The 55,334-nt window shown below is 67.4% G+C and carries 57 protein-coding genes and 1 tRNA gene (2 of these 58 only partly in view); 30 read left to right on the top strand and 28 right to left on the bottom strand.

Annotation, left to right across the window (positions count from 1 at the left end; genetic code table 11):
* Both C8263_RS06155 and C8263_RS06160 read right to left on the bottom strand, forming a co-directional pair.
* Positions 1-51, bottom strand: the beginning of a protein-coding gene (locus C8263_RS06155) for a type II toxin-antitoxin system PemK/MazF family toxin (RefSeq protein WP_107137232.1). 297 nt of this gene lie to the left of the window's left edge; only the first 51 of its 348 coding nucleotides appear in the window; it begins with the start codon at positions 49-51; its stop codon lies beyond the left edge, outside the window.
* Entirely contained in the window at positions 42-278 is a 237-nt protein-coding gene (locus C8263_RS06160; protein WP_107137233.1) for a ribbon-helix-helix domain-containing protein, read from the bottom strand. Before C8263_RS06160 ends, C8263_RS06155 begins: the two co-directional genes overlap by 10 nt.
* A 58-nt stretch (positions 279-336) precedes the next feature.
* Here C8263_RS06160 and C8263_RS06165 point away from each other — a divergent pair, with 58 nt between their 5' ends.
* From C8263_RS06165 to C8263_RS06195, 7 genes are all read left to right on the top strand, one after another.
* A complete protein-coding gene (locus tag C8263_RS06165) occupies positions 337-654 on the top strand; it encodes an immunity protein CdiI family protein (protein ID WP_107137234.1) in 318 nt (105 codons plus the stop codon).
* Between the two features lie 20 nt (positions 655-674).
* On the top strand, positions 675-890 hold the full coding sequence (locus C8263_RS06170) for a hypothetical protein (protein WP_107137235.1): 216 nt from the start codon (positions 675-677) through the stop codon (positions 888-890).
* A 10-nt stretch (positions 891-900) separates the two neighbouring features.
* On the top strand, positions 901-1,311 hold the full coding sequence (locus C8263_RS06175; protein WP_146160608.1) for a hypothetical protein: 411 nt from the start codon (positions 901-903) through the stop codon (positions 1,309-1,311).
* Positions 1,312-1,375: 64 nt separating this feature from the next.
* The gene (locus tag C8263_RS06180) at positions 1,376-1,774 is read left to right on the top strand and encodes an excalibur calcium-binding domain-containing protein (RefSeq protein WP_107137237.1); all 399 of its coding nucleotides are present in this window, start codon (positions 1,376-1,378) and stop codon (positions 1,772-1,774) included.
* A gap of 377 nt (positions 1,775-2,151) precedes the next feature.
* Positions 2,152-2,227 (top strand) — tRNA-Ala (locus tag C8263_RS06185).
* A gap of 202 nt (positions 2,228-2,429) precedes the next feature.
* On the top strand, positions 2,430-2,909 hold the full coding sequence (locus tag C8263_RS06190) for a hypothetical protein (protein WP_107137238.1): 480 nt from the start codon (positions 2,430-2,432) through the stop codon (positions 2,907-2,909).
* Between the two features lie 224 nt (positions 2,910-3,133).
* Positions 3,134-3,796 carry a winged helix-turn-helix domain-containing protein gene (locus C8263_RS06195; RefSeq protein WP_107137239.1) on the top strand — a complete coding sequence of 221 codons (663 nt, stop codon included), beginning with the start codon at positions 3,134-3,136 and terminating at the stop codon, positions 3,794-3,796.
* Positions 3,797-4,021: 225 nt separating this feature from the next.
* Here C8263_RS06195 and C8263_RS06200 read toward each other — a convergent pair whose 3' ends face one another.
* Complete coding sequence (locus C8263_RS06200) at positions 4,022-5,854, bottom strand: acyl-CoA dehydrogenase C-terminal domain-containing protein (protein ID WP_107137240.1); 1,833 nt, start codon at positions 5,852-5,854, stop codon at positions 4,022-4,024.
* A 188-nt stretch (positions 5,855-6,042) separates the two neighbouring features.
* Between C8263_RS06200 and C8263_RS06205 the strand changes: the two genes are divergently transcribed.
* Together C8263_RS06205 and C8263_RS06210 are read left to right on the top strand one after the other, a co-directional pair.
* Positions 6,043-6,738: a Crp/Fnr family transcriptional regulator gene (locus C8263_RS06205; RefSeq protein WP_107137241.1), complete on the top strand. Its 696-nt coding sequence runs from the start codon at positions 6,043-6,045 to the stop codon at positions 6,736-6,738.
* Between the two features lie 178 nt (positions 6,739-6,916).
* Complete coding sequence (locus tag C8263_RS06210; RefSeq protein ID WP_107137242.1) at positions 6,917-7,504, top strand: GNAT family N-acetyltransferase; 588 nt, start codon at positions 6,917-6,919, stop codon at positions 7,502-7,504.
* On the opposite strand, the gene C8263_RS06215 is transcribed toward C8263_RS06210, so the two are convergent.
* The 4 genes from C8263_RS06215 to C8263_RS06230 form a co-directional block, all read right to left on the bottom strand.
* On the bottom strand, positions 7,467-7,820 hold the full coding sequence (locus tag C8263_RS06215) for a DUF2089 domain-containing protein (protein ID WP_225476314.1): 354 nt from the start codon (positions 7,818-7,820) through the stop codon (positions 7,467-7,469). The two genes, C8263_RS06210 and C8263_RS06215, sit on opposite strands and share 38 nt — an antisense overlap.
* 108 nt (positions 7,821-7,928) lie before the next feature.
* Positions 7,929-8,597 (bottom strand): SHOCT-like domain-containing protein, encoded by a 669-nt coding sequence (locus C8263_RS06220; protein ID WP_107137243.1) that lies wholly within the window; start codon positions 8,595-8,597, stop codon positions 7,929-7,931.
* Complete coding sequence (locus C8263_RS06225) at positions 8,594-8,830, bottom strand: hypothetical protein (protein WP_107137244.1); 237 nt, start codon at positions 8,828-8,830, stop codon at positions 8,594-8,596. The genes C8263_RS06220 and C8263_RS06225 overlap by 4 nt, the downstream gene beginning before the upstream one ends.
* Entirely contained in the window at positions 8,830-9,708 is an 879-nt protein-coding gene (locus C8263_RS06230) for a hypothetical protein (protein ID WP_107137245.1), read from the bottom strand. The genes C8263_RS06225 and C8263_RS06230 overlap by 1 nt, the downstream gene beginning before the upstream one ends.
* A gap of 340 nt (positions 9,709-10,048) precedes the next feature.
* Between C8263_RS06230 and C8263_RS06235 the strand changes: the two genes are divergently transcribed.
* The 6 genes from C8263_RS06235 (at position 10,049) to C8263_RS06260 (ending at position 15,226) form a co-directional block, all read left to right on the top strand.
* Positions 10,049-11,434, top strand: coding sequence for a ribonuclease catalytic domain-containing protein (locus tag C8263_RS06235; RefSeq protein ID WP_107137246.1), 1,386 nt, complete (start codon positions 10,049-10,051; stop codon positions 11,432-11,434).
* Positions 11,435-11,779: 345 nt separating this feature from the next.
* Entirely contained in the window at positions 11,780-12,049 is a 270-nt protein-coding gene (locus C8263_RS06240; RefSeq protein WP_107137247.1) for a hypothetical protein, read from the top strand.
* Positions 12,046-12,603, top strand: a complete 558-nt coding sequence (locus tag C8263_RS06245; protein WP_233218674.1) for an orotate phosphoribosyltransferase — start codon at positions 12,046-12,048, stop codon at positions 12,601-12,603. The genes C8263_RS06240 and C8263_RS06245 overlap by 4 nt, the downstream gene beginning before the upstream one ends.
* Before the next feature lie 39 nt (positions 12,604-12,642).
* A complete protein-coding gene (locus C8263_RS06250) occupies positions 12,643-12,975 on the top strand; it encodes a hypothetical protein (protein ID WP_107137248.1) in 333 nt (110 codons plus the stop codon).
* A 47-nt stretch (positions 12,976-13,022) separates the two neighbouring features.
* Positions 13,023-14,081, top strand: coding sequence for an agmatine deiminase family protein (locus C8263_RS06255; protein WP_199188327.1), 1,059 nt, complete (start codon positions 13,023-13,025; stop codon positions 14,079-14,081).
* Entirely contained in the window at positions 14,078-15,226 is a 1,149-nt protein-coding gene (locus C8263_RS06260) for a GNAT family N-acetyltransferase (RefSeq protein ID WP_233218675.1), read from the top strand. Before C8263_RS06255 ends, C8263_RS06260 begins: the two co-directional genes overlap by 4 nt.
* Positions 15,227-15,378: 152 nt before the next feature.
* On the opposite strand, the gene C8263_RS06265 is transcribed toward C8263_RS06260, so the two are convergent.
* The 3 genes from C8263_RS06265 to C8263_RS06275 form a co-directional block, all read right to left on the bottom strand.
* Positions 15,379-16,254 carry a VOC family protein gene (locus tag C8263_RS06265; protein WP_107137250.1) on the bottom strand — a complete coding sequence of 292 codons (876 nt, stop codon included), beginning with the start codon at positions 16,252-16,254 and terminating at the stop codon, positions 15,379-15,381.
* A gap of 137 nt (positions 16,255-16,391) precedes the next feature.
* On the bottom strand, positions 16,392-17,030 hold the full coding sequence (locus C8263_RS06270; protein ID WP_107137251.1) for a DsbA family oxidoreductase: 639 nt from the start codon (positions 17,028-17,030) through the stop codon (positions 16,392-16,394).
* Positions 17,031-17,102: 72 nt separating this feature from the next.
* Positions 17,103-17,621 (bottom strand): hypothetical protein, encoded by a 519-nt coding sequence (locus C8263_RS06275; RefSeq protein ID WP_146160609.1) that lies wholly within the window; start codon positions 17,619-17,621, stop codon positions 17,103-17,105.
* A 157-nt stretch (positions 17,622-17,778) separates the two neighbouring features.
* On the opposite strand from C8263_RS06275, the gene aguB reads away from it, so the two are divergent.
* Together aguB and C8263_RS06285 are read left to right on the top strand one after the other, a co-directional pair.
* Entirely contained in the window at positions 17,779-18,669 is an 891-nt protein-coding gene (aguB, locus tag C8263_RS06280; protein WP_107137253.1) for an N-carbamoylputrescine amidase, read from the top strand.
* Between the two features lie 42 nt (positions 18,670-18,711).
* Positions 18,712-19,938 carry a cytochrome P450 gene (locus C8263_RS06285; RefSeq protein ID WP_107137254.1) on the top strand — a complete coding sequence of 409 codons (1,227 nt, stop codon included), beginning with the start codon at positions 18,712-18,714 and terminating at the stop codon, positions 19,936-19,938.
* 70 nt (positions 19,939-20,008) lie between these two features.
* On the opposite strand, the gene C8263_RS06290 is transcribed toward C8263_RS06285, so the two are convergent.
* The 7 genes from C8263_RS06290 to C8263_RS06320 all read right to left on the bottom strand — a co-directional run bounded on the left by C8263_RS06290 (position 20,009) and on the right by C8263_RS06320 (position 27,952).
* Positions 20,009-20,827 carry a DUF4384 domain-containing protein gene (locus C8263_RS06290; protein WP_146160610.1) on the bottom strand — a complete coding sequence of 273 codons (819 nt, stop codon included), beginning with the start codon at positions 20,825-20,827 and terminating at the stop codon, positions 20,009-20,011.
* A gap of 571 nt (positions 20,828-21,398) precedes the next feature.
* Positions 21,399-23,918 carry a replication restart helicase PriA gene (gene priA / locus C8263_RS06295; RefSeq protein ID WP_107137317.1) on the bottom strand — a complete coding sequence of 840 codons (2,520 nt, stop codon included), beginning with the start codon at positions 23,916-23,918 and terminating at the stop codon, positions 21,399-21,401.
* 87 nt (positions 23,919-24,005) lie between these two features.
* Positions 24,006-24,551 carry a 3'-5' exonuclease gene (locus tag C8263_RS06300; RefSeq protein WP_107137255.1) on the bottom strand — a complete coding sequence of 182 codons (546 nt, stop codon included), beginning with the start codon at positions 24,549-24,551 and terminating at the stop codon, positions 24,006-24,008.
* Positions 24,542-25,351 (bottom strand): nucleotidyltransferase domain-containing protein, encoded by an 810-nt coding sequence (locus C8263_RS06305; protein WP_107137256.1) that lies wholly within the window; start codon positions 25,349-25,351, stop codon positions 24,542-24,544. The genes C8263_RS06300 and C8263_RS06305 overlap by 10 nt, the downstream gene beginning before the upstream one ends.
* Positions 25,339-26,607, bottom strand: a complete 1,269-nt coding sequence (locus C8263_RS06310) for an AAA family ATPase (protein ID WP_107137257.1) — start codon at positions 26,605-26,607, stop codon at positions 25,339-25,341. Before C8263_RS06310 ends, C8263_RS06305 begins: the two co-directional genes overlap by 13 nt.
* Complete coding sequence (locus tag C8263_RS06315) at positions 26,604-27,443, bottom strand: TIGR02452 family protein (RefSeq protein WP_107137258.1); 840 nt, start codon at positions 27,441-27,443, stop codon at positions 26,604-26,606. Before C8263_RS06315 ends, C8263_RS06310 begins: the two co-directional genes overlap by 4 nt.
* Entirely contained in the window at positions 27,440-27,952 is a 513-nt protein-coding gene (locus C8263_RS06320; RefSeq protein ID WP_107137259.1) for an RNA ligase family protein, read from the bottom strand. Before C8263_RS06320 ends, C8263_RS06315 begins: the two co-directional genes overlap by 4 nt.
* A gap of 305 nt (positions 27,953-28,257) precedes the next feature.
* On the opposite strand from C8263_RS06320, the gene C8263_RS06325 reads away from it, so the two are divergent.
* A complete protein-coding gene (locus tag C8263_RS06325; RefSeq protein WP_107137318.1) occupies positions 28,258-30,882 on the top strand; it encodes an HsdM family class I SAM-dependent methyltransferase in 2,625 nt (874 codons plus the stop codon).
* The gene (locus C8263_RS18865) at positions 30,872-31,450 is read left to right on the top strand and encodes a hypothetical protein (protein WP_146160611.1); all 579 of its coding nucleotides are present in this window, start codon (positions 30,872-30,874) and stop codon (positions 31,448-31,450) included. The genes C8263_RS06325 and C8263_RS18865 overlap by 11 nt, the downstream gene beginning before the upstream one ends.
* 367 nt (positions 31,451-31,817) lie before the next feature.
* On the opposite strand, the gene C8263_RS06335 is transcribed toward C8263_RS18865, so the two are convergent.
* Positions 31,818-32,693, bottom strand: a complete 876-nt coding sequence (locus C8263_RS06335) for a nucleotidyltransferase domain-containing protein (RefSeq protein ID WP_107137319.1) — start codon at positions 32,691-32,693, stop codon at positions 31,818-31,820.
* 299 nt (positions 32,694-32,992) lie between these two features.
* Here C8263_RS06335 and C8263_RS06340 point away from each other — a divergent pair, with 299 nt between their 5' ends.
* Entirely contained in the window at positions 32,993-33,841 is an 849-nt protein-coding gene (locus C8263_RS06340; protein ID WP_107137260.1) for a metalloenzyme domain protein, read from the top strand.
* A gap of 158 nt (positions 33,842-33,999) precedes the next feature.
* Here the strand turns inward: C8263_RS06340 and C8263_RS06345 are convergent, their stop codons facing one another.
* Both C8263_RS06345 and C8263_RS06350 read right to left on the bottom strand, forming a co-directional pair.
* On the bottom strand, positions 34,000-34,623 hold the full coding sequence (locus tag C8263_RS06345) for a phosphoribosylanthranilate isomerase (protein ID WP_107137261.1): 624 nt from the start codon (positions 34,621-34,623) through the stop codon (positions 34,000-34,002).
* The gene (locus C8263_RS06350) at positions 34,620-34,868 is read right to left on the bottom strand and encodes a hypothetical protein (RefSeq protein ID WP_107137320.1); all 249 of its coding nucleotides are present in this window, start codon (positions 34,866-34,868) and stop codon (positions 34,620-34,622) included. The genes C8263_RS06345 and C8263_RS06350 overlap by 4 nt, the downstream gene beginning before the upstream one ends.
* A 505-nt stretch (positions 34,869-35,373) precedes the next feature.
* Between C8263_RS06350 and C8263_RS06355 the strand changes: the two genes are divergently transcribed.
* Complete coding sequence (locus C8263_RS06355) at positions 35,374-36,636, top strand: phosphotransferase (protein WP_107137262.1); 1,263 nt, start codon at positions 35,374-35,376, stop codon at positions 36,634-36,636.
* A gap of 251 nt (positions 36,637-36,887) precedes the next feature.
* Here the strand turns inward: C8263_RS06355 and C8263_RS06360 are convergent, their stop codons facing one another.
* The 5 genes from C8263_RS06360 to C8263_RS06380 form a co-directional block, all read right to left on the bottom strand.
* Positions 36,888-38,768: a S1 family peptidase gene (locus C8263_RS06360; RefSeq protein ID WP_107137263.1), complete on the bottom strand. Its 1,881-nt coding sequence runs from the start codon at positions 38,766-38,768 to the stop codon at positions 36,888-36,890.
* 428 nt (positions 38,769-39,196) lie between these two features.
* Positions 39,197-40,279, bottom strand: coding sequence for a nicotinate-nucleotide--dimethylbenzimidazole phosphoribosyltransferase (cobT, locus tag C8263_RS06365; RefSeq protein WP_107137264.1), 1,083 nt, complete (start codon positions 40,277-40,279; stop codon positions 39,197-39,199).
* An 80-nt stretch (positions 40,280-40,359) separates the two neighbouring features.
* Complete coding sequence (locus tag C8263_RS06370) at positions 40,360-40,935, bottom strand: histidine phosphatase family protein (protein WP_233218676.1); 576 nt, start codon at positions 40,933-40,935, stop codon at positions 40,360-40,362.
* A gap of 4 nt (positions 40,936-40,939) precedes the next feature.
* Positions 40,940-41,674: an adenosylcobinamide-GDP ribazoletransferase gene (locus tag C8263_RS06375; RefSeq protein ID WP_233218677.1), complete on the bottom strand. Its 735-nt coding sequence runs from the start codon at positions 41,672-41,674 to the stop codon at positions 40,940-40,942.
* Positions 41,671-42,345: a metal-dependent transcriptional regulator gene (locus C8263_RS06380; protein ID WP_107137265.1), complete on the bottom strand. Its 675-nt coding sequence runs from the start codon at positions 42,343-42,345 to the stop codon at positions 41,671-41,673. The genes C8263_RS06375 and C8263_RS06380 overlap by 4 nt, the downstream gene beginning before the upstream one ends.
* A gap of 120 nt (positions 42,346-42,465) precedes the next feature.
* On the opposite strand from C8263_RS06380, the gene C8263_RS06385 reads away from it, so the two are divergent.
* The 8 genes from C8263_RS06385 (at position 42,466) to C8263_RS06420 (ending at position 50,739) form a co-directional block, all read left to right on the top strand.
* Positions 42,466-44,823: a G8 domain-containing protein gene (locus C8263_RS06385; RefSeq protein WP_107137266.1), complete on the top strand. Its 2,358-nt coding sequence runs from the start codon at positions 42,466-42,468 to the stop codon at positions 44,821-44,823.
* The gene (locus C8263_RS06390) at positions 44,814-45,965 is read left to right on the top strand and encodes a polysaccharide deacetylase family protein (protein ID WP_146160612.1); all 1,152 of its coding nucleotides are present in this window, start codon (positions 44,814-44,816) and stop codon (positions 45,963-45,965) included. Before C8263_RS06385 ends, C8263_RS06390 begins: the two co-directional genes overlap by 10 nt.
* A gap of 83 nt (positions 45,966-46,048) precedes the next feature.
* Positions 46,049-46,603, top strand: coding sequence for an RNA polymerase sigma factor (locus C8263_RS06395; RefSeq protein WP_332888931.1), 555 nt, complete (start codon positions 46,049-46,051; stop codon positions 46,601-46,603).
* Positions 46,600-46,887 carry a hypothetical protein gene (locus C8263_RS06400; protein ID WP_107137267.1) on the top strand — a complete coding sequence of 96 codons (288 nt, stop codon included), beginning with the start codon at positions 46,600-46,602 and terminating at the stop codon, positions 46,885-46,887. Before C8263_RS06395 ends, C8263_RS06400 begins: the two co-directional genes overlap by 4 nt.
* Positions 46,884-47,672: a sigma-E factor regulatory protein RseB domain-containing protein gene (locus C8263_RS06405; RefSeq protein ID WP_233218679.1), complete on the top strand. Its 789-nt coding sequence runs from the start codon at positions 46,884-46,886 to the stop codon at positions 47,670-47,672. The genes C8263_RS06400 and C8263_RS06405 overlap by 4 nt, the downstream gene beginning before the upstream one ends.
* A 26-nt stretch (positions 47,673-47,698) precedes the next feature.
* A complete protein-coding gene (locus C8263_RS06410; RefSeq protein WP_107137268.1) occupies positions 47,699-48,964 on the top strand; it encodes a DUF1800 domain-containing protein in 1,266 nt (421 codons plus the stop codon).
* A 126-nt stretch (positions 48,965-49,090) separates the two neighbouring features.
* Entirely contained in the window at positions 49,091-50,263 is a 1,173-nt protein-coding gene (locus tag C8263_RS06415) for a DUF1501 domain-containing protein (protein ID WP_107137269.1), read from the top strand.
* The gene (locus tag C8263_RS06420) at positions 50,260-50,739 is read left to right on the top strand and encodes a hypothetical protein (RefSeq protein ID WP_107137270.1); all 480 of its coding nucleotides are present in this window, start codon (positions 50,260-50,262) and stop codon (positions 50,737-50,739) included. Before C8263_RS06415 ends, C8263_RS06420 begins: the two co-directional genes overlap by 4 nt.
* Before the next feature lie 312 nt (positions 50,740-51,051).
* Here C8263_RS06420 and C8263_RS06425 read toward each other — a convergent pair whose 3' ends face one another.
* Positions 51,052-51,972 carry a GNAT family N-acetyltransferase gene (locus C8263_RS06425; RefSeq protein WP_107137271.1) on the bottom strand — a complete coding sequence of 307 codons (921 nt, stop codon included), beginning with the start codon at positions 51,970-51,972 and terminating at the stop codon, positions 51,052-51,054.
* 376 nt (positions 51,973-52,348) lie between these two features.
* On the opposite strand from C8263_RS06425, the gene tkt reads away from it, so the two are divergent.
* A complete protein-coding gene (gene tkt / locus C8263_RS06430; protein WP_199188328.1) occupies positions 52,349-54,319 on the top strand; it encodes a transketolase in 1,971 nt (656 codons plus the stop codon).
* 67 nt (positions 54,320-54,386) lie between these two features.
* Here the strand turns inward: tkt and C8263_RS18870 are convergent, their stop codons facing one another.
* Both C8263_RS18870 and C8263_RS06435 read right to left on the bottom strand, forming a co-directional pair.
* Positions 54,387-54,833 (bottom strand): hypothetical protein, encoded by a 447-nt coding sequence (locus C8263_RS18870; RefSeq protein WP_146160613.1) that lies wholly within the window; start codon positions 54,831-54,833, stop codon positions 54,387-54,389.
* Positions 54,834-54,847: 14 nt separating this feature from the next.
* On the bottom strand, positions 54,848-55,334 hold the final stretch of the coding sequence (locus C8263_RS06435; RefSeq protein ID WP_158263753.1) for an eCIS core domain-containing protein. 839 nt of this gene lie beyond the right edge of the window; the window shows 487 of its 1,326 coding nt (coding positions 840-1,326); its start codon lies beyond the right edge, outside the window; it ends in the stop codon at positions 54,848-54,850.

Genomic DNA, 55,334 nt, shown 5'->3' on the forward strand with positions numbered 1-55,334 from the left:
AGCAAAATTGACAAGGTAGATGTCGCCCCGACGAATCAGCCCTATTGCCACTGGGCCGCCTCATTGTCCAGCCCGTCGCCTGTTTCAAGGTCCACAAATTCACCAGACCGGGCATATTCAGCGTATTCCTCGGCCAGCAGCTGCTCCTTTAAGGCGCGCAGCCCCATCGCAATGATTTCGCTCTTGCTGGTGCCTGTGCGCTGCTGGTACTCGTCGACAAAGGCGGCCAGGTGAGGCGGCAGACTGGCTGTGATACGCTGCGCAGTTTCGTATGTCATATTTGCATACTAAAGCGCATACGATTAAGCGAGTGGGCAGCGCGATACTTTTACGCATATGCCCTCCCGCCTGCGCTTTCTCTTCGACACCGGCTCTGGCATCTGCCTGTGGGCGGGCGATGCAGCCACAGAGGAGCGTCACGGACTTGCTGTGGAAGCCCAGGCCCTCCCCCTTCCGCCCGAGTTGGTGGCCGAGGTAGAGCGCCTAACCACTTTCTGGGATACGGGCATTGACTGGAACAACCCCGGCGGGCCGTCCCCATGGACAGCGGAGGACGAGCGGGACTTTCAGGAGCAGGCGGATGCGCTGCTGGAGCGGTTGCGGGCAGCGCTGGGGCCAGGGTTTGAGGTGGTGGACGAGCGGCGGCGCCTCTAGCGCAGCTCTATCATGGGTTCATGACGTTGCTGAGGACACTCACCCTGACATCCCGTGAGGACGCGGCCCGCGCTGACCAGGAAGCCAACTGGGCGAAAACGCCCCAGCAACGCCTGGCTGAAATTGAATTTCTGCGCCGCCAGACCTACCCAGAAAGAGTCGCCCCCAGGCTGGAGCGAGTCCTGAAGATGGTGGAGCGCGAACCCATCATGGCCAGAGGCGCTACGGAGACGTGAAGCCATGAGCATGACGGCAGAGATTCAAGCGGAATACAGCCTGAATGCTGGGCAGACTTGGTGGCCAGTCGCCACGTTTGAAATCGGCACGGCACGGCGGTTTGCCCTCGCCCTGCAAGGTGCGGGCCTAAAGGAACGGGGACTTCCTGAGGACGTTTTTGAATCTTTTCAAGACCGCTACGCCGCTCGCCTTGCCGCGTACCCACAGGAAATTTTCGGGGCCACGTGGTTCAGCAGCGCAGAGCTTTCGAAACTCATGGACGCTCGCCTCTGGCTGAGTGCCGAAGACCTTGAGCGAGTACCCCTGCACGCCTATGACGGCTACACCGAAACGGACACGGTGGCGGCTTGGTCAGCTTTTGCGCAGGTTCACGAGACCAATGGCCATCCTGTTCGCTTTGTTGTCTGGTTCGAGTGGTAAGCCCCTTGCTCCTCTTCAACCTCCCTTCACCCGCCGTCAGCTGCCGGTTGTCAGGCTGCCGGACATGAAGACCCTCCTTCAGGCTTCAGCCCTGGCGCTGGCCTTGCTGGGTGCCGCACAGGCTGCCTCTGCGGTCACCACCACAACCGCCAACCTTCGCCGCGCGCCGTCCCTGTCGGGCGCTGTGGTGGCCGTGGTGCCCCAGGGCCGTCTGCTGACTGTGGCCTGCCAGGGGGACTGGTGCCGCACCACGTACCAGGGGCGGGGCGGGTACATGGCACGCAGCCTGCTGCGGCCCGTGACCAGCAGCGCGCCGCTTTCGGGCGAGGGCACGCGTTTCTTTGCCACCTGTCAGGCCATGCGCCAGGCCGGCGCAGCGCCGCTGCGCATTGGCACCCCCGGCTACCGGGTGGGCCTGGACCGCAACCGCAACGGGCTGGCCTGCGACGCCGGCGAGCGCTGAGCTCTCATACGGATTCCGTCTGTAACGCCCACAATCCGGCACAGAACCGGATTGCCAAGTCGCTCGCTGCCAAGCCCCCGATCAACCGAGCGGACTGGAACAGCGGCGCCACAGAGCGAGTCTCGAAAAAAGGACGTTGCACCGGGCGTGGAGACTTTGCGGTGCTCTCCTGAACAGTCGTAACGTGAGGGGCAACGTCCTTAACTCCACGCCCGGAACCCGCGTTTCTCCTGCTCACTCTGCGAAGCAGCTCTCCGAGTCCGCTCGAATTGAATCGTTTGCAGAAACGATTCTATCGGAGTCCGTATCAGATCAGGCGCCGCCCCCTTTACACAGCCAAAGGCCCGGTGCTACATTCCGCAAGCCCTGAGGCGTCAGGGGCTGTGGCGCAGTTGGGAGCGCGTCTGAATGGCATTCAGAAGGTCAGGGGTTCGAATCCCCTCAGCTCCACCAGAACCAGACCGAGCCCGGAGGAACAATCCTCCGGGTTTCTCTGTAATTGGGCGGCGTGGCTTTCACCTGCCCCCGGCCCTTGTGGTCCGGGCGGCGCAGGCCCTGGCCGTGGGCACTGCCTAAAGACCCGGGCAAGCGCAGCTTCAGGGGTCTGCAACGTTCATTCATCTGGCAGCGCTGCCTGGGCCGCCAGACTGACGTCATGACCCGACTTCGTACGTCCGTTCTGCTGGCCGGCGCGCTGCTGGTGGCGGCCCCTGCCCAGCAGGCGCAGGCCACCGTGGCCGAAAAGGCCAAGTTTGTCTTTCATCTGGGCGCGGCCTACTACGCGTTCAACACCTGGGTCTGGAAACCCTACCGCCAGTACAAGTTTCAGGTGGGTGCTCCCGGCCAGCGGGCCAACATCGTCAAGGCGGGGCTGGCGCTGGGCTTCGCGGCCTATCAGGTCAATGCCGCGATCAAGATGACGCGCAACACGCAAGACCCCTTCCTGCAGAAGATTGGCTCGCTGCTGCCAGGCTTCGGGAAGTCGTTGGGTGTGGTCGGCAGCGATCTGCAACGCGGCCGCTTCAACGAGGCCGGGATTCATGACCTCAACCGCCGTATGAACACGCTGCTGAATACGGCGCAGGATCAGGGCCAGCCCATCCGGCCGGTGGCTGTGCCCATTCCGGGCCTGTAAAACCATCTGATACGAATTCCGTCCATTTGCGTCATATCCGGGAAGAAGGGGGACGTTTCTCCAATTCTCGGCCATCCGTCTCTTTTCCTGCTCCGCACCGCTGCGAGTTCGTCCGGTCAGAACAATTCCGTCATGTAGTACGGAGTTGTTCGGAACTCGTCTGAAGGGTCACGTTTCAGCCCGCCCTCTGGCAGACTGAAACGCGGCCCTTCACACTGCGGGGCATGACCCAGCAGGCTTCTTGCACCGTCACGGACCCGGCCACCGCCCGCACCTTGAGGCAGCACCACGCGTTCCTGGGGCTGTTTGTGCAGCCGCAATCGCCCAGCGAACTGGCACCGCGCCTGGGGATGGCGGCCAACCTTGTGCACCACCATGCCCGGCGGCTGGCTGACTGTGGGCTGCTGTTCCAGCAGCGGCGCGGGGGCGGCCGGGTGTACTTTCAGCTGACGGCGCGGGAGTTCCGGGTGCCCAGCTGGCTCCTGCCCCCAGAAGACCCCCAGGGCAACGGCACGGCCGACCTGCGCGAACTGAGTGAGGGCTTTCTGGGCGCCTACAGCCGGTCGTGGGCCACCCTGCATGCCGGTGAAGAGGACGTGTACGGTTTTGGGGACGCCACACACCCGGCCCCACGCATGACCCCGCCCGATGCACCCAGCCCCGAGGGCCACCCCGCGCACCTGGACCGCCTGACAGTGCACCTGACACCTGAACGGTACCGGCGCCTGGCCCGGGCCCTGAGCGCCCTGCTGGAAGAAGCGCAGGCCGAGGGCCACAGTGAGGGCGGGGCGCCCTGCACGCTGGCCGTGCTGACCTTCCACGCCGGGGACAAGCCTGGCCGCAGCCTGTCGCGCTCCACCAACAGCTTTCTGGGGGCAGACCAGTAATACGGACTGCCGTCCATTTCCGTACCATCCGGGAAGAAGGGGGATGTTCCCCGCCTTCGGCGCTGTTCCAGCCCAATGCCCGGAAATCCGCATTTGTTCCCTCTCCCTCCGGTCGAAAAAATTCCGGAACACATTCCGGAATTTTTCGGAAGCCGTATAAGGACAAGGCAAGAAGCAGGGGGCACGCCAGTCAACGGCGTGCCCCCTGTCCGTGGCCTCTGTTGCTTACGCGGTGACCAGCTGTTCCCAGCCGAACACAGCGCGGTCATCCACGGCCAGGGTTTCGTTGCCGGCCTTGATGGTGGCGGCCAGCGCCTTGGTCTCGGGGAACAGCTTGGCGAAGTAGAACCTGGCGGTCTGCGCCTTGGCCAGATAGAAGCCGTCCCTGTCCTGCCCGGCGTCCATCTTGTCGTGGGCAATTTTCGCCATGCGGGCCCACAGGTAGCCGTACACCACGTGCCCGAAGAAGCGCAGGTAGTCCACCGCCGCCGCGTTCACCTCGTCGGCGCCGCCCTCGCCCATGGCTTTCTGGCCAATCACCATGGTCAGGCTGCCCAGTTGCTGCGCGGCCTTGCCCAGCTGGTTCACGTAGTCGCCGATGTGCTCGTCGCCCTCGTGTTCCTCGGCGAAGGCCTGCAGGGTGCCGGCCAGCTTCTGCAGGCGTCGGCCCCCGTCCATCAGGATCTTGCGGCCCAGCAGGTCCAGCGCCTGAATGCCGTTGGTGCCCTCATAGATCTGACCAATGCGGGCGTCACGGACAAACTGCTCCATCCCCCATTCCTGGATGTAGCCGTGACCGCCGAAGACCTGCTGGCTCTGCACGGCGATGTTAAAGCCGTTGTCGGTCATGAAGGCCTTGGCAATGGGGGTCAGCAGCGCCACCAGATCGGCGGCTTCCTTGCGCCGGGCCTCGTCGGGGTGGTGGTGCTCGGTGTCCAGGCTCAGGGCCAGCCACATGGCCATGGCGCGCCCGGCCTCGCTGTAGGCCTTGCCGGTCAGCAGCATGCGGCGCACGTCGGGGTGCACGATGATGGGGTCTGCCTGCTCGGCGGGGTTCACGCGGGGCTCGTGGCGCATCTGGGTGCGGTCCTTGGCGTAGGCCAGCGCGTTCTGATAGGCCACCTCGCCCAGGCCCAGGCCCTGAAGGCCCGTGCCCAGCCGGGCCGCGTTCATCATGATGAACATGTGGTTCATGCCCTTGTTCACCTCGCCAACGAGCCAGCCCTGGGCGCCGTCGAAGTTCAGGACAGCGGTGGCGTTGCCGTTAATGCCCATCTTGTGCTCAATAGAGCCGCAGACCACGCCGTTGCGCTCGCCCACGCCGCCCTGGGCCGTGGGCAGGAACTTGGGCACCAGAAACAGCGAGATGCCCTTGGTCCCCTCGGGGCTGCCGTCCAGGCGGGCCAGCACAAGGTGCACGATGTTCTCGGCCATATCGTGCTCGCCGGCCGAGATAAAGATCTTGGTGCCGGTGATGGCGTAGGTGCCGTCGCCGTTCTCGCTGGCCTTGGTGCGGATCATGCCCAGGTCGGTGCCGGCGTGGGGCTCGGTCAGGCACATGGTGCCGGTCCACTCGCCCGAAACGATCTTGGGCAGATAGAGGGTTTTCAGCTCGTCGCTGCCCACCGCATGCAGAGCTGCGTAGGCCCCGTGCGACAGCCCAGGGTACATGGCCCAGGCCACGTTGGCGCTGTTCATCATCTCCACCAGTACGTTGCTGATCAGGTGGGGCATGCCCTGGCCGCCGTAGGTGGGATCGGCGTCCAGTGCGGACCAGCCGGCCTGGGTGTACTTCTGGTAGGCCGCTTTAAAGCCGGTGGGGGTGGTCACGTCGCCGTTGTCGTGGCGGGTGCAGCCCTCCTGGTCGCCCACGCGGTTCAGGGGCACCAGTTCGCCTTCCACGAACCGGGCGGCCTCGTCCAGCACCTGGCTCAGCAGCTCGGCGTCGGCGGTGTCGTTCTGGGTGTAATAGGGCATCTGGGCCAGTTCGCTGGGGGCGTCCAGCAGCTCGTTCATCAGGAACTTGATATCGCGCAGCGGGGCTTTGTACGTGGGCATAGTCGGTGTCCTCCGTGTGTGGGGTTTCGCCCCTGGGGGACGCCACCCGGCACTGTTAGTTGAACCGAGTATAAAACGATTCGGGGCGAATGTCATGTGAGGTGGCACACGGGTCGGGCCCGGTTGGCAACCGGCGCGTCTGGGGCGGAACCGGGGGAACGCGGCATTTTCGGGTATTGTGAAGAATCATGAACTATCCAAGCCTGGTCTGGCACCTCAAGAGAACGGAGCTGTTCGCCGACCTTGAACTTGCCGAACTGGAGCGTGTGGCGGCCAGCACCCCCTACCGGTCCTACGGGCCCGGGGAAGTGATCTACCGCATGGACGACCCGGCCGACGCGCTGTATTTCGTGCGCAGCGGCCTGGTGAAAATCAGCAAGCTGTTTCCCAACGGCAAGGAAGCGATTCTGGGCGTCATTGGCCAGCACGACACCTTTGGCGAACTGCTGCTGCAACCAGAAGAGCGCCGCCCCACCCAGGCCGAGGCGCTGGAACGCACCACCCTGATCGTGTTGCCGCGCAGCGAACTGCAAAAACTCCTGAGCAGTAAGCCTGATCTGGCCATGAAGCTGATTCGCCTGATGGCCGCCCGTCTCTTCGAGGCCCAGGCGTGGAGCGCCACGGTCAGCGCCTACAGCGCCCCTGAACGGGTGGCCAGCCTGCTCTACCGCCTGGCGCGGGAATTTGGCCGTCCCCACAGCCAGGGCGTGGAACTGAACCTGAAACTGAACCAGGAAGACATTGCCCGCATGGTGGGTGCCACCCGCGAAACAGTCAGCCACTCGCTGGGGAAACTCAAGCAGGACGGCGCCATTGTGCGCGCCCGCACGCCCATTATCGTGCGCATGGACGCGCTGAAACGGTATATCGAGCAGGGGGGGTAGGGGGCGCGGGGCGCCAGTCCAAGGGTCAAAGAGGCTCAGGGGCTCAGGGGAACGCAGGTTAAGGGGGCGAGCACCACATGTCTCGCCCCCTTGGTGCCCAGACCGACTGCTCGACCCACCCTGTCCGCTGCCTTCAAGTTGGTTCACCTCTGTTCCCGGCGCCCCCTACACTCCTCCCATGCCCACCATTCGTCCGGCCATGCCTGAGGACGCTGCTGCCATCGCTGCCCTTCATGTGGACAGCTGGCGGGAAACCTACGCGGGCCTCATGCCCGACGACTTTCTGGCGCGCATGACCGATGAGGCGCAGCGGGCGCGGCGCGCGGCCTTCTGGGCACAGAACATTGCGGCGGGCACCGACGTGGTGCTGGTGGCCGAGGAGGGCGGCGCGGTGATCGCCTTCGCCTCGGGTGGGGCCGCCCGCGACCATGCCGGCTACGACGCCGAACTGCTGACCCTGTACAGCCGCCGCGCCGCCCAGGGCCGGGGCACCGGACGGGCCCTGCTGCGCGCCGTGGCCGGGCAGCTGCAGGCACGCGGCGCCCGGAATCTGGCCCTGTGGGTGCTGGACGTGAACCCCACCCGGGCGTGGTACGCCCGCCAGGGCGCGGCCGAGGCGGGCGAAAAGGTGGAGCCGATTCCGGGCGGCCAGCTGCGCGAGGTGCGCATGGTGTGGCCAGAGATCGGGACGGTGGGTGCTGGCGGCCCAGAGCCGATGCCCCCCTCCCCTAGCGCCGCAGCTTGCGCGCCGCCTCATCGGGCGTGATCTCGCCCCGTTCCAGGCTGGCCAGCACCTCCGCCTGGGGGTCGGCCTGCTCCGGCTCGTAGCCGATGGCGCGCAGCAGGGTGTCGAAGCGGGCGCGCACCGTGGGGTAACTCAGGCCCAGCACCCGCTCCACCTCCTTCAGGTTGCCGCGCACCCGGATATACAGACGCAGGAACTCCAGGTTTTCCGGGGTCAGCACGGCAAATTCATTCAGTTCAAAGACCCCGCGCACCGTCACGCCGCTGGTGGGGAAGCGCAGTTCGGTGACCAGGGGCGACTCGGTTTCATCGGGAAAGGGCAGGGGCAGGGGACGCATGGGGTTCATGGTTGATGGTTCCTGGGTGATGGTCAAGCGAGGGGCGGTGATGGCAGATGGTTGATGGAAAAAGACCTGCTTCTCCATCAACCATCAACTTTCAACCCTCTACTTCAGTGCAATGTGGACTTCGTTCCCGTGCTGGTCCTCGGCGTCAATGAGGGGGCCGGGGGCGGGGTTGGCCTCAATCAGGAGTTGCAGGGTCTCCAGGGTAAAGCCGGCGCTTTCCAGGGCCGCGCGGCCGTGGGGCGGAATCAGTTTGTCAAGGTGGGCGGCCAGACTGACCGGGATATTGGCGCTGAATTCGTCGCCGTGCTGGGATTCCACCTGAATGCGCAGCACCCGGGGCGAGCGGCTGGGCCCGTGGCGGTCCTCGTGGTGCATGTGGCGCTCGAACTGCGACATCTCGCGCTCGACCTGGGACGTGATGTTTTCAACCATGGCGTCTATTCCTCCCGTCAGGCGGTCCACGAAATGCTCTACCCGGGGCCCGGAGCGGCCCCCCACCACCACGCGCGGGCCGCTGGGCGGGCGGGGCGGCTGGGGCGCAGAGGGTGCGCTGGGGGCGGCGTCACGCACCCCGCGCAGCAGCATCAGGTGTTCGGCCACCTGGGCGCTGTCCAGTTCCTCGCGGGCCAGCAGGGCACTCAGCAGTTCGCGGTCACTGTCGGTCAGGGCCAGCTTGGGGCTCAGGGCGGCCAGCAGGGGCGCGGCGTCGTCCAGGGTCAGTTTGCCGGCGCGAATCAGGTCCAGAATGCGTTTGATCTTCTCTCTCATGGCCGCTCTCCCCAGGGGCAGCGCGCGGGGGCGCTGCGCAGCGTGGCTGCCAGATACAGGTCCAGCCGGGCCTCGTACTCGGCGCGCAGTTCGGCGCGCTGGCGCTGGCGGGCCAGCTGGTCCTCGGCCGTGGGCGGGCGCACCAGCTGGGCCCAGATACGGCGCAGCCACGCCCCGGCGTCCAGGCGCACCGGCTGCCACGCCGGGTGCAGCGGTTGGGCAGGAAGTTTCATCACTGGGTCACCACCTTCAGACTGCCAGCGGCCACCTTGCCGCTGAGCGAGGCCGCGCCGCTGCCCAGCTGGCCCTGGTGGCGGGTGTTCAGGAAGCCGCCCTGGCGCTGGGTGGGAAAGTCGGCGCGGAAATTGCCCACGGTCACGCTGGCGTCCAGGCGCACGCTGCTGCCTTCCTGCAGGCGCAGGGTGGCGTTGCCGGCGTTGACCTCCACGCGGTGGTCGCCGCCCGTCAGCACGCCGGCCCACTTCAGGTTGCCGCCGTTCACGCTGGCATTCAGGGTGCGCGCGCCCCGGAGCGAGAGGTTGCCCCCGTTCACCCGCAGGTGCGTGGGGCCGCCCAGCTCGGCGGCGGTCAGGTTGCCGCCGTTCACCTCGGCGTGCAGGCTGGCGGCGCGGCCCATGCGCACGTTGCCGCCGTTCACTTCAGCGCGCATCTCGCCGGCCATGTCGGGCAGGGTCAGGTTGCCGCCGTTGACCTCAGCCCTCACGTGGCCAGGGGTAAAGGGCAGGGTCAGGATGGCCTTGAGGCTGCCGGTGCCGGTCTGCTGGTGCGAACCGGGCACGCGCGCCACCCGCCAGCCCTGCGCGGTGTGCTCCAGGGTCAGGCGGCCTTCCTCATTGGCGCTCAGGTGCGGCGCCGACAGAGACGGGTCCTGCACCACGGTCAGGCTGTAGCCCTTGACCAGCAGGTGCAGCGCGTGCTCGGCCTGGGGCGGGGCCAGCGCGGGCCCGGCGTCGGTCACGTGGGGCTGCGGCGCGGCGGTGGGCGCCACATCTTCAAGCAGGCTCCGGGCCTCCTCGGCGGTGAGTTTGCCTTCGGCCACCAGACGCTGAACGTGCGAACGGAAGTCGTCCTGCGGATGCTGTTCATTCATGCTCGTCTCCTTTGCAGATATAGAAACATGAATCTTCCGGATTGTCAATTCCGACTTTCTATTTGATGAAGAGGCGGATGTGAGTGAAGGGTGAATGCCCGGTCCGCAGGTCTGGAAAGCGTTCTACAAATGCTTGACCAGGGCGGCAAGAGGTACGCCCGGTCACCAGGAAAACCTGTGTGGCACCCTCTTCAGCTGCATTGGGCTGACAAGGGCAGCCAGTCCCTGACCTCCCCTGATTAAATTTGCCCTGTCAGCACACTGGCAAACCCAACCTCTTTAAAGTGAAACCTGGGCTTGCCAGCGCACGGCAGGCCCTGCGCCCCCTATGCTCTGAACCATGACCCTGCCCGACCTCACCCCCGCCCAGCGCACCGAAATTGAACTGCTGGCCCGGGGCAAACAGGACAAGAGCCGCACCTTGCGCGAGCTGAAGCTGCCTGAAACCCCGCAGGCGGCCCACGCCCTGCTGCTGCGCGCCGGGCTCTGGCCTGAAGCCCGCACGCCCTACGCCGACCGGCTGGGGGCGGCCCTGCAGCCGGTCACGCTGGCCGTTCCTGCCTTTCCCGAGGAACCCCGGCTGGACCTGACCGGGCTGCAGAGCTACGCCATTGACGACGAGGGCAACCGCGACCCCGACGACGCCGTGGGCCTGGAGCCGCTGCCTGACGGCCGCACGCGCCTGTGGGTGCATGTGGCCGATGTGGCGGCGCTGATTCCGCCGGACAGCCCCCTGGACCTGGAAGCGCGCGCCCGGGGCGCCACGCTGTACCTGCCGGACCAGACGGTGGGCATGGTGCCGGACGCCCTGGTGGCGCAGGCGGGGCTGGGGCTGCACTCCACCACACCCGCCCTGAGTTTCAGCCTGGACCTGGACTCCGACGGCAACGCCGACGCCGTGGACGTGGCCCTGACCACCGTGCGCGTGACCCGACTGACCTATACCCAGGCGCAGGCGGCGCTGGACGCCGGAGAAGCGCCCTTCGTGGCCCTGGCCGGGCTGGCGGCCCAGAGCCGGGCGCTGCGCGAGGCTGAGGGCGCGCTGACCATAGACCTGCCCGAGGTGCGCGTGAAGGCCGATGAGGCGGGCGCCGTGGTCACCCCGCTGCCCAAGCCGGACATGCGGGCGGTGGTGCAGGAGTGCATGACCCTGGCGGGCTGGGCGGCGGCCATCTACGCCGACGACCACGAGCTGGCGCTGCCCTTTGCCACCCAGGACCCCCCACACCGCGAGGTGCGCGGCGAGACCCTGACGGCCCACTGGGCGCGGCGCAAGACCCTGGCCCGCACCCGCTTTCAGCCGGCACCCGGCCCCCACGCGGGCATGGGGCTGGACCTGTACGCCCAGGCGACCAGCCCCATGCGCCGCTATCTGGACCTCGTGGTCCACCAGCAGCTGCGTGCTCACCTGACCGGCGCCGAGCCCCTGAGCGGCAAGGCGGTGGCCGCCCGCGTGGCGCAGGCCCAGATGAACGCCGACGCCACCCGGCAGGCCGAGCGCCTGAGCCGCAAGCACCACACCCTGCGCTTCGTGGCCGCCCAGCCGGAGCGGGTGTGGCCGGCCGTGGTGGTGGAGCGGCGCGGCCCGCAGGCCACCCTGCTGATTCCCGAACTGGCCTTTGACGTGGCCCTGAGCAGCGCCGTGCCCGCCGGACAGGCGGTGCAGGTGCAGCTGACCGATGTGAACCTGCCCGAGCTGACGGTGCGGGCGCGCGTGGTGGGCTAAGGATCTCGCCCCTCCCATTGCAACGGTTCCATTCCCGGTGCCAGGCACTGTGTTCGCTTCTCTATGTGCGGCGCCGCTGTCCCAGCCCGCTCGGTTGATCGGGGGCCTGGCAGCGAGCGACTGAAGCGCAGCGGAAGCCCCTGCCTGTGGGGGACCCCTCTGCGCCGCCCTTTCAGCCGCCCAGAGCCAGGCCGCGTTCCAGGACAGATGCCCCGGTTCTGCGGAAAATCGTACGTTCTCATTTCGGCTATAACGGAAAAACAGCGTGAGGGACGCACAATCTGCTCTGGCAAACCTGATTCATCTTGCATTCATGCAGCCCCCCCTGTGGCTACACTGCCGGATATGTCCGCAGCGAGCACCGTCCAGAGCGACATCGTGTCCCTCCGCATGAGCCACTGCCGTGCCGAGCACGCCGCCGGCTCTGCCCAGTACCACCTCGCTGTGCTGCACTACCGCACCTGCCTGGAAGCCGCCGAGCGCCGCGAGGACTGCCGCGCCGTGGAGTTCTTTGCCCTGAAGCTGGCTGGCTGCTACGAGCGCATGGGCCTGACCCAGAAGGCCGCCAGCTTCCGTGCGCTGGCCGGCAGCGGCGAGGGCCCGCTCATCGGGTGAGCGCGGCGCCTGAGCTGCTGGCGCTGCTGCAGGAAGCCGGCGCCCTGCGCCCTGGCTCCACCCGGTTTCGCAGCGGCCTGCGGAGCGACGGCTGGATTGAAAAGGGCGAGGTCATGCGCGACCCGGCGCGGCTGGACCGTGTGGCGGCGTGGCAGGCGCAGGCGATTGCCACGCAGTTTCCCGGGACCACGCTGCTGGTGGGGGCCCCGGCCTGCGGCGCCGTGCTGACCGCCTTCGTGGCCCGGCACCTGGGGCTGCCGGTGGCCTTTGTGACCCTGGAGCCGGCACCCGCGTGGCACCGCATGCATGTACCGGGCCCCCAGCACCGCGCCGTGTACGTGGATGACCTGATCTGCACCGGCGAGGGGGCCCGCACGGCCGCTGCGTTCCTGCGGGCGCAGGGGCTCACGGTACTGGGGGTGAGTGCGTGGATCAGCCGTACGGCCCTGGCCGGCGAGCGGCTGCACACCCTGGCCCCGCCGCCGTTTCAGACCTGGACCCCCCACGAGGCCGCGCCCGCCGGACCGCCGCTGCACGTAGGCGTGCGGGAGTAAATCACCCGGCCGTCAGGTCCGGGCGGCACAGTGGGGACCATGCGCGCCCTGCTTGCCGCCCTGCTGCTCTTTGCCCCGGCCCACGCGGCCACCCTGGACCTGCGCCCCGGTCAGAGCGCAGACCTGGGCGCGGCCACCGTGACCCTGCTGCGGGTGCAGGACAGCCGCTGCCCCATGAACGCCCGCTGCGTTCAGGCCGGGGAGTTGCGGGCCCAGGTGCTGCTGACCCAGGGCGGGCGCATCCGCTTGCTCGCGCTGACCTTTCCGGCGCCCCAGGCGGCGCCGAACATCCTGCACATCCGCGCCGCGACCGAACGCGTGGCCGGTGCCCCGCGCGCGCCCCTGGTCGTGACCTTCAGCGACGGGCGCTGAGGCCCAGCCCACTTCCCACAATCCCCAACCTGCTCTAGCCTGCCCCCATGTCTGACCTCTCCCCTGCCCAGGACCCCACCCCGCGCGAGCTGGGGTTTGCCATGCCCCCCGAATGGGCGCCCCACGCCGCCACCTGGCTGAGCTGGCCCGCCCATGACGAGCTGTGGTTCGGGCACCTGAACGCCGTGCGCGGCGAATTTGCCGAGCTGGTGCGCACGATTGCGCGCTTTGAAAGCGTGCAGCTGCTGGTGCGCGACGAGGAGAGCGAACACGACGCCCGCGCCCGGTTGCAAGGGGCCGACGTAACCTTTCACCGCGTGCCGCTGGACGACGTGTGGGTGCGCGACAACGGGCCCATCTTTGTGAAACGCGGTGAGGACGTGGCCCTGACCGACTGGACCTTCAATGCCTGGGGCGGCAAGTTCGAGTGGGCGAACGATGACCGCGTGCCGCAGTACGTGGCCGGGCACCTGGGCACGCACCGCTGGGCGCTGCCGCTGGTACTGGAAGGCGGCGGCCTGGAGGTCAACGGCGCCGGGGTGGGCCTGACCACGCGGTCGTGCTTCCTGACCGACACCCGCAACCCCGGCCTGACCGAAGAAGGGTACGCCCTGCTGCTCAGCGACATGCTGGGCGTGAACAAGCTGCTGTGGCTGGACGGCGGCCTGGAAAACGACCATACCGACGGCCACATTGACACCATCACCCGCTTTACCGATGAGCGCACCATTGTGACCAGCGTGGAGGCCAACCCCGAAGACCCCAATCACGCGGTCATGGCGAAGAATCTGGCCGACCTGCGCGCCATGACTGACCTCAGCGGGCAGCCGTTCCGGATCGTGGAGCTGCCGCTCCCAGCCCAGCGCCTGGAGGGCGCCGAGGGCCGCCTGCCACCCACCTACGCCAACTTCTACATTGGCAACGGCTTCGTGGTGGTGCCCCAGTACGGCGATCCCCACGACGCCCGCGCGCTGGAGGTGCTGAGCGCCCTGTTCCCGGAGCGCGAGGTGATCGGCCTGAGCAGCCGCGCGATTATTGAGGGCGGCGGCTCTTTTCACTGCGTGACCCAGCAGCAGCCCACCGGCCAGCCGTGGCGGCCGGAATGATTGACCTGGGCGGGGGCCACCACGCCCGCCCCATCACGCTGGCCGAGTACCGCGCGGCCTGCACCGCGCTGGAGGACCAGATTTTCGGCGGCAACTCGCTGTACGCCTTTGGGCCGCCGGTGCGCTCCGCCCCGCCGCTGGGCGAGTCGTGGAACTGGGGGGTGTACTGCGGCGACCAGCTGATCGGGTGGCACCACGCCCACGCGCGCGACGAACGCACCGTGTACATGGCGGACACCGGGCTACTGCCCGCGCACCAGGGGCAGGGGCTGTACACCCGGCTGCTGCCGCACCTGCTCTCGGCCTTCCAGGCAGCGGGGTTCACACTGGTGCAAAGCCACCACCGCGCCACGAACAACGCCGTGCTGGTGCCCAAACTGCACGCCGGGTTCTTTCTGCAGGGCCTGAATGCCTACGAGGGCGGCCTGAATGCAGCCCTGACCCTTTCGCTGGACGACACCTACCGGGAGGCCATGCACGTGCGCAGCGGCTTCCGGGCCGCGCGGGGCGAGGCGGCGCGCCGCCTGGGACTGCCCAGCGTGCCCGCAGAGGCTGCACGCGCGGTTCCGGCGCGGCCCCTGCCACCAGAAGCCGGGCCCGGCACCGACCTGGGCGGCGGCTACACGCTGCACCGCGTCTCGCCGGAGATCTACCAGGAGGTGTACGGCCAGCTGGAAGCGGCTGCATACAGCACCGTGTCCTTCGACTGGGCCGGGGCGCCCGAGGGGGCGCCGCCACGCGGGCCGCTATGGGCGTGGCTGATCGCCCACGGCGGCCACGTGGCCGGGTGGCAGAGCAGCCGCGCCTGGGACGCCCGCACCGCCTACATGGTGAACACCGCCCTGCTGCCCGCCCACCGGGGCCGGGGCGTGTACCGCCGCCTGCTGCCGCACGTCATGGCGGCCCTGCACGGCGAAGGCTACCCCCTGATTCGCAGCCACCATCACCTCACCAACAACGCGGTGCTGGTGCCCAAGCTGCGCGCGGGCTTCCGGATTCAGGGCCTGCAGGCCGATGACCACGGCCTCCTGGCAGTCCTGATCCACAGCGCCGACGAGGTGTACCGCGCCTACATGGACGTGCGCAGCGGCCTAAGCCAACCCAGCGGCGAGGTCGCGCGGCGGCTGGGGCTGCCGCTGGACTAAGGGCGTTGCACCTCACGTTACGACTTTGCAGGAGAGCACCGCAAAGTCTCCACTCCCGGTGCAACGTCCTTTTTTCGATACTCGCTCTGCGGCGCAGCTGTTCCAGCCCGCTCGGTTGATCTAAAGATCAACAGCGAGCTACTTAGCGGGGCCTACGGCAGTGGGCGGAACTCGAACACGTGCCCTTCGGGGTCACGCGCGGCCAGCCGCTCGCCCTGGGCCACGCAGGGCAGGCCCTCGGCGCGCACGCGGGCGGCCACTGCCGCCACATCGGCGTAGAAGGTGACGTGGGCGTGGTCGCCGCCCAGCATGTCGGCCAGGCCCACCTGGGGGTCCCAGGCGTACAGCCAGCGCCGGGGCGTGCCGTTGCCGTCGGGCTCGGGCGCGGGGCCCAGGGTGAACTGGGCGAAATCGCGGTCCGGCTGCTCCTTGGCCAGCGCGAGGCCGTAGGCGCGCGGCAGGCGGGCTGTCATGGCCCCGTAGTCGCCAAAGGCCAGCGCCACCTCGCGCAGGCCCAGCACCGGCAGGGCGTGGGGCTGGGCCTGCAGGGGTTCTTCAGGCACCGGCAGTGCAGGCTGGCGCGGGTCGGCGCGGTTCACGGCGCGCAGTTCCAGGCCGTGCCCGAAGGGGTCAAAGAAGTACAGCGTGGGGTCGGGGGCTTCTGGGGTGCCTAGGTTGATCTCCTGCCAGGGCAGGCCGTGGGCCGTAAGCAGGTCGCGGCAGCGCGGCAGGTCCTCGGGGCGAATCTGAAAGGCGTAATGCACATGGCTGCCGCCGCGTGCCCGCAGCGGGGCCAGCCAGGGCTCGTTCGCCTGACGGGTGACCGGGCGCCACAGGGTCAGCGTCTGCGCCGGGTTCACCCCCAGCTGCGCCACCTGCCGCGTCTCGTCCAGGTGCAGCAGCGGCAGACCCAGCACCTGCCCGTAAAAGCGCACCCCTCGCCCCAGGTGGTTGACTTCCAGCGTCAGCCCCGCCAGATCCAGAATGGGCGAGGAATGGGTGGAGGCGTCCGGCAGGCTCAGCGTCATGCGCCGAGGCTAGGCGGTGGGGGGCACGTGGGGATGGGAAGGCGGTTCAGGGGGCGTTGGGGAAGGGGCTATGGGCTTTGGGCCATGAGCTATGAGGTCAGGCGCCAGAGGCTCCCGCTCTTTTCCTCATGGCCCCCTCAGGGCTTCACGCCCCCCTTGCGCGGCGGGCGGTTCTTCGCACGCTTGACTGTGCCGATTTCCGCCTCGCTGGTCAGCACCGTGCGGTACAGGGTCCACCATTCGCGGGCGGTCGCGGGGTCGCGGGTAAGGGTTTCAAAGCGGTAGTAGGCGGCCTCGCCAGTGGGCAGAACAAACGTGGGGGTGCCGAAGACGCCCAGTTCGCGCGCGGCGTCCAGGTCGGCGCGCAGCTCGGCGCGGCGGGCCTGGTCGTCGGCCAGGGCGCGCTCGAAGGCGGCCAGGTCCACCCCAGCGGTCTCGGCGGTGGCCATGAGGGTGGCCGTGTCCAGCAGCTGCTTGTCTTCATGGACTGCGCGGAAGAGGGCCAGGGCAAAGGCCCAGTGCGCGGCCTCGCCCTGCCCGGCTGCCGCGTGCGAGGCCACAAAGGCGCGCAGGCTGCCCTGCTGGTGGGCCGGGCCCTCGGCACCGGACTGATCGGTCAGGCGCCAGGTCAGCGTCTGGGCGTTGTCCGGGTGGTTGCCCTCCGCCAGCGAGTAGTGGCGCAGCCGAAAGCCCTCGCCCCCGGCGCGCAGCGTGGCGGCCAGCTCGACGCCGCGCCACGCGTAGGGGCACAGGAAATCAAAGTAGAGGTCGGTCATGGGGGCACGGTAACACTCTGGGCACGGCAGCACTCTGGGCGCGGTCCTCCGCTGGGCCCAGTGCCCCTGGATCTAGGGCACCACCCGGATCGTCAGGTGCAGCACCCGGGGCGGAAACACCGCCTGGGCCGCGGCGTCCAGCGGCTCCGGGGAGGCCCAGGTCAGCCGCAGCGTTTCGGTGGTGGCGGCGCCCGGCACCGCGCGCAGCACGAACGCGCCGTCCACCTGCGACAGGGCGTGGCCGTGGTCGCCCCGGGGCACACGCGCAGCGGCGATCAGGCGCAGGGCGCTGGCCTCACCGGGCCGGGGGCTCAGGGCCGCCTGCCAGCGCCGGAGATCGTTCAGGGTGTCTTCCCAGAACGGCAGCCGCAGCACTTCGCCGGGGCGCAGGGTCACGCTCTGCTGGTCCGGCGCGAAGGGCAGCGGCACAGGCAGCGTTCGGAGGGCCGTCACCGGGCGGCTGGGCTCTGTGGTGAGCCCGGTGGCCCGCTCCGCCCCGCCCGCCTGAGCCGTGTCTGTCCACCCCCCGATCAGCAGGGTCGGCAGGAGCAGCGCGAACAGGGTGGACCGGAAGGGGCGAACTGGGGTCATGCGGCTCCTGTGGGGCGGGTTGGGGGCAAAGGGACCATGCAGGCGGGACACCGGGACCACCGGCGCGCCGCTCATCACAGAGGCAATGGCCAATCGGGGGCCAGCATAGCCCAGTGGCGCACCATCCTGGGCCGCCCTTTCCGGTAGCGTGGGGCGCATGAGCACCCCGGAGACCGTGAAACTCGCCGCCGTGCAGATGCACGTCACCGACCAGCTGGACGACAACGTGGCCCGTGCCGAGGCCCATGTGCGCGAGGCCGCCCGGCAGGGCGCCCAGGTGATCCTGCTGCCCGAGCTGTTCGAGAACCTGTATTTCTGCCAGGTGGAGCGCGAAGACTACTTTGCCCTGGCCCACCCGCAGGAGGGGCACCCCTTTATTGGCCGCTTTCAGAACCTTGCGCGGGAACTGGGCGTGGTGCTGCCGCTGTCCTACTTCGAGCGGGCGGGGCAGGCACATTACAACAGCCTCGTGTGCATTGACGCCGACGGCGAGGTGCTGGGCAACTACCGCAAAACGCACATTCCCGACGGCCCCGGCTACGAGGAGAAGTATTACTTCAACCCCGGCGACACCGGCTTCCGGGTGTGGGCCACCCGCTACGGGCGCGTGGGCGTGGGCATCTGCTGGGACCAGTGGTACCCCGAAACCGCCCGGGTGATGATGCTGCAGGGCGCCGACTTCCTGCTGTACCCCACTGCTATTGGCACCGAACCCGCCGAGGTGGAAACGCCCAACAGCCATCACATGTGGCAGCGCGCCATGGTGGGGCACGCGGTGAGCAACTCCAGCTATGTGGGCGCCGCCAACCGCATTGGCACCGAAACAGTGGGCGGCCTGACCCAGACCTACTACGGGCACTCGTTTATCTCGGACTACACGGGCGAGCTGGTGGCCGAGTTTGGTGAAACTGAAGAAGGGCCGCTGCTGCATACCCTGAACCTGCTGGAGGCCCGCAAGTTCCGCGCGGGCATGGGCTTTTTCCGGGACCGCCGCCCGGAGCTGTACAGCGCGCTGCTCACCACCGATGGGGTGACGCGCCGGGGCTAGGCGGGCCTTGTATCCGGGCCCCTGGCGGCGCACGCTGGGGCCATGACCGCTCTCCCATCTCCCACCCCGCAGGAATCGGTTGCGGCCCTGTGGCACCCGGATACCATTCCCAACCCCTACCCTGCCTATGAACAGGTGCGGGCGCTGGGGCCGGGCGGGGTGCTGCGCCTGAAACAGGCGGGCTGGGAGGGCCTGTTCATCACCAGCCACCCGGTCGCCAGCGCGGTGCTGCGCTTCCCCGGAGCGCTCAGTGGGGGCGGCCTGGAGGGTGCCGCCGGCCTTTCAGACGGCCTGCACCTCTTGCAGCACATGATGCTGTTTCATGGCGGCGCCTCGCACGCGCGGCTGCGCGGTCTGGTGGCGGCGGCCTTCACCCCGCGCGTGATAGAAGAGCAGCGCGAACTCGTGCGCGCCCTGATTGCTGGCCTGCTGGCCGAGCTGCGCGCCCAGGGCCCGGGGGCCGATCTGGTCTCGGGGCTGGCCAATCCCCTGCCCGCGCGGGTGATCATGGGCATGCTGGGCCTGTCCGGCGAGGACGAGGCCCGCTTTGTGCGCTGGTCGGCCTCGGTGGCTGATCTGCTGGGCAGCGCGGGACAGAGCCCCGACCTGATGGCCCGCATAGACGCCGACGCCCGCGAAATGCGCGCCTACTTCCGCGACCTGGCCGGCGAACTGCGCGCCCGCCCGCAGCCGGGGCTGCTGTCGGCCATGGCGGCGGTGGAGGATGGTGGCGAGCGCCTCAGCGGCGACGAACTGCTGTCCAACGCCGTGCTGCTGCTCACGGCGGGGCACGAAACCACCAGCAACCTGATTCCCGGCGGCCTGCTGGAACTCTCGCGCCAGCCCGGGGCCTGGGCTGCCCTGACCGAACAGCCCCGTCACCCCAACGTGGCTGATGAGCTGCTGCGGATGGTTTCGCCGGTACAGATGGACGGCCGCCTGCTGGGCGCGCCGCTGACGGTGGGGGAACACACGCTGCCGGCGGGCCTGTTTGCCCAGCTGCTGCTGGGCGCCGCCAACCGCGACCCCGGTGTCTTCCCCGAGCCGGGCCGCATGGACTGGAACCGCCCCAACAGCGCCCGGCACCTTGCCTTTGCGGCGGGGCCGCATTACTGCCTGGGCGCCAGCCTCGCCCGGCTGGAAATTGCCGAGGTCTTTGCTGCCCTGGCCGAACAGTTTCCGCGCCTGCGGGTGGAATCACAGCCGCCTTTCAAGCCCAACCCGGGCCTGCGCGGCCCTGCCCGGCTGCAGGTGTGGCTGGACGGATAGGCGCAGCGCCAGGCCGTCCGGGCCCCCACACAAAGACAGGGGGCCAGGCTGGACAAGCCTGCCCCCGTCCTTACTTCCGCACCAGCTTCACGTCGAAGCGGCGGCCGGATTTCTTCACGTCCAGCGTGAGCTGCCGCGTGCCGGACACGAAGGTGCCGCTGGCCTGCTGTTCGCCGTACTGCGCCCGCACCGGCTGGTAGCCCGCCGCGCGCAGGCGGTCGGCGTACGCCACGTACACCTCGCTCAGGCGGGCGTCCTTCTCAAAGCGCACCTGGGTCTGCCGGGCCGCCGGGTCCAGGGCCGGCAGGGCGCCCAGGGTGCGGCGGCCCACCTGATACTGCGCCACGTCGCTGGTCCAGCCGGGTACCGGGGTCACCACGATGCTCAGGGCCTGGGCCAGCCCCTGGGTGCCGGTGACCTTCAGGGGCACCGCGCCGCCCTGCGTGTCTTTGACCTGCGCGATCTGCTCCAGGCCCAGCGGTGTGGGGCTGGCCACCGCCAGCACCCGGTTCAGGCCCTGCGGCAGCGACAGCAGAAAGGTGGATGCCTGTCCCTTACGGGGAAAGACGCGGGTGGTGTTGGCCTTGACAAAGTTGCCCCTGGCCTGCAACCCGCTCTCGGCCAGCAGGTTGACCCGGCCCTGGGGGTCCACGTTGAACAGGTACACGTAGGCGTCCTGGTTGACACGGGTGTAGAACTCCAGGTGATCGCCGGGCCGGTAGTCCGGCGTGCCGTTGCCGGAAGGATCACGGTTGGTGCGCACATTCACCTTCAGGGCACCGGGGACCGGATTGACGATGATGCTCTGGGCGCCCAGTTGTGGGGCCGCCGTGGCCGTGCCCAGCTGGGTCATCAGCAGCAGCGAAATGGAAGTTGCGAACAGTTTCATGAGCGCCAGCCTGCGGGCGCCGCTTGACGCCAATCTGACTGGCGGTTCAGCTGGCCTGAAGGTCCGGGCGTGAAGCCGACACCTCGGTTGGGTTCCGGGCCGCTGATGCCACAGACGGAAGCTGTGCTTCCCCTGCCCACTCTCCTGCGAAGCTCTGCGAGTCTGCTGCGCCGCTGTGCCAGTCCGCCCGGATCGAATCGCTGACAACAGCGATGGGGTCGGAACTCGTCTCATGCGGACTGCCGTCCATTTCCGTCACATCCGGGAAAGAGCCGGATGTTCCCCGCCTTCGGCGCTGTTCCAGCCCAATTTCCGGAAATCCGCATTTGTTCCTTCTCTGCTCCGCAGCTCTTCGAGTCCCTCTGGTCGGAAAAATTCCGTAACGTGTTACGGAATTTTTCGGAATCCGTCTCATGCGGACTGCCATCCATTTCCGGGACATCCAGAAAAGAACTGGATGTTTCTCCACTTCCCGGACATCCGCACTCTTTCCTGCTCTGCGGCGCAGCTCTGCGAATCCCTCCGGTCGGAAACATTCCGTCATGGGTGACGGAATGTTTCGGAATTCGTACTACAGCCCGCCCCGGGGGTTGATGTCCACCCGCACCCGCGCCTTCCAGGTGCGTGAATCCAGCACGCGCAGCAGCTCGCCCAGCCGCGCCTCGTTGCGGGCGCGCAGAAACAGGTGGTAGGGGTAGACCCCGCGCAGCCGCGCCACCGGACTGGGCGCCGGGCCCAGCACCTCCTGGGCAGTGGCCCCGGCGCCGTGCAGGGCCGCCGCGAGGTCCTGGGCAGCGGCCTGGGCCCTGGCGGCTTCGCGCGCGCTCACCTCGATCTGGGCCAGCCGGGCGTGCGGCGGGTAGCCCAGCGCGGCGCGGGCGCGCTCCTCGGCGGCCGGGTAGGCCAGCACCCCCTGGCCCTCCAGGAGCACCTTCAGGGCCGGGTGCTCGGCCTGGAAGGTCTGCACCACCAGCATGGGCGCGCGGGTGGGGTGCCACTCGGCCAGCTGGCGCAGCAGGCGGTGGTAGCGCTCGCTGGCCCGGAAATCCGACACATTCAGCCACGTGTCGGCCAGCGTGACCCCAATCAGGGCCAGATTGGGGGGCGGCTCGTGCGAGAGCAGCAGCTGCGTGCCCACCACCACGCCGCTCTCGCCGTTCATCAGGGGCCAGAGGTCGTCCTGCTGATCCTTGTCGTAGCGGTAGACAGGCAGGCCGGGCAGCAGCCGGGTCACCTCCTGGGCAATCCATTCGGTGCCGGGGCCACGCGCCTGCCACATGCGCTCGCCGCAGTCGTCGCAGCGCTCCGGGGGCGGCTGGTGGTAGCCGCACTGGTGGCAGGTGAGTTGCCGGGTCTGCTGGTGAAAGCGCAGCGGCACGTCGCAGTGGCGGCACTGCGGCACATGTTCGCAGCCCGGGCAGCGCAGCAGGGCGCTGTAGCCGCGCCGGGGGGCCAGCAGCGCCGCCTGCCGCCCCCGTTCCTGCACCTGCCGCAGCACCCGGGCCAGGTCGTGGCTGAGGGGATAGCCCAGGCCGCCCACCTTCAGGTGCACCCCCGAGAGCGGGCCCAGTTCAGGCTGTTCGGGCGGGTTGGCGTAGTCCACCACATGCACGCGCATGCGCGGGGGGGGCAGCACCGCGCCGGGGTGCGGCACGCTCTCGGCGGCGGGCGCCGAGCCCACGTAGGCCAGCTGCGCGCCGTGGGCGGCGGCCACCCGGGCAGCCAGGTCCGGCACAAAGGCGCGGCTGCCACTGAGCAGCTTGTGGGCGTCGCTGGCCTCTTCCAGCACCAGCAGCAGGCCCAACGCCGGCAGCGGCGCACTCAGGGCGTGGGCGCTGCCGATCACCAGACGGACCTCGCCGGCCTGAATCAGGGCCCAGGTGTGCTCGCGCTGCGCGGCCGACAGGCTCCCGGTGGCCTGCACGGCCCGGGTGCCCGCGTGGGCCGCCAACCCCGACAGCCCCTCCCAGGCGCGGCGCAGCGTGGCGTGGTCCGGGGCCAGCACCAGCACCCCGCGCCCCTGCGCAAGCAGCTCCAACACCCGGGGTGCCAGCGCCGCGAAGCGTGACCCCGGGCGGCCCCCGTGCAGGCGCCACACCGGCGCCTGGGGCAGGCGGTCCGGCAGGTCACGGGGCGGCGCGGCCAGGGGCAGGGCCTCCGGGAGGGCCGGGGGCGGGGCCGGGACTTCCAGGGTGTCGGCCCAGCCGCGCAGGGCCAGGGTGCCGGCCTGGGTGGGGCTGAGGGGCACGCCGTCGGCGCTGGCGCCATTGGCCCACGCGGCGTAGGAATCCACGGGCCCCTGTGCCCGCAGCCAGGTCCACGCTGCTGGGGGCGGGGCCTCGGCGCGCACGTAGGCCCCCCCCCCCGCATTCAGGGCCGCCGTGACCACGCTGGGGCTCAGGCCAGCGCCCCGGGCCCAGGCGCTCAGGGTGTCGGTGGGCCCCTGCCCGCGCAGCCACGCGCACGCCTGGGCCTGCTTGGGGGTCAGCCCCGGGGGCGGGGGGTCTATGGCCTGCAGCCGCGTGACCAGCCGCGCCGCTGGCGGCACGTCGGCCAGAGCGCGGGCCTGGACCACCGTTTTGGTGCGCGGCTGGGGCGTGAAGCGTTCTTCCAGCAGCCCCTGCTCGCGAATGGCGTCCAGCAGTGCGGGCGGAAAATGCCCGGCGTCGGTCCAGCGCACGCCCGGCACCTTGCGGGCAAAGGGGCTCAGGTCGGCGTCGTCCACCGCGCGCACCAGATGAACGTACGCGGCCGCCCAGCCCACCCCCAGCAGGTCGCCCCAGATCAGGCCTGCCGGCAGCCGGGCGTCGCGGCCCCACTCGCCAATGCCCTGCACGGTGGCGGGCGGTACCCAGGGGCGCCCCGGGTCGTCTAGCACCTGCACCACCTCGCGCAGGCGGTGGGCGCTCCGGCCGTCCCCGGTACCCACCACCAGCCCCACCACCAGTTCGCCGCGCCAGGGCACCAGCACCCGGCAGCCCAGCGGGGCCGGGCCCTGGGCACCGTGTGGAGGCGCAAAATCGCAGGCCACCACCGGCAGGTTCACGGCCACCAGCCACGAACCAGGAGGGGGAGCAGCGGCCGGCGTCACACCCACAAAGCTAGCGTGCCGGGAAAAGCAGCGCGGTGAGCCGGGCCCTTGACGGCGGGGAGGGGACAGGTTGGGCAGCGGCCAGCTTCAGTCCGGCCAGTTCCCCGCACGCACCAGCCCCGCCACCAGCGCGGCAATGTTCCACGCGTCGTCCACGCCCCGGTGGTGGCGGCCCTCCAGGGGGAGCCCCGCGTGGGCCAGGGCCTGCGCCATGCCGGGCCGCTTGTTCAGGCGGTGGGCCCCCGTGAAGACCTTCTTGGCATTGGTGTGCCGGCCACTGAACGGATACGGCACGTCCGCTGCCGCGCACTGCGCCTGGAACTGCTTGCGGTCGTAGTCACCCCAGCTGGCCCAGGGGCGCGAATCGGCGTGGAAGTCCCGGCGCAGCACGGCGCAGGCGTCCTGAAAGCTCAGGCCATTCGCCACGTCCTGCGCGCGCAGGCCCGTGAGTTCCGTGCAGAAGGTGCTGACCTCCGAGCGCTCCGGGCGCACGAGGAGGGCGCGGCGCTCCGTGCGGTCCAGGGTGGAGAGGTCCAGCACGCACAGGCCAATTTCGATGATCTCGCTCACCTGTCCGGGGGGCGGCGGTCCATCCCAGCAGGTGGCTTCCACATCCACGACGTTCAGGAACACGGCAGCTCGCCCACGCGCACAGCCACCACCCAGTCGCTGACGGCGCGGCGCGTCTCTTCCGGCACAGCCGCTGGCAGGTGGGTGGTGGTCTGGGCGTCCTCCAGGCGGGCCAGCAGCCGGGCGTGCTGCGTGCGGTAGAAAGGCAGGTCGCCGGGCAGCGGCTCGGCCTCGTGCCCCTGCCGTTTCAGGGCCAGCAGATCGGTCAGGAAAGGCAGCCGGGCCCCGGCGTTCAGCACCTCCAGATTGGCCTGGATCTCACCCATTCGCATCAGGTGCAGGCCCGTCAACACGGTGCGAAAGGCGTACAGCAGCGGTTTGACGCGCGGCACGCTTTCCTTTTCCAGCAGGGTCCACTGGTTGGCACTGAAGCCCAGGTAGTGGTGCGCGTGGTGCCGGGTGAGCACGCCCGGGGCCAGCGCCACCAGCGCCGCGTGGGCGGGCGAGGTGTGCACCACCAGCGGCGAGAGCAGCTGTTCCAGGACGTAGCCGTTGCGCTTCAGGAGCAGCGCCGCGAACTTGTGCGCGTCGTGCGTGACCAGATCAAGTTCGATCTGAGGGCCGTCAGGCGCCATCTCTGTATCGTCGAGTGCAGGGTCACTGAACAGCTCGACGGTCTGAGACTTCACGGTGAGCCCCAGCACCTCGCGCAGGCCCAGCACATGCGCGCCGCGCAGGTCCCAGTCGCTGTTCTTGCTGGGAAAGCCGTACAGGTGCGCGCCGCTGACGGTGGCGAAGACCAGCGGCCAGGGATGGTCGGCCACGGCGGCGGCCAGCTGGGGTGGAACGTTCAGAGCGTCCATGTTTCATCCTCCAGGCTGCGCAGAATCACCTCGTGGGCCTCGGTCACCTCGGGAAAGTCCAGGGCGCGCAGCTGCCCGGCCAGCACGGCGGTGGGCACCGGTTCGGGGCGGGCGTGGTTGCGGGCGGCGGCCACAGCGGGCGGCGTCCAGGCCACCACAATCCGGGTCAGGGCGCCGTAATCGCGGCCCAGGCCCAGCACCTGCGCGCGGCCACTGCGGCGCAGGCTGGTGGCGTCCCAGATCACGTGGGCCCCCCGGCGCAGCCCGGCGCGCAGGGCTGCGCGGGCGGCCTGCATCACCTGACCACTGACCCAGGTGTCGTGCTTCGCGCTGTGACGGCCCCCGCCGATCCGGGCACGCAGGGCGTCCAGGCTCACCACCTCGGTGTCCCCGCCGCTGGCGGCGTACTCGGCGGCCAGGGTGGATTTGCCGCTGCCACTGGGCCCGCACAGCACCGTCAGTTGGGGGAAGCCCTGCCGGGCCGCGTCCTGCACCCGGGCGGCGGCTTCGTGGGGGGTATGAATCCGGCCCGCTGCCCAGTCCTGCAGGCCGCGCCCCACGGCCAGCGCCAGCAGATCCGGGCTGGCGCCGGGCAGCAGGTCGGCCACCTCGGCGCGGAAGGCGGCGAAGGGGTCGCCCCCTGCCCACACCCCCAGCTCCCGGGCGGCCAGTTCGAGCAGGTCGGCCGTTTCTTCTCCGCGCGCCGCGTCGCCGCTCAGGACCACGCGGCCCCGGGCATCGGCGCGGGCCAGCCGGGTCAGCGCGGGCAGGGCGGGCACCCCGCGCGCCCAGTCGCCGTCCAGCGCGCGGTGCAGGCTGTGGTGCTCGGCCACCAGGGCCAGGACTCTAAGCAGCAGCCCCCGACTCACTCCTGCGTCCAGCAACCGGAAGGCCAGTTCATCCCGGCCGCGCCGGGCGTGGCCCGGCGAACGCAGACGCGCCTCGCCCATCTCGTCGGGTTCCTCGCGCGTGGTGTGCGCCTTGCCCAGATCGTGCAGGGCAGCGGCCAGCAGCAGTGCGGCCCGGGCCTCGCCGCGCAGGCCCGCCTCATCGGCCAGGGTGTGGGCGTGCGCCACCACCAGGGCGCTGTGGGCGGCCACGGACCCCTCGGCGTGCCACTGGGGGTCCTGTGGAATCCCGGGCAGGCGCGCCAGCAACGGCACAAAGGGCGTGAAGGCCGCGCCTATGGTCTCAAAGGTCAGGGGCTGGCCCTCGGCCAGCAGGGCCAGCACCGTGGGAACAGTGGGGGCGTTCATGGAGTGCCCAGCGCGCGCTGAAAGGCCTGCAGCACCGGCTGACCTGCCTGGCGGTCATACACCGCAAACGTCACGTGCTCAAACACGCCCGCCGCCTCGGTGGCCAGCAGTTCGCGGAAGAGGGCGGCCACAGTCACCGGGTTGTTCAGGAACACGCCGCAGCCCCAGGCACCCAGCACCAGATGGGTTTGCCCGGTCTGGGCGGCGGCGCCCAGCACCCGTGCGGCGCGGCGGCGCAGCACACCCGCAACCTCAGCGCGGCGCTCGGGCTCGCCCACCGCCACGGCCCCGGCGTTGGGGGCGGGCGCCGTCAGCACGTTGACTGTGACCGGGTGGGGCAACAGAGCACTCTCGTCGTCGCGGAACACGGGCACCTGCGGGCTGTAGATCAGATGATCGGTATACAGGGCGGACCCCTCCTCGCGGTTGGCCGCGTAATAGCCCCAGACCTGCGGCGCGGTCAGGGACAGGTGAAGCGCACTGCAGCGGCACAGGTCCTCTTCCTGAGACAGGCTCCCCTTCAGAAAGCCGCCGCCCGGCTTCAGGGCCGAGGCGAAATTCAGCGCCAGAACTTCGGCGCCGTGGGCCCGCAGGCGCCGGGCCGCCGCAAAGGTCGTTTCGGGGGTGACCTCAGTGCGGGTGACGCAGCGGCCCTGGGTCGCCCGCAGGGCCTTCAGCAGGGCTGGTCCGTCGGCCGGGGTCAGCAGCCGGGTGCCGTCCAGCATGGGGCGCAGATCCGGCAGGGGCACCTGCGCCCCGCCGGCCGGATACCAGCCCTGCCGCAAAAATTTCAGTGTCTCCTGCGCCAGCTGCACACGCGCCGCATGGGTGGTCATGGCTGCTCCTTCAGGCCGTTGGCCTCCACGGGTTTGCTCAGCCAGTGGGCGCCGGTCTGCACGTGGCCCCGGCGCACCCATTTGGCCACGCGGCGCCCAAACTCGGCGTAGGGAATCTCGCCGGTCACGCGCACCACGTAACCTTCCATCTGCTCCGGGTTCACGTGCAGGGCGCGCAGGGCGGCCTCGTCCCAGGGGCCCCGGTACAGCTCACGCGGGGTGGGCAGCGCCAGCCGCCGGGCCCAGGCCCGCACCTCGTCCCACGGGCGCGAGACGTTGTGCTCGTCCCACACGGAAAACAGGTAGAAGTAGCCGTCCAGATCGGCATAGCGCAGGCTGTGCACGGCGTACACGTTCTCGCCGCACAGGCGCCAGCCCGGCGGAATCTCGTGGCCAATGCGGCCCCGCTCGGCCTTCACCCAGGTGCGCGAGGGGTGCGGGCGGGTGTCCAGGCTGCGCGCGTGCAGGTCGTCCCGGTAGAGGCTGGTGTTCGATCCGATGTGTTGGATCTTAAAATGATCACAGTGGCAATTTTCGCGTGTATAACGAGGAAAATATTATACAGGACTGAGTTTGTGTTCATCAGGTCATAGGACGACACCCACAGGAGGCAGTCGGCTTCAGGGCAGTCCCGCGGCGAGTACCCTCCGACTCAAGCCGAACATTCCAGAACCGCTGGCGGAGAGTGCAGATTTCAGACGGTTCGTAGCAGTAAAGTGAAATCGGGATAGCCCAGCAGCACTATCTAATTCGCGCGTTCTACAGCTCAGGTCAATCCCTAAGCGGGGCCATTTAGCTCAGGAGTAAGCCTTCAATGAATAAAGAGGATTATGAAATCTTGGTTAGACTCACTGGCCCACAGGGTTTCAGCTCAGAAACTCCGAAACTCCTTGAATCATTCTCAAGAAGTTTCGGGTGGCGACCAAGTTATCGAATTGATGACCCCGCCTCTGCTTCTTTTGTAAATGCACATGTGATGATGGAGCATGGACTGCAAGACGCTGCGGTGATTTCGTTTTTGAGAGGGTCCAGATTTTCTGACCTCTCAATGGAGAATGTTAAATATCTCGCAACAGTTTCATATAACAACCTCGTCGATTGGAATATCATCGTTCAAAACGATGAGATAAACATAATTTATAACAGAAGTACTAGACTATTCCCAGAAACGAGGCTACTAAATATAGATAATTTTGAAGCTCTAAAATATGATCACTTTTTACGTGCAATTTCAAAGCGTCCAAATCCAAATATATCAGCTTTAGATGATGCATTAATAGAGAGGATATCTTTCTGGAAAAGAAATATCAGCTTGAAGATGGGAAGAGTTGTAGATAATCGAGTTTTGTCAAATTTTTTCAATACAATATTTTTTATACGTTCAGTTGAAGATTATAGGCGAGCCAACGGAATGGCAGTAGAAAGTAATTTGCTTGAAAAGGCTGCATCATCTGTGTCTACTGGATCAACAGTTAAAGACGTCTTTATGGCAGCCATTGCCAAACTCCAGGGAATCACCGCGCCCGATTACCTTTACGACGAAACTTTGTTATCGGATCTCGATGCATTTCCCATAATGGATGCTCTAGAACTATTTAAAGACTTCTATGGGAACAAACTTTATAAATATGACTTTTCCCTTATTGGCAAGCACGCCTTGGGGAAAATATACGAGAAGTATGTTGCCAATTTGAGAGTAATTGAGACAAAAATGCCTACATTATTCCCCATGCCTCCAACTGAAGTGGCAAACAGGGAACTTGGCGCAGTTTATACCCCTCAATACATTGCTAATTTCTTTAGTAGAGTTCTTATTGACTCACATGCCCCATCCGACCTACCAGGATTGGTAACCGTCGATCATGCATGTGGATCCGGAATATTTCCCAGAAGCTTTTTAGAGAACGCTAATTACACGTTTAACTCTCTTTCGAATGGACTTACGCCCATCGCTTTTGAGAATAGTTGGGCAATAGACATTGATTACAGCGCAACTCAAGCTACACGCTTATCTTTAGCACTTCTACACTTATCGATTAATGGGTCGTTTCCACCAACATTGAACGTCATCAATGAAGATGCCTTGGATATTCTGAATAAGATGCCAGACCTTAGAGATACATTTGACGCCGTAATGTCAAATCCTCCTTACATTCCAGTAGAGGAACTCGGCACTGAGGAGAAGGATAAGGTTGTTTCTGCATTAGATAATTTTTATGGTGGACGTCAGGAAAGCTACCTAGCGTTTATGAATATCGCACTGCGCCTGCTGAAGCCGGGTGGTCAGGCATTTTTTGTTGTTCCTCATGCATTCCTTTTAAATGAAAATGCGAACTTGTTAAGGAATCATATTTCCGAAGATTTCACAATTCGATATTTGATCGATTTAACAAAGATCAAAGTTTTTGAAAATGTGAGTACTTATGTTATCTTGCTCATTATTCAGAAGGCTAAGCCGACCGTCGAGCACTCACTAATCTATGCCCAGGTTAGGGACTTTCCTGGTCATGCATTAGAGGCAATTTTAGATGGTTTTGAGATCACCGACCCGAATTATTCAATATACAGAGTGCTGCAAAACCAATTCAAAAACTCACAATGGAAGCCAATACCCAGCAGTCTCTACGTTATACAAGCCAAAATTGAGCAGAACTCCCCCTTGAAAAATCATATCACACCCAAGCAGGGGTTTAATACTGGCGACGATGAAGTCTTCATTAGACTAGAAAAGGCTGTTCCTGCATCAGAACGCGTACTTTACATGAAATATATGCCAGATAAAAAAATTACCCGTTTCGTACTTCCTGAATCCACTGGAGAACTAGTTTTTTACCCCTATCTGGATGAAAAGGAAATAACATTCGATTCTGTTTCGAAATATAAAAACACGTATTTGCATTTAAGCGCGCAACGAGAAAATCGGCTTCAAAAATCTAGGGTCAATGAATCCAATTGGTGGAAGCCCGAACGTCCACGGCAGCCTAAAGATATACGAGTGCCAAAGATCGTCGCACCACACTTGCTCCTTAGTCCGCGATTCGCATTGGATCTGTCTGGTGAATACGCTGTCAAACGATCTATCTACTTCATAATTAAAGATAGAAAAAAATTTGATCACGAGCAAGAGGTCCGGTTGCTAAAGTTCTATTGCGGCATTATGAATAGCGAAGTATTCATGTGGCAACTAGAGAGAAACTCCCAAAAATATGGCAGTGGCTATTCTCTGATTGAGCAAAAGACTCTGACGGATGTATATGTTCCCAATATAGACAATTCGGACGTAATTTTGGTTGATTCTATGATCAAAGAAATTGATCAGGTAATCGCCACGGGCAAGGAAAGTTGGGATAATCGAAGAAATATAGATCAGCTGGCCCTTTTGCTATATGGTCTGAGCTCTGGTGATCTTGATACCTTACGGGGCCCTAGTGCCTATTAAAATCGATTATTCAGACATTCCTAGCAGACAAGGAGGTATTGCCACCTTACTCGAGCCTATAGTCGGAAGGGCTGCAATGCGCATCGAACAGCCTAGGAATGTCGGGGAAAATACGTTTGTGTTTGCTGCTCGCGACCATGATTTTGACAACAATATCAAATTTAGCGATTGGAGACTATCAACAAAGTTTGACAGTATAAAACTCCTATATTATGAATTATGGAAGGAGGATCCAAAATCTGCTGGGGACTACTATTTAACACAAAAGTATCTACACCTGTATACTTCATTAGGCACATTAATAGAGAGCAAGGAATTTTTGGCATTGCATTCGGATCCAGATGAGTTAGAAACTGAATGCTATGATTATATTCACAAGGTTGGACCACATATTCATTTCAAGACTGCGGGCTATCCGGTATCTAAATTTCACATTTCGCTTTTTTTGGGAAGGTTCGCTGAAGTCAATCAATCCGTCGAAAGCCTAGACTTGGCCTTTCGACACGTCTTAGAAATGATCGAAGAACAGCTGCAGCGATTCTCGTCAGATTCCTGGCAATTAAATTGATTCGCGTTCTGTAAGATAATCCCGCCCCATTACACGTATATATCCTGATTTCTGGCGAGACGTGCCGATAGCCAAAGTTCTGGCGAGCCCACGCATAAGCGTAGGCATGCGTGTCTTCCACTAATCTCGTGAACACTTGCACGCCACGTACATCCGCCGTCCAGCTTCTCGGTCACCACGACCTCGCGGCCGCTGAAGCCGCAGAGATCAGGAATGCGGCGGTCGTCGTTCTGCAGCCCGGGTGACCAGGGCAGGTGGAGGGTAGAAGGGTATTTGATTCGCATAGGGCATCACTGCCGGGCAGGCTAGCGGGCGAGCGGCCCTGGGCACATCGGCCATGTCCCGGGGCGCGGCACGTGCTTTTGGCCTACCAGTCCAGCGCCGCCCGCCGCGCGGCCACCAGCCACGCTTCCACCGCTTCAACATCCGGGTGGTCGGGCAGGGCGGTGTGGGCGGCGGCGCGCCCGAAATCGCGCTGCAACTCTTCCCGCCAGCGTTCGGCCTCGGCCCAGGGCAGCTCGCCCGTTTTCACCGCCAGCAGCGCCGCGCGGTGCTGGCCCACGTCCACCAGCACCTCGCCCGTGCGCAGGGCGTGCGCCCCGCTGATCAGCAGCCGCAGCAGATGAACCGCGTGCTTCAGGCGCACCTCGCCGTGCGTGCGCTGCTCATTGTCCAGGCGGCGAAACTGCGCGCGCACGTATTCGCCGTAGGTCTGCGCGATGCGGCGGCTCAGAAATGCGCCCCGGATGTCCAGCAGCGCCTGCGCCACCGGCGTGACCAGCACCGGCAGCGGTGAGCCCAGCACCTCCAGCACGTTGGGGTTGGCCTTCAGGGCCAGCAGCACGAACTTTCTGGCCTCCCAGTACACGGCCTCGGCGCCGGGGGCTGCGAATTCCAGCTGTGGCGGCACCTCGCCCAGGCCCCAGTGGCGCCGCGCGGGCGGCAGATAAAAGCCGCGCAGGTCCGTGTCGGAGGCGTCGGTGCTGAGGCCAAAGGCCCGGCTGCCCATCACACAGGCGTACTGCACATAGGGCCGCAGGTCGTGGGGGGCCAGGGGGGGAAGGTCGGTCCCGGTCACCTTCAGATGCACGCGGTTGACGTTCAGCACGCGCCCGGCAAAGTTCACGCCATACACGCTGCCGTCCCGGGGCGAGGCCACGATCACGCCAGCCGTGCCCGCTGGCAGGCCGCCCTGGGGCGCGTGCAGGGACACAGCGGTGCCGGGGGGCAGGGGGCGGGACATGGAGAACAGGGTAAAGGGCGGCGCCCGCGCGGGCATCGGCCAATTCGCGCACAGGCAGCCAGCCTCACCTGTCCCCTGAGCGCAGCCCCAACCCCACTTCCGTGAGCCGGTCGGTGGCCGACATGGCGCGCGCCCTGGCGTTTTCCCGCACGCAGGGCCGGCCCATGCCAGTGGCCAGCGTGTGCCGGGCGGGTGGGGCTGGCCCTGGACCCAGCACTCTGTCACGGTAGCCGACCCGGACGGCACCGCCGTGGACGTGTTCGCATGGTGCAGCTCCCCCACGCCCTATCCTCTGTGCCATGACCGGACTGCTCTGGCTGGCCCTGGACGGGGTGGGCCACCCCCTGGACGCCCCGCCGGATTCGGTGTGGGATCAGGCGCTGCCCACCCTGCGCCCGCTGGTGGACGCGGGCCCGGCGCTGGACGCGGCGCTGGGCGTGCCAGGGCTGCCGCAGTCGGGCACCGGGCAGACCTGCTGGCTGACCGGCCAGAACGCCGTGGCCCACATGGGCGAGCATTTTGGGCCGCACCCCGGGCCCACCCTGCAGGCGCTGCTGCGGGGGGCCTCGCTGCCCGTGCGGCTGACCCGGGCGGGCGGCCGGGCGGCCCTGGTCAACCACTACCACCCGGCCTATCTGCAGCCCGGCCAGGGGGGACGCAACCGCCTGGGCTGCTTTCCCTTCGCGTTTCAGGCGGCGGGGCTGGCGCTCAACCCGCCGGGGGTGCCATTGCTGGGCGCCACGCTGGGGCTGGACTTTGCGCCGCCCTGGACCGAACGGGGTGCGCTGGACGAGGTCACGCGCCAGGGCGAGGCGCTGGGCCGGGTCACCGCCGACTTTGACCTGCTGAGTGCCGACCTGTGGTTCAGCGACCTGCTGGGCCACCAGGGTGGACCCGCTGCGGCCCCCGAGGCCCGGCAGGCGGGCCGGGCCTACCTGCGCCGGGTGGACGCCCTCCTGGCCGGGGCGCTGCAGGTGGGCGCACGGGTGGTTGTGAGCAGCGACCACGGCAATCTGGAAGACCTGCGCACCAAAGCCCACACCACCGCGCGGGTGCCCTGGGTCACGCCACACGCTGCGGCCACCGAGGCGCACACCATCGTGGAGGCCGGCCAGGAGCTGGCCGCATGGCTGGGCGTGAACCCCTGAAGTTATCCACAGGTTTATCCACAAGTGCTGTGGACAAGGGGAGCAGAAGCTTTGATTTCCGCCCACCACAAATGGGGCTTGGGCCGCCCCGACACGCTGTTTTTAGACAGACGCCGTGTGCGTTCCACAGGTTCCAAAGTTATCCACAGGCCCGCGTTTCACTGTGGATAACTGGCTGCCGTGGCCGCCCGCGCCGTCTGCACAAAACGCAGCACGGCATCCCGGTTCTTGACTCCCGGGCGAAGTTCCAGGTGGCTCACGGCGTCCACGCCAGCGGGTGCCAGCACCTGCATGGCCTGCGCCACATTGTCTGGTCCCAGGCCACCAGCCAGCCATGCCCCGGGGGGAAATGCGGGCCGCAGGGCAGCCCAGTCCAGCGCGTGCCCGCTGCCGGGTGCCGGCGCATCCAGCATCAGGGTCACGGCGGGGTGGTCCTTCCACACGGCTGCCTCGGCCAGATCGGCCGGGCGCAACACGCGCAGAACGGGATAATACGCGGCCACCTGCTCAACGTAAAGACTTGACAAAGGGCCGTGCAGTTGCACGCTGCTCATCCGCGCCGATTCCGAGAGCCGTAGCACCTCGTCCAGGCCCTGATCCATAAAGACGCCCACCCGCGCCACGCTGGGGCCCACGCTCAGTCCAGCGTCCCGGGCCACCGCCGCGGTCACGCGCCGCCGACTGACCGGCGCGAAGATAAACCCCAGCGCGTCGGCACCGGCCTCGGCAGACAGCACGGCGTCGGGCACGCTGGTGGTCCCGCACACCTTCACCCGGATCATTCGCTTTCGCTTCGGGGGCCTTCCAGGGCCGCCACCCGGTCTTCCAGCGCCCGCACCTGCCGGGTCAGGGCCAGCAGCAGCAGCGCGTAGTGGTCATAGAGCTTGGGGCGCTCCATCCGCGTTTCGCCCGCCAACCAGTCGGCCAGCAGGCCCTCGGCGGCCTGCAGCACCTCGGCGTCGGGAACCTCGCGGTAGGAACGGGTGCCCAGGATCTCGCGCGCAAAATTCAGTTCGCGGTCACTCATGGCCTCATTCTGGGGCCGCGCCGCCATCACCGCCTCGTGATGGGCTTCGGTCCACAGCCACACCCGGGAGAAGGCGGCACCCAGGCTGCGGCCCAGTGGAGGCGTACGGGACTCCTCTGAGGCCAAAGCCTCTTGGGCAGCGCGCAGGGGTGCTGTTCTATTGCCGGAGTCCCCTCTTGCCCTTGTTCGCTCTGCTCACCCATCACCTGCGGCTCACCTGAGTTGCGCATGGGGTGGCGCTGCCGTTCGTGGCCACCGAACAGATGCCCGGGGGCAGCCGTGAGCCCATGCCGCTGGACGACTGTATTGCCCAGACCTTCAGCCTCCTGCAGACACAGCGAGGAACTCCGCAGGGTGGACCGGGCGCTGCCCCCACGCCCTGGTCAGCGGCACCCACGACGCGGCGGTTCGCGGCCTGAACGCCCGGCAGGGCGCTCCAGCTGACCCGGCCGCAAGCCAGCTGGCAGATGTGAGCCGGCGCGGGGCCATGCCACGCTGAGTCGCCATGACCGCCCACCCGGCTCCTCTCCACCAGCCCACGCGGCGCCAGACCACGCTGCACCTGCTTCTGACCCATGGCGGCGTCGCCGCGCACCACACCCTGACCGTGCACACCCCCACGTACTACGGCCAGCATGTGCTGGACGCGGCCCGCGCAGCCGGACTGGACGGCTGGCTGGGGCGCCGCCTGGCCTTTAGCCCGCAGGGCACGGCGGGCGGGGTCACACGCGCGGAGTGTGTCTGGCACCTGCACAGCGCGGCGCCGCTGGGCCCCGCAGCAGCGCCGGACGAGGCCCCAGCCCGGGCTATAGGCTGGCGGCAGGCCGCCCTGAGCCTGCCTCCACCCACGCCCTGGTTCCATCGGTCCTGGCGCGCCCTGGCCCTGGAGTGGCTGGACACCGAACTGGCCGCCCAGGGCCTGAGCCGCACCGGCGGGCCGGAGGTGCTCAAGCACTGGCAGATCAGCCTGCTGTGGCGCGTGCCGACCACGGGCGGGCAGGTGTACTTCAAGGCCGCGCCCGAATTTTTTGCCCGCGAGGTGCACCTGACCCCGGTTCTGGCGCGTGAACTGGTGGGGGCCGCGCCCGGGGTGCTGGCCGCCGATACAGCGCGCGGGTTTCTGCTGCTGGCCGATGCTGGCGAGACAGGCACCGACGACCTGGAGGGCCTGATGCGCCATCTGGCGGCGGTGCAGCGCGCCAGCAGGCCGCTGCTGCCCAGGCTGGCGCTGCGGGACCGGGGCCCGGGATACCTGCGCCGCTGGTGGCCCCGCCTGCTGGGCGACGAGGTGCTGCTGGTGGGCCAACCCGGGGGCCTGACCCCTGCCGAAGCGGCCGCGCTGCGGGGCCGCCACACCGAACTGGACGCGGCCCTGGCCCGGCTGGCCGCCAGTTCGCTGCCCCCCACGCTGGGCCACGGCGACCTGCACAGCGGAAACGTGGCCACGCAGGGGGGCGCGTTCACCCTGCTGGACTGGTCGGATGCGTGCTGCACCCATCCCTTCCTGGACGCCCAGCCTGCCTCGCTGGCCCCGGACGCCACGCCCGGGGCCCTGGCCGCCGCCCGCGACGCTTACCTGGCTGCCTGGACCGACTGCGCGCCACTGGACGAACTGCGCGCCCTGCACAGCGACGCCGCGCTGGCCGGAGAACTGCTGCGCGCCCTGGGCTATGTGGACGGCATTCAGGGCGCAGTGGCCGACAAAACCGAGTGGCACGGCGTTCATCTGGACCACCTGCGCCGCCTGCTGCCCGGCACGCCGTCCTGAGACGAACGGCTGCCCTCCACACCCTGGCCCTGGTGCGGGGTGTGCCCCGCCGCGCCTGGAGGGGCCCCCAGCTCCTCTGCCCACGCTGCTGCGCCGCTTTGCACGTCCGTCTGGACCTGAATCCCTGTTGCCCAGGGTGGGGTTAGCGCTGGCGTCCGAGTGGCGCCGCTGTCAGCCGCTTCCCTCGTTCTCTTGCCACCACAGCAAGCGGGGCGCCCTGCTTCCCGGGGCGCCCCTGCCTTCAATCCTGCTCAGCGCGATACGGTGCAGGTGCCCAGACTGGTGCCCTTGTCGCTGGAGTTCTTGTGGCTGCTGGCGTCGCCGCGCACCAGGGCGCCGCTCAGGCCGCTGCGGTCGGCGCGGCACACCAGGAAGCTCTTGTCGGCGCGCTGCACGATTACGGTGATCTCGTCGTCGGAATAGTCCATCAGGCCCGTGCCGCGCTCGCTGCCCCGGATCGCCACCGCGTCATAGATGCCGTCCTCGTCACGCTCGCCCAGGGTCAGGGCGTAGGTACCGGCCTGTCCAAAATTCACGGTCCATTTCTGGCCCTGCGCCAGGGTGGGCGGCCAGCTCAGGCCGCTGGGCGCCGGAGCGGGGCTGGGGGTGCCGGTCCCCAGACTCACGGTGCAACTGCCCAGACTGGTGCCCTTGTCGCTGGAATTCTTGTGGCTGGTGGCGTCGCCGCGCAGCGAAGCGCCGCTCAGCCCACTGCGTTCAGCGCTGCACACCAGGAAACTCTTGTCGCTGCGCTGCACGATGATCAGCAGCACACCGTCGGCGTACTCCATCAGGGCGCTGCCCTGCTCGCTGCCGCGCGCCGCCGTGCCCTCAAAGCCGCCCTCGTCGTCCGGCGCGGTCAGGGTAACGGTGTAGGTGCCGCTCTGCCCAAAGCCCACGCTCCACTTCTGCCCCGCGTTCAGGCTGGGAGGCCAGCTCAGGCCGCTGGGAGCGGGGGCCGGGCTGGGCGGGGTGGCCTGGGCCCCGGCCCGCAGGCTCACGGTGCAGTCGCCGCTGCGCGTGCCGTCGGAATCGGTGTCTTTGAACGAGTACGCCTTGCCGGTCCAGCTGCTGGCACCCAGGCCCTCGGGCAGCACCACGCAGCTCAGGTACGCCTTGCCGTCGGGCGTCCACTCCACCCACACCTCGTCGTCGTCTTCCTCGTAATACAGGTAGGCGGTCTGGGTCTGCGCGCCGTTTCTGGCCGTGCCCTTCAGGCCGCCGTCTTTCAGGGGGTCGGTCAGGTTCAGGGTCCAGGTACCGGCGCCCGCGCTGCCCGTCACGCGCACGGTCCCGCTCACGCTGTTCTGCCCCGAGGTCAGGGCGGGGGGCCACTGGCGGCCCTGCTCCTGGGGCGTGTTCACGTTGGCCTGGGGCCCGGGCAGCGCGCCGCCCTTTTTCACCACAAAGGCGGGCACGTTGGGCGTAACCAGCCCCCAGGCCAGCGCCAGCGGCCGCATAAACGAGGTGCGCGAGTTGTTGTTCCCCGCAATCCCGGCCGTATGCACCCCGATCAGCGCGCCCTGATCATTGAAGGCGCCGCCACCCGAGTTACCAGGGCCGGTCTGGGCGTCGTGCTTGAGCCACTGGCGCCCGCTGCTTTCCAGGTCCTCGCCGGTAAAACCGCCCACCGAACCGCGCGAGAAGGTCAGCGTCATGCCGCCCGTACCCTGGAAGCCGAACACGAAGATGTCGTCGCCAATATTCATGGTGTTCGAGTCGCCCAGTTCCACGAAGGGCAGCTTCAGGCCAGATACCGCCTTCTTGTTCTTGTCCATCACGATCTGCACAATCGCGAGGTCAAGGTTGGGGTCAGCGGCCACCACCCTGCCCCAGTAGGTAAATTCCGGCTCGCGGTCCACAAAACGCACCGTGCGCACCTGCACCAGTGGCGCGATCAGGCGGTCATCCGCGTCGCCCACCACGTGATAGTTCGTGAGGATAAAGCCCTGCGGACTCACGATGGACCCGGAGCCCAGACCGCCCAGCAGCTTGCCGCTCTGGTCGGCGGGCAGCAGCATCACCGTGGCCTGAATGATGCGCTCGCGCACCTCCCTGGGGAGCGTTTGCGCGCCGCCCCAGGCCCACAGCAGGGTGAAGATCAACCACCCTAAAACCTTGAGGTTTCTCATGCTTTATTTAAGCGCGCGGTCAGTGGCGTGTCTAGGGTGCTTACGCGCTTTTGCCCATGAGGGAGGTCAGAAAACGGGGGGTGAATCTTCATCGTTGGTTGGGGGAGGGGGTGGGTGGTGGCAAGCGCCCTCATACGGACTGCCGCCTGTTCCGCTGACTCATCGGCTCTGTTCCGATGTCTGGGCGCCGCGCCCGGAGGGACGGGTCTCTCCGGCTCGCGCTGCAAAGCAGCGCTCCGAGTTCGTCTCATACGGATTCCGAAAAATTCCGTAACGTGTTCCGGAATTTTTTCGACTGGAGGGACTCGAAGAGCTGCGCAGCAGAGAAGGAACAAATGCGGATTTCCAGGAATTGGGCTGGAACAGCGCCGGAGGCGGGGAACATCCCCCTTCTTCCCGGATGGTACGGAAATGGACGGCAGTCCGTATCAGGCACCTGCCGGCACCGCCGCCTCCTCAAAGGTACGCATCTCGCGCAGGGTGGCCGCCGCGCCCAGCAGCAGGGGGGCCGCCAGCACTCCGCCCGTGCCTTCACCCAGGCGCAGCCCCAGACTGAACAGCGGTTTCAAGCCCAGGTGCGCCAGCTGCGCGCCGTGCCCGGCCTCGGCACACTGCCCGGCCGCGAACAGAAAATCACGCAGGGCCGGGGCCAGGGCCACCCCAATCAGCGCCGCGCTGCCCTCCACGAAGCCGTCCAGCACCACGGCGCGGCGCAGGGCCGCAGCCTGCAGCATCATCCCCAGCATGGCGGCAATTTCGTAGCCGCCGAACTCGGCCAGCACCGTCAGCGGGTCGGCCGCGTCGCTGCGGGCCAGAGCCGTGCGAATGACCGCCACCTTGTGGGCCAGCCGCTCATCGTCCACGCCGGTGCCGCGCCCGGTCACGGCCTGTGGGTCCAGCTCCAGCAGCCGCGCGGTCAAGGCCGCAGCGGGCGTGGTGTTGCCAATGCCCATCTCGCCGGGCACCAGCAGGTCCGCGCCGTCCTCTATGGCCCGGCGTGCCAGCGCAGCCCCGGCCAGCACCAGCGCGGCCGTTTCCTGCGGGGTCATGGCGGCCTCGCGGCTCAGGTCGCGGGTGCCCTGTCGACGGGCGGCGCGGTGCAGGGCCGGGTGGACGGGCAATTCGGCGTTCACCCCCGCGTCCATCACGTACACCCGCGCGCCCACGCTGCGGGCCAGGGCGTTCACCGCCGCGCCGCCTGGGCCGTGTGGCGTGTCGGCCAGGAAGTTGGCCACCATAGCGGGCGTCACCTCCGGCGGATAGGCGCTCACGCCCTGCGCCGCCACCCCGTGGTCCCCGGCCGCCACCAGCACCGCCACGCCGCGCGGGTGGGGACGCTCGGTCCCGAATACGCCTGCCAGCCGGATGGACAGCGCTTCCAGTTCGCCCAGGGCCCCGGGCGGCTTGGTCAGCTGCGCCTGCCGGGCCCGGGCCCGGCCCATGGCGGCCTGGTCGGCCGGGTGCACCGCCTGAATGAGGGCGTCAAGGTCGGCCGGCAGGTCAGCAGTCATCGGGGGTTACTGTGGCATACGGGGGGCACCGGCCTTTGAGCCATGGGCCATGCGCTCTGAGCCGTGGGGAGGGACTGGCCTCAGGGTGGGGGGAGCAGCCGCGTCAGCCACCAGTCTCCGCCGCTGCGCTGCAGGGTGGCCACGGTGCCGGGCGGCGCGGCGGCGGCGCGCAGGCCCACGGTCAGGCGCAGCAGCCCCCACAGGGGGCCGGCGTGGGTAAAGGCCACGGCCTCGCCGGCCGGGGGCAGGGTAGTCAGCCACGCCGCCAGGCGCGCGTGAAAGGCCGCGCCCGTCTCGCCGCCGGGGGGGCCGCCGGGCGAGTGGGGATCGGCCAGGGCGTCTGTCCAGCGGCGGGGGGCCTCGCCGTGGGCAGCTTCCAGCTGCGCCCAGGTGTGCCCGGCCATCACGCCGAATGTGGCTTCGGCCAGGGCCGGGGTGGGCAGGGCCCCCGGAAAACCCGCCAGGGCCGCCGTCTGCCGGGCCCGGCGGGCCGGGGAAGTGAAGGCCAGGGCCGCCAGAGGCAGGTGCAGGGTGCGGGCCAGCGCCTCGCCCGCCGGGCTCAGGGGCGCGTCCTCGTGGGCGTGGGGATAACGCCGTTCCCCGTTGGGCGCGGTGGGCGCGTGGCGCACCAGATGCAGGGTCAGCACCGCGCCCACGGCCCTAGCGGCCCCAGGCGTAGGCGCCCAGCGCCAGCAGTTCGGCCACCACCACCAGCAGGCCGTACACGTCGCCGCTGAGGCCGCCGCCCAGGCGCCGCGCGGCAAAGGCCGCTGCCAGCAGCACGCCCGCCAGGGCCACCAGCCACGCCACCCAGGCGCCGGGCAGCAGCAGTGTGGGGGCCGCCAGCGCCAGCGCCGCCCAGATGCGGCCCTCGCGGGAGCGGGCGCCCAGACTCTCGGCGCGGGCGGCCGGGTAACTGTTCATGGGCAGCAGCAGCAGCGCCCGCGCACTCACAGCCGCCACCACCGGCGCGTAGGCCGGGATGGGCGCCGAGAGCAGGCTCCACAGCAGCAGCAGGGCCAGGGCGCCGGTGGCCAGCCCAAAGGCGCCCACATGCACGTCGCGCAGAATCTCCAGGCGCTGCGCCGGGGACTTCACGGCGAACAGGGCGTCGGCGCTGTCCACCAGTCCGTCAAAGTGCAGCATGCCGGTCAGCAGCAGCCAGAGCCCCACGCCCAGCGCCCCCACCACCCCGGCGGGCAGCGGCGGCCCCCACCACAGCAGCAGCGCCGCCGCGCCGCCCACCACGTAGCCGGCCAGCGGGTAGTAGGCGCTGGCCCGGGCAAAGTCGCCCTCGTCCACCCGGGTCACGTGCGGCAGTGGCAGGGTGGTCAGGAAGGTCAGGGCCAGATGCAGCGCGCGCCGCTGCTGTGTCAGGCGGCCCGGGAGGCTCACCGCCCGGCCCCCGGCCACGCCACATGAATCTGCGCCGCCACCGCCAGGGCCAGGGTCAGGGTGTGGTCCTGCGCCCAGACGGTCAGGGTGCCCAGCGCCGTGTCCATACCGTCCACCCGCACCGGGGCGCCGGGGGTCAGGCCTGCGGCCATCAGGGCGCGCAGCTGCGCAGCGTCGTCATCGGGAATGCGGGCCACCACCGCGTGGTCGCCGGGGGCCAGCTGCGACAGGCGCCGCTGCGGCTGCGCCGGCAACTCGCCGTCCACGGTGGGAATGGGGTCGCCGTGGGGATCGTGGGTGGGGTCGCCCAGCCACGCGGCAATCCGGGCTTCCAGGCGCTCCGAGAGGGCGTGTTCCAGCCGCTCGGCTTCCTCGTGCACCTCGTCCAGCGGCACGCCCAGCGCGCGGTGCAGAAACAGTTCCAGCAGGCGGTGGTGGCGCAGCACTTCCAGCGCCACGCGCTCGCCCTCGGCGGTCAGCTGCGCGCCCTGGTACGGGGCGTGCGAGACCAGGCCCTGTTCGGCCAGCTTGCGCAGCATGCCCGTCACACTGGCCGGGGCCACTTCCAGCGCGGTGGCCAGCGCCTGGGTGTTCACCTTTCCGGTCTGCCCCAGCACATACAGATGTTTCAGGTAATCCTCCGCAGAGCGGGAGAGGGGGCGGCCGGTCATGGGGCCCAGTGTAGCGGGGGGGCAGGTGGGGCGCGGCCCAGGGCCACCGGTCCCCGCCGCGCCCTGGTCCTTCTTTAGGGGGATTTCCGCGCGCCCTTCTCCCCGTACGGTGATCCGTGTATGGCCAGTCTGCGCCCAGGACCCCGTGCCCGGCTGGGGGCCCTGTTTGTCCTGTGTGTGCTGGTGCTCCTGTGTGCGCTGGCAGCCGGGCTCGCGTGGCCCCGGCCGCCCAGCCCGGCCTTGTGGTCCGATCCCCGCACCTGGGGAGGCCACGTGCCGGTGGCGGGGCAGGCGGTCACCATTGCACCGGGAAAAAGCGTTCTGCTGGACCTCAGTCCGCCGCCTCTGGGTTTTCTGAACATTCAGGGAGAACTGCTGGTGCGGGACGAACCGGGGGCCGGCACGCTGACCCTGCAGGCCGCCAGCATTCAGGTGGGGGGGCGGTGGCAGGTGGGCGAGCCGGACCGCCCGCTGCGGCGCCGGTTTCAGGTGACGCTGGGCTCGGGGCAGCGCGTGACGGCGCCGGACAATGGGCTGGTCACGGTGCCCGCCGGGGGTTCCCTGGAACTGTGGGGAACCCTCCCCAGCCGCTGGACCCGGCTGAGCCGCTCGGCCCTGGCCGGCAGCCGCACCCTGCACCTGGCCAGTCCGGTCAACTGGAAGGTGGGCGATGTGCTGGCGCTGGCCCCCACCGGCTTTGATCTTCAGGAGGCCGAACGGGTCCAGATCGCGGCTCGCTCACCGGATGGCCGGGAGCTGACCCTGCGGGCGCCCCTGCGGCACACCCACTTTGGACAGGTGACCGAGGGCGTGGACGAACGGGCCGAGGTGGGGGTCCTGACCCGCACCATCGCGTTTACCAGCGTGGCCGAGGCTCGCCGGGCCCGGCTGGGCGGCGGCCTCATGGTGCTGGCGGGCGGCACCCTGAAGGCCAGCGGCGCGGCGTTCAGCGGTCTGGGCCGCGCGGGCCAGAAGGGCTTTTACCCGGTTCACTTTCACCGCGCCGGGCGGCAGACCCAGTCCTTTGTCGCTGACTCCAGTTTCCACGACACCTTCAACCGGTGCCTGAGCCTGCACGGCACCCAGGACACGCGTCTGGAAGGAAACGTGACCTTCAATGCCGTGGGACACTGCTTTTTTCTGGAAGACGGCACCGAAACGGGCAACAGACTGCTGGGCAATCTGGCGGTTCAGACGCGCGGCGCCGCGCCCAGAGACGCGATTTTAGAGACCGATGTCTTTGCAGCCGCGTACTGGATCACCAACCCCGACAACGTCCTGAGGGGCAATGTGGCCGCCGGGGCCGAGCATTCGGGCTTCTGGTACTCGCTGCCGCCCCAGCTGCAGGGCGACGGCGTGACCCCGGAAGAACAGCAGACCATTCGGCCCCGGCGCACGAATCTGGGGGAATTCCGGGACAACGTGGCCCACTCCACCGGGCACACCGGCCTGTTCGTGGACAACCTGAAAAACCCGCCGGGCGTGCTGGAAGCGCCCAACTACAGCCCCCCGCAGCGGGCCGATTTTCAGGGCCTGACCGCCTACAAAAACCGCCGGCGCGGCGCGTGGTTGCGCGGCACCAATCTGCGCCTCAGCGGGGTGCGGCTGGCCGACAACGCCATCGGGGTGACCTTTGCGGCGGCCGACACCGAACTGGTCGGCGGCGTGGTGGTGGGCGAAAGCCAGAACCGGACTGGCCCCCCCAAACCGCAGGAGCCCCACTTTCCTCTGAGGGGCTTTGAGTTCTATGACGGCCCGGTCACCGTTCAGGACATTCACTTTGCTCAGTTCGTCTCCACCCCCACGCGGCCTGCGGGGGCGCTGGGGGCCCTGCAATACAGTCCTTTCTTCTTTCACCCGGCCAGCCAGGCCGCGCAGCTCCGGTTCTCCAACGCGCAGCCCGTCTACCTGGCCCCCAGGGCGCTGCCAGCTCCCGAGGACGCTGGAGCCGACGGCTACCGGAGCGCCGCTTTTCTGGATGTGGACGGCTCTGTGACTGGTCAGGCAGGAACCTCGGTCTTGCTGGACACCCCCTTTCTGACCAACACCCGCGCCTGTCAGGCCCGGCCGGCGTGGGGCGCGGTCAGCTGCGCCGGTTCACCTGTCAGCCTGTTCGTGCTGAATCTGGACGCGCAGCCCGGGCCCTTTGGACCGCTCACGCTGCGCCGGGAGGACGGCGCCCCCATGACCCTCCGGGGCAATCCCCGCCAGGGCCCCAACCGCTCCTTTCAGACCAATCTGTGGGCCAACCACACCTACCGCCTGACGCCCGCCCGCTGGCCACGCCATCTGCGGCTGGCCGCCCACCACCTCAGCGGATCAGACGACCTGAGGCTGACCCTGGCCACCCGCAAACCAGCCCGCATGACCCTGACCCCAGGCAGCACGGCCAGCTGGAGCGGCGGCCACCTGTACCTCCGGCTGAAATCGAGGCCCGTGGGTACCCCCACCTCGGCGGTGGTGGACCTGTGGTTCTGACCGGCCGGGCCCGCTTCCTGGTTACCACCCTGGCCGCCCTTCTGCTGATGCTCACCCTGACCCAGGCCACCCGGCCGCCTGCCCCGGTGCCGGGCGCGCTGGACCTGTCGGGCACGGCCGCGCAGGAGCGGCTGCACCTGCCCCAGGCCGCTTCGGTGCGTCTGCGCAGCAACGGTTTTGTCCACATGGCGTCTCTCGCCGTGACCCTGAACCGCAAGACCGGGCCCCAGACAGACCGACAGGCCCTGGCCATTCAGGCCGTGAACGCGGCGTACCGGGCCTTTCCAGGGCTGGCCGGGGTGGACGTGGCCGTCTTCGACGCGGGCAAGTACCTGGGCTTCGCGTCCCGCACCTCACCGCCCCTGCTGACCCTGTCGGTGCCGGCCGGGGACCGGCGGACCTTTGCCCGCGCGCTGAAAGCAGGCACCTACCCGCGTGTGTGGCCAGGGGCTCCGTCGGCGGTCATGCCTCCCCAGGCACCCGCCCCTGTCATCTCGCTGCTGCGGCCCGTGTGGCGCGGCCCTGCGGGGCAGCAGGCCGTTGCCCTGACCTTTGATGACGCCCCCCACCCGCTCTACACGCCGCTGCTGCTGGACCTTCTGCGCCGGTATGACGTGCCCGCCACCTTCTTTGTCATTGGCCAGAATGCAGAGCGCTACCCCTATTTCGTGCAGGACATGGTCCGGGCCGGTCATCAGGTGGGCAACCACACGTATTCCCACGCGCCCCTCACCCCGCTCAACGAGGCCGAGGTGCGCTCAGAACTGGCACGGACCTCCCGGCTGCTCAGGCGCCTCACTGGCCAGGACATCACCGTCTTCCGGCCGCCCGGCGGTGGCCTGAGCCAGACCGTCCTGCGGGCCGCCGCCGCCAATCAGCTCCGAACCGTCATGTGGAGCCACGACGCGGCCGACTATCTGAACCCAGACGCCCAGGGGCTGGAGGCGGCGTTTGCAGGGACCCTGCACCCCGGGCAAATCACGCTGCTGCACGACAAGGTCGAGAGCACGGTGAGCGCCCTGCCGGCCATGATTCAGGAGGCACGGGCCCGGCAGTACGTGTTCAAGACAGTGGACGGCCTGCTGAATCCTGAGCCCGCGCGGAGGCTCGTGGGCCAGCAGCCTGGAGCGGCAACTCCTTAACGCCAGATTCGCGCCACCTTTTTCCAGGGCGCCCCAATGGCCGGAGGGAACTTTTGCGGCCCTTGTCCCCTCTAACATTCGAGGTGCCCTTGAATGACCCCTATGCCCCCCTGCCGGACACCGAACTGGTGCGCCTCGCCCTGCGCGACGAGGCCGCCTTTGAGGCCCTGGTGAGGCGCCACGCGGCGGGGGTGCACCGCCTGGCGGCGAGCATGGTGGGGCCGGGCGCCGCCGACGACGTGGTGCAGGAGGTGTTTATCAGCCTTCACCGGTCCCTGAAGACCTTCCGGGGCGAAGCCAAATTCAGCACCTGGCTGCACCGCGTGACCCTGAATGCCTGCTACGGCGCCCTGAAGGCCCGGACCACCGTGCCCCTGAGTCAGGAGCCCGAGCCGCGCGCTCCGCACAGCCCGGTGCACCGCAGCGAGCAGGCGCAGGTGCGCGAACGCCTGGCCGCCGCCCTGAACCAGTTGCCGCGAGACCAGCGCGAGGCGATTGCCCTGCGCGAACTGTCGGGCCTGGACTACGCCGAGATTGCCCAGATCACGGGCGCCGAACTGGGCACCGTGAAAAGCCGCATTGCCCGCGCCCGCGCCGCCCTGCGCGCGTGGCTGACCAACGCTGGAGTCACCCCATGACCATGCCCGGTAACCAAGTGCCTGATAACCCAGTGGCCGACGACCTGGACACGCTGCTGACGCAGGCCCGCACCCTGTCGCCCGACGACGAGGGCGCCGCCGAGCGGTTTCTGGCCCGCTTCCGTGCGGCGCCCCGCCCGGCCCCGAAGCGCGCCGCGTGGTGGCCGACCCTGCTGGCCTCGGCCGCCGTCGTGGTGGGGCTGCTGGCCCTGCGCCCGGCCCCCGCCCTGCCTGCCAGCGCCGCCTACGACGCCTACCAGAGTGCCTGGGGAGAGGGCTGGTGAGGCCTGCAACCACGTGGGCGCTGGTCCTGCTGACCCTGCTGGGGGGCGTGGCCCACGCCGCCGACCCCACTGCTGATATGAGTGAGGTGCTGAGCGCCCTGAAACGCGCCCGCACCCTGGCCGCCCGTGGGCAGGTTGAGGTCACCGTGCTGTTTCCGCCGCGCGAGGTGCCCACCCGCCGCGCCGCCGCCCTGCCCGTGCTGACGGTGCGCCCGGCCCTGCTGCAGAAGAACTTTTCTGTTACGCGCGTCGGCCCCGAGACCGTCGCAGGCCGCGCGGCCACCGTGTTCGACCTGACCCCGAAAGCAGGCCAGGCCGCCCGCTGGCGCCTGTGGGTGGACACGGTCTGGAATGTTCCCCTGGCTTTTGAGGAACGGAGCGTGAACGGCGACCTGGCCCGCCGGGCCGTCTTCACCAGGGTGAACGCCGCCCCCGCCCGCCAGACCCTGACCCTGCCGCCGCTGCCGGCAGGCCTGAACGGGGCGCTGGCCCGCGCGCTCCCTGGCCTGCGCCTGCCGCCTGGCTTTGTGCCGTCGGGCGTCCAGGCCCGCCCCGCCGGCCGCGAGGTCACGCTGACCGACGGCCTGAACACCCTGACCCTGGTGGTGTCGGCCAGGAACGTGAGGGCGGCGCCGGGGGTGGCCTCGCGGCGGGTGGGGGGCGTGTTCGTGTGGCTGGTGGGCAACCTGCCGCAAAATAACCTCACGACCGCCCTGTCTGGCATCCGCAGCGCCGACGAGACCCCGCTGGGAACTTTTCAGGCCCCCGCGCCCTCTAATCCATAAATCCCCCCTGCTTTCAGGAGTCCGTCATGTCCCTCTCTCCCCTGCCCCGCACACTGACCGCCGAAGACGCCGCACACTTTCTGCGCCGCACCGCGTTTGGCGCTTCCGACGCCCAGATTCGCGCCCTGGTGGGCCAGGACGCCCGCACGGTGGCCAAGGCCGCCCTGGCCTTTGACCAGACCCTGGCCCAGGGCAATCCCTTTGACCCGTTGCAGGGGGCCTCGCCGGGCGCCTCGATTCAGCTCACGCGCGGCGCGTGGCTGTATGAACTGGTGTACGGCCCCCATCCCCTGCGCGAGAAGCTGGCCCTGACCTGGAGCAACCACTTTGTTGTCGGCACTGACAAGGTGCGCAATGCCCCGGCCCTGGCGGGGTACCTGGCCCTGCTGCGCCGCCACGCGGCGAGCGACAGCTTCGAGCGCTTCACGCTGGAAATCGCCCAGAGCCCCGCCATGCTGCGCTACCTGGACAACGACCAGAACCGCAAGGGCCGCCCCAACGAGAACTTCAGCCGCGAACTGCTGGAACTGTTCACCACCGGCATCGGGCCCTACACCGAGGCCGACGTGCGCGAGGGTGCCCGCGCCCTGACCGGCTGGACCTACGTGGGCGGGCGCGGCAACAGGCAGTATCTGGACGAGCCGAAATTCGTGTTTCAGGCCGGGCAGTTTGACGGCGGGCGCAAAACGTACCTGGGCCAGAGCGGCAACCTGCGGGGCGAGGACATCGTCCGGCTGGCCACGGCCCACCCGGCCACGGCCACCTTCGTGGCCCGCAAGCTGCACCGCGCCTTTGTGGCCGATACCCCCGACGAGCAGGCGGTGGCGGGCAGCGCCGAGACGTGGCGCCGCACGAAAGGCAACGTGGGGGCGGTGCTGGAAGAGCTGCTGAGCAGCGAGGCCTTTTACACCAGCCGCGCCCGCATCATCCGTTCACCCATCGAGTTCATCGTGGGCGCCCTGCGCACCCTGGGGCAGCCCCAGTTCGACGCCAAGACGCTGCTGAACCTCACCCAGACTGCCGGGCGCATGGGCCAGCTGCTGCTGGAACCCGACACCGTCAAGGGCTGGGACGGCGGGCGCGAGTGGATCAACGACTCCACGCTGCTGCTGCGCCTGCAGGTGGCCGCTGGCCTGACCCTGACCTCCAAGGCCCCCAACCTGAGCGAGCCCCCCAGCCTGCTGGCCATGACCGGCCAGGAGCGCCCGGCCGCGGCCGTGCTGCTGTCCAGCCTGAAGGGCCGCCAGCGCACCTATCTGGGCATGATCAGCCCCGAATTCCAGCTGGCGTAGGGGGACTCCGGGCCATGAGCCATGGGCTCTGGGCCATGAGGGGCCATGAAACCCCGGTGTCTCTTCTCCACAAGCCTTTCCCACTGCCCACAACCCACGCCCCACTTCCCTTCCGAGGTTCCCCCCATGACCAACCGACGCGACTTTCTGAAACTTTCGGCGCTGGCGGTGGCGGCCACCAGTGGCATGCCGGGCTTTCTGGCGCGCGCTGCGGCGCAGGCCGGCGGCCACAAGACCCTGGTGGTCATCCAGCTGACCGGCGGCAACGACGGACTGAACACGCTGATTCCCTACACCAACGGCGCCTACTACGCCGCGCGCCCCAACATCGCCATTCCCAGAAAAGACGTGCTGACGGTCACGGGCGACCTGGGCATGCACCCCAGCCTGCGCCCGCTGATGTCCCTGTGGGACGGCGGCAAGCTGGCCTGGATGGAAAACGTGGGCTATCCCAACCCCAACCGCAGCCACTTTGCTTCCATGGCCATCTGGCACACCGCCGACCCCACCCAGGCCCAGGCCGAAGGCTGGATTGGCCGCCTGGCCGAGCAGATTGGCGATCCCTTCTGTGCCAGCAACGTGGGCGGCTCCACGCCCCAGGCGCTGCGGGCGAGCGACTTCAGCCTGCCCAGCATCGAATCCACCGACAATTTTCAGCTGAAACTGCCCGACGGCATGCAGACGCCCTTTCAGTCCATGCTCAATTCCCCGCGCACGGGCGAGGCCGCCTACCTCACGCGGGCCACCCGCCAGATGCTGAAAAATACGGCCCGGGTGCAGGAAAACGCCAAGAAGTACCGGGCCGGCGCCACCTATCCCCAGACCAGGTTTGCCGGGCAGCTGCGCGAGGCCGCGCGCCTGATCGCCGCCGGGGTGGGCCAGCGGGTGCTGTACGTGTCGCTGGGCGGCTTTGACACCCACGCCGGGCAACGCGCCGAGCAGGACGCCCTGCTGAGCACCCTGGCCGAAGGGCTGGCCGCCTTCCAGACTGACCTGGAAAAGCAGGGCGTGGCCAGAGACGTGGTGGTCATGGGCTTTTCCGAGTTTGGCCGCCGGGTGGCCGAAAATGGCAGTGCCGGCACCGACCACGGCAAGGGCAGTGTGATGTTCGCGCTGGGTCAGGGGGTCAAGGGCGGCGTTCACGGCAGCAGCCCGGATCTGGAAAAGCTCTCGGACGGCGACATCATGTACAAGCAGGATTTCCGGGGCGTGTACGCCGAGGCCCTGACCAAGTGGCTGAACCTGAATGCCCGAGAGATTCTGGGCGGCTCGTTTACCGGCCCCAGCTGGCTGGCATGACGCCCAGCCTGCGCGTGGCGGCCGGGGTGCTGGGGGCGCTGGTGCTGGCGGCCCCCGCGCTGGTCAGTCCGGCGCTGGCCCTGCCCAAATACCGCACGCAGGCCGCGCCGCAGCTGCACCTGACAGAAGGCAACGCGCTGTGGGCCCTGGACCGCCGGGTGATGCCCTGCACCTACTGCCACGTGGACCCCACCGGCGGGCCGGCCTGGAACCCGTTTGGGCAGGCGTTGCAGCAGACCTTTGCCACGGAGGCAGCGGCCGGGCGCCACCTGACCTTTCCCCAGGCGCTCCACACGCTGCTGGCGGCGGGCACGGACGCCGATGAAGACAGGTATGCGGACGCCCTGGAGGTCTTCGCGAAAACGCTCCCCGGTGACCCCGACAGCAAGCCTGAAACCCCAGTGGACGAACTGACCACAGCCTTTGAGAAAGCTGGCGGAGTGACCCAGTACCAACCACTCAAAAAGCCAAAATAAAAAAGCCGCCTTCTTCGGCGGTGATAGAAACAAGATAGCGCGGTATGCACGGAGCGTCAAGCCCAGCCGGCGAGCCTGAAAGACTGCGTTCTGTACAACAAATTTTGGGGGCCACTTCTGGGAGTGCTGCATACCCGCCCATCCCTGGGGAAGTGACCCCATCCTGCAGTCCAAAACAAAAAACCCGCCTTCTTCGGCGGTGATAAAAACAGAATAGCGCGGTATGCAGCCCAGGTCAACCCCCGCCACCTGCCCGGAAAAATACCCGCCCACACGCTCTAAAAATGAGGTGTGGGCGGGGGCGCTCTGCAGTCAGCCCAGCACTTTTTCCCAGGTGATCCACATGCGCTCTGTGCGGTAGCCCAGGCGGGTGTTCACGCGCAGCATGGGCAGATTCAGGACCGTGCCGCCGGTCCCCGCGTGGGTGTGCCCTTCCCCCTTTGCCCAGGCCAGCGCATAGGCCTTCAGGGCCGTCGCCACGCCGCGCCCCCGGTGCTCTGGGTGGGTCACGGTGTCTTCCGAATCCACCTCGGGGCCGCGCAGGCTCAGGCGGGTCAGGGCCACCATTTCACCCCGGAAACGGGTCACAAACGCCGCTTCTTCGCGGCGAATGGTGCCGCGCAGGGTGTCACGGGTCAGAGGGTCGGGCGTGGTCGTGGGATTGCGGGGCCGGTCGCTGAGCCCCAGTTCGTGCAGGGCAAACAGCGCGTCCCAGTCAGCCTCGGGGGCGTCCGGTGAAAGGCGCTCGGGCTCGTAGCCGGCCAGGAACAGCCGCTCCTGCAAGGGCTCGAACGCCGCCGGGTTAAAGGCCGTCAGGTCCAGGTGGGCGCCCCACGACTGCCACGCGTTGCGAAAACCCGCCGCCTGAAAAAACGTCATCTGCTCGGTAAAGTCCTCTCGCGTCACGCCCAGCACGCGGGCGAATCCGGCCGGCACCTCGGCCAGCAGCGCCAGGGTCAGGGCGGTAAACGCGTCGCCGTCTCCGGCGAGGTCCAGCCGCAGGGCATCGGGCACGCCGGCGCCAAATGGGGCCAGCCGCGCGGTGGCGATCACCTGACCGTGCTGCTCGGCCACCAGGCGGGTGGGCGGCGTGACTTCTCGAAACAGCTCGGGCGTGTAGGTCCAGTGGCCGCGCACGCTGTCGGTCACCAGCCTGGCCACGTCGGCGGCGTCGCTCTGGCGAAAGGCGCGGAGGGTCGGCAGGTGGGCGGTGGGGTGGAGCGCGTGGGTCATGGGGCTATGGTGCGTGGCCTACCCCCTGTTCCGCGAACTCCCCCGCTAGGCCATCTGGCGCATCGGCTGCATATACGCCCGTCAGAAAACCTCAGATGCCCCTGCCCACCGCCGCCCCAGGCCATACAGCCCGATTCATACTCACCTCACATTCACAGATTGACTTGACATCATTCTGCCTGGGCCGTATTCTGTTGTCACCGGAATGGAAGCGCCGTGGCGTGCTTGTGGTCCAGGACGGATACGGTTCAAGTTCGGCCTCTTTTTCCGCCCCACCCCTGCTGGTGGGGCGCTTTTGCGCTGTTCCCGGCTGTGTTAACGCTGCTGCCCTAAGTGTCCAGAGGACACATACTCGCGCCGGGGTAGGATGAACAGCATGTCCTCTGACGTGTCGCAGCTGAGCGTGAACACCATCCGCACCCTGAGCATTGACGCCGTGCAGGCCGCCAACAGTGGTCACCCCGGCGCGCCGCTGGGGGCCGCTCCCATGGCCTACGTGCTGTGGCAGGACTTTCTGCGCTTCAACCCGCAGCACCCCGAATGGGCCGGGCGCGACCGTTTCGTGCTGTCGGCCGGGCACGCCAGCATGCTGATTTACAGCCTGCTGCACCTCACCGGCTATGACATGCCCCTTGAGGACCTGAAGAACTTCCGCCAGTGGGGCAGCAAAACCCCCGGGCACCCCGAGTTCTTCCATACCCCCGGCCTGGACGCCACCACCGGGCCGCTGGGCCAGGGCGCCGCGATGACCGTGGGCATGGCGATGGCCGAGGCCCACCTGGCCGCGCGCTACAACCGCGGCGGCTTCCCCATCTTCAACAACCACACCTACGCGGTGCTGGGCGACGGGGACCTGCAAGAAGGCGTGAACCACGAAGCCGCCGCCCTGGCCGGTCACCTGCGCCTGAACAAGCTGATCTGGCTGCACGACGACAACCAGATTCAGCTGGACACCCCCACCAGCAAGGCCGAAAGTGACGATGTGGCCGCGCGCTACGTGTCGTATGGCTGGAACGTGCTGAAGGTGGCCGATGGCAACGACCTGGACCAGATTCGCGCCGCCATCCGGGAAGCCCAGACCAGCGACCGCCCCACCCTGATTCAGGTGCGCACCGTGATTGGCTTTGGCAGCCCCCGCGCCGGCACCAGCAAGGCCCACGGCGAGCCGCTGGGCGCCGAGGGCGTGGCGACCACCAAGCAGGCCCTGGGCTGGGACTACCCCGCCTTTACCGTGCCGGGAGAAGTGGCGGCCCACATGAACGCCCGTGAATGCGGCGCCGCGCTGGAAGCCGAGTGGAACGCCCTGATGGACGGCTACCGCGCCGCGCACCCTGAACTGGGCGCCGAAGTGGACGCCCTGCTGGCCCGCGACCTGCCCGCCACACTGGCCGACGCCCTGCCCAGCTACGAGGTGGGGGGCAAGGCGGTCGCCACCCGCAACGCCAGCGGTGAGGTGATTAACGCCCTGGCCAAGGTGGTGCCGGGGCTGATGGGCGGCAGCGCCGACCTGTCGGGCAGCACCAAGACCACCATCAAGGATGGCGGCGAGATGCAGGCGGACGCGATGGGCGGGCGCAACGTGCTGTTCGGCGTGCGCGAGTTCGGCATGGCGGCCGCCGCCAACGGCCTGAGCCTGTACGGCGGCCTGCGCCCAATGGTCGGCACCTTCCTGGTGTTTGCCGATTACCTGAAACCGGCCTTCCGCCTCTCGGCCATTCAGATGCAGCCCGTGACCTATGTGCTCACCCACGACTCCATTGGTCTGGGCGAGGACGGCCCCACCCACCAGCCCATTGACCAGATCGCCATGCTGCGCGCGGTGCCCGGCGCCCACGTGATCCGCCCCGCCGACGCCAACGAAACGGCCGCTGCGTGGCAGATGGCCCTGGAATACGACAAGGGCCCCACCGCCATTGCCCTGTCCCGCCAGGACCTGCCGATTCTGCCGCGCAACCATGCGGGCGTGAAGAAGGGCGCCTATGTGGTCCGTGACGCCGAGGGGGCGGCCCAGGTCATCCTGATCGCATCGGGCAGCGAGGTCAGCCTCGCCCTGGACGCCGCCGAGGCCCTGAGTGGGGAAGGCATTGCCGCCCGCGTGGTGTCCATGCCCTGCATGGAAGTGTTCCGCGCCCAGGAGCGCTCCTACCGCGACTCCGTGCTGACGCCGGGCGTCAAGCGCGTGGCCCTTGAAGCCGCCAGTAAGGCCCCCTGGTACGAATGGGTGGGTCTGGAGGGGGCCGTGATTGGCATGGACACCTTCGGCGCCAGCGCGCCCGCCAGCGTGCTGTTCGAGAAGTTCGGCTTCAGCGTGCAGAACGTGGTGAAGGTGGTCAGGGGCGTACTGTAAAAAGAGAGGCACTGACAGGGAAGCTGAGGTAAATACCTCAGCTTCCCTGTCGCTCTGAATATCCAGCCTACATCGACATCATGATGATCAGGACTTGGCCCTTCCATTGCGCCGCGAACAACGGAATAAGCGAAGCAGAAAGCAGCTCGTCAACATTTACCTGCTCACCACTCTCAAAGAAAGTCTTAATGTCTATTCCGGCTCGCATAAAAAGTGTATTTATTTCAGGCTGTGTGTCAGAAAAGGAATAGGATCTTTGGGGAAGCCGATCTTTATAAGGTAAAACGGCATAAAACTTATAATCTATTGGACCAGGAGCTGTAGTGTTCCGGCCTAACTGCTCATAGAGCCATGTGATCTGGTCTACATCTGGCAGTCGTAACTGCTGACCGATAATTCCTCCCTTATAAATGGTGAGCGGCTTCATTTTAACCTCCGCATTCTGGACTTTTTCCCCAGAGTCTGCTCTATAAGAGCAGCTGGGAATAATGGTCACAGCAAGTAATACAATCATTATAAAGCTCATATTTATCTCGGGTTGGGTGGAGTGAATCGAGGAGGAGAAGACTGATTCATTTGTTGAGAGCCAATTCCGGCGGCGTCTATCGAAAAGGTGATCCACCTTTTGGCATGGCCATAGTTAATGCACTCCCTTCCCGATCCAGTAATTTCGAAGCGTCCGTTGACCGAATCGCCGGTGCCAGTTGCAAGGTCCATGCTTCTGGGATTAAAGTTATACATGTCCTGTACTTTGATCTTTATTGTTGCTCCAACTTCAAATTTTCCCTTTGAGTTATATGTGAATGACCAGTAAACATCTGCCCACAGTGGGTGAGCTCCGAGTGCTTTCTGCCAGTTTTCAGTTGCGGGGTATGGATATCTCGCATCACCTGCACCCACAAACAAAAGAGGAGTTGAGCCAGACATTGTGTATTTTTTCTTGTGTTTTAGATTAGGAGTCTTCAGCATTTTATCAATGATGGCATTACCTATATCGCTCACAAGTGAATTATAG

This window comes from Deinococcus arcticus, from assembly GCF_003028415.1.
GTDB lineage: Bacteria > Deinococcota > Deinococci > Deinococcales > Deinococcaceae > Deinococcus > Deinococcus arcticus.

Bases quoted from the DNA above. Each gene is read 5' to 3' on its own strand.
- C8263_RS06235 (WP_107137246.1), top strand. From the start codon at position 10,049: ATGACCCTGCCCGACCTCACCCCCGCCCAGCGCACCGAAATTGAACTG.
- C8263_RS06415 (WP_107137269.1), top strand. From the start codon at position 49,091: ATGACCAACCGACGCGACTTTCTGAAACTTTCGGCGCTGGCGGTGGCG.
- C8263_RS06165 (WP_107137234.1), top strand. From the start codon at position 337: ATGCCCTCCCGCCTGCGCTTTCTCTTCGACACCGGCTCTGGCATCTGC.
- C8263_RS06215 (WP_225476314.1), bottom strand. From the start codon at position 7,820: ATGCGTCCCCTGCCCCTGCCCTTTCCCGATGAAACCGAGTCGCCCCTG.
- C8263_RS06250 (WP_107137248.1), top strand. From the start codon at position 12,643: ATGCGCGCCCTGCTTGCCGCCCTGCTGCTCTTTGCCCCGGCCCACGCG.
- cobT (WP_107137264.1), bottom strand. From the start codon at position 40,279: ATGACTGCTGACCTGCCGGCCGACCTTGACGCCCTCATTCAGGCGGTG.
- C8263_RS06195 (WP_107137239.1), top strand. From the start codon at position 3,134: ATGACCCAGCAGGCTTCTTGCACCGTCACGGACCCGGCCACCGCCCGC.
- C8263_RS06265 (WP_107137250.1), bottom strand. From the start codon at position 16,254: ATGACGCTGAGCCTGCCGGACGCCTCCACCCATTCCTCGCCCATTCTG.
- C8263_RS06290 (WP_146160610.1), bottom strand. From the start codon at position 20,827: ATGAAACTGTTCGCAACTTCCATTTCGCTGCTGCTGATGACCCAGCTG.
- C8263_RS06225 (WP_107137244.1), bottom strand. From the start codon at position 8,830: ATGAAACTTCCTGCCCAACCGCTGCACCCGGCGTGGCAGCCGGTGCGC.
- C8263_RS06260 (WP_233218675.1), top strand. From the start codon at position 14,078: ATGATTGACCTGGGCGGGGGCCACCACGCCCGCCCCATCACGCTGGCC.
- C8263_RS06345 (WP_107137261.1), bottom strand. From the start codon at position 34,623: ATGATCCGGGTGAAGGTGTGCGGGACCACCAGCGTGCCCGACGCCGTG.
- C8263_RS06420 (WP_107137270.1), top strand. From the start codon at position 50,260: ATGACGCCCAGCCTGCGCGTGGCGGCCGGGGTGCTGGGGGCGCTGGTG.
- C8263_RS06190 (WP_107137238.1), top strand. From the start codon at position 2,430: ATGACCCGACTTCGTACGTCCGTTCTGCTGGCCGGCGCGCTGCTGGTG.
- C8263_RS06240 (WP_107137247.1), top strand. From the start codon at position 11,780: ATGTCCGCAGCGAGCACCGTCCAGAGCGACATCGTGTCCCTCCGCATG.
- C8263_RS06360 (WP_107137263.1), bottom strand. From the start codon at position 38,768: ATGAGAAACCTCAAGGTTTTAGGGTGGTTGATCTTCACCCTGCTGTGG.
- C8263_RS06310 (WP_107137257.1), bottom strand. From the start codon at position 26,607: ATGAACGCCCCCACTGTTCCCACGGTGCTGGCCCTGCTGGCCGAGGGC.
- C8263_RS06340 (WP_107137260.1), top strand. From the start codon at position 32,993: ATGACCGGACTGCTCTGGCTGGCCCTGGACGGGGTGGGCCACCCCCTG.
- C8263_RS06350 (WP_107137320.1), bottom strand. From the start codon at position 34,868: ATGAGTGACCGCGAACTGAATTTTGCGCGCGAGATCCTGGGCACCCGT.
- C8263_RS06385 (WP_107137266.1), top strand. From the start codon at position 42,466: ATGGCCAGTCTGCGCCCAGGACCCCGTGCCCGGCTGGGGGCCCTGTTT.
- C8263_RS06335 (WP_107137319.1), bottom strand. From the start codon at position 32,693: ATGTCCCGCCCCCTGCCCCCCGGCACCGCTGTGTCCCTGCACGCGCCC.
- C8263_RS06210 (WP_107137242.1), top strand. From the start codon at position 6,917: ATGCCCACCATTCGTCCGGCCATGCCTGAGGACGCTGCTGCCATCGCT.
- C8263_RS06380 (WP_107137265.1), bottom strand. From the start codon at position 42,345: ATGACCGGCCGCCCCCTCTCCCGCTCTGCGGAGGATTACCTGAAACAT.
- C8263_RS06160 (WP_107137233.1), bottom strand. From the start codon at position 278: ATGACATACGAAACTGCGCAGCGTATCACAGCCAGTCTGCCGCCTCAC.
- C8263_RS06285 (WP_107137254.1), top strand. From the start codon at position 18,712: ATGACCGCTCTCCCATCTCCCACCCCGCAGGAATCGGTTGCGGCCCTG.
- C8263_RS06275 (WP_146160609.1), bottom strand. From the start codon at position 17,621: ATGACCCCAGTTCGCCCCTTCCGGTCCACCCTGTTCGCGCTGCTCCTG.
- aguB (WP_107137253.1), top strand. From the start codon at position 17,779: ATGAGCACCCCGGAGACCGTGAAACTCGCCGCCGTGCAGATGCACGTC.
- C8263_RS06410 (WP_107137268.1), top strand. From the start codon at position 47,699: ATGTCCCTCTCTCCCCTGCCCCGCACACTGACCGCCGAAGACGCCGCA.
- C8263_RS06255 (WP_199188327.1), top strand. From the start codon at position 13,023: ATGTCTGACCTCTCCCCTGCCCAGGACCCCACCCCGCGCGAGCTGGGG.
- C8263_RS06180 (WP_107137237.1), top strand. From the start codon at position 1,376: ATGAAGACCCTCCTTCAGGCTTCAGCCCTGGCGCTGGCCTTGCTGGGT.
- C8263_RS06230 (WP_107137245.1), bottom strand. From the start codon at position 9,708: ATGAATGAACAGCATCCGCAGGACGACTTCCGTTCGCACGTTCAGCGT.
- C8263_RS06270 (WP_107137251.1), bottom strand. From the start codon at position 17,030: ATGACCGACCTCTACTTTGATTTCCTGTGCCCCTACGCGTGGCGCGGC.
- C8263_RS06220 (WP_107137243.1), bottom strand. From the start codon at position 8,597: ATGAGAGAGAAGATCAAACGCATTCTGGACCTGATTCGCGCCGGCAAA.
- C8263_RS06400 (WP_107137267.1), top strand. From the start codon at position 46,600: ATGACCATGCCCGGTAACCAAGTGCCTGATAACCCAGTGGCCGACGAC.
- C8263_RS06425 (WP_107137271.1), bottom strand. From the start codon at position 51,972: ATGACCCACGCGCTCCACCCCACCGCCCACCTGCCGACCCTCCGCGCC.
- C8263_RS06355 (WP_107137262.1), top strand. From the start codon at position 35,374: ATGACCGCCCACCCGGCTCCTCTCCACCAGCCCACGCGGCGCCAGACC.
- C8263_RS18870 (WP_146160613.1), bottom strand. From the start codon at position 54,833: ATGATTGTATTACTTGCTGTGACCATTATTCCCAGCTGCTCTTATAGA.
- C8263_RS06200 (WP_107137240.1), bottom strand. From the start codon at position 5,854: ATGCCCACGTACAAAGCCCCGCTGCGCGATATCAAGTTCCTGATGAAC.
- C8263_RS06315 (WP_107137258.1), bottom strand. From the start codon at position 27,443: ATGACCACCCATGCGGCGCGTGTGCAGCTGGCGCAGGAGACACTGAAA.
- C8263_RS06170 (WP_107137235.1), top strand. From the start codon at position 675: ATGACGTTGCTGAGGACACTCACCCTGACATCCCGTGAGGACGCGGCC.
- C8263_RS06205 (WP_107137241.1), top strand. From the start codon at position 6,043: ATGAACTATCCAAGCCTGGTCTGGCACCTCAAGAGAACGGAGCTGTTC.
- C8263_RS06175 (WP_146160608.1), top strand. From the start codon at position 901: ATGACGGCAGAGATTCAAGCGGAATACAGCCTGAATGCTGGGCAGACT.
- tkt (WP_199188328.1), top strand. From the start codon at position 52,349: ATGTCCTCTGACGTGTCGCAGCTGAGCGTGAACACCATCCGCACCCTG.
- C8263_RS06305 (WP_107137256.1), bottom strand. From the start codon at position 25,351: ATGGACGCTCTGAACGTTCCACCCCAGCTGGCCGCCGCCGTGGCCGAC.
- C8263_RS06325 (WP_107137318.1), top strand. From the start codon at position 28,258: ATGAATAAAGAGGATTATGAAATCTTGGTTAGACTCACTGGCCCACAG.